The organism is Paenibacillus vulneris, assembly GCF_039543185.1.
Classification (GTDB): domain Bacteria; phylum Bacillota; class Bacilli; order Paenibacillales; family NBRC-103111; genus Paenibacillus_S; species Paenibacillus_S vulneris.
The window spans coordinates 1-57,671 of the sequence record NZ_BAABJG010000012.1 but is presented as its reverse complement, the minus strand read 5'-3'; the positions used below and the strand labels follow the sequence as shown (position 1 = coordinate 57,671).

The 57,671-nt window shown below is 50.9% G+C and carries 43 protein-coding genes (1 of these 43 running past the window's edge); 16 read left to right on the top strand and 27 right to left on the bottom strand.

Translation table 11 applies throughout. The features are described 5' to 3' along the window. The 8 genes from ABEA66_RS11485 to ABEA66_RS11450 all read right to left on the bottom strand — a co-directional run. On the bottom strand, window positions 1-329 hold the 5' portion of the coding sequence (locus ABEA66_RS11485) for a YheC/YheD family protein (RefSeq protein WP_345587649.1). 328 nt of this gene lie to the left of the window's left edge; only the first 329 of its 657 coding nucleotides appear in the window; the start codon lies at window positions 327-329; the stop codon falls past the left edge of the window. Window positions 330-500: 171 nt separating this feature from the next. Continuing rightward, window positions 501-3,425, bottom strand: coding sequence for a GAP1-N2 domain-containing protein (locus ABEA66_RS11480; RefSeq protein ID WP_345587648.1), 2,925 nt, complete (start codon window positions 3,423-3,425; stop codon window positions 501-503). Continuing rightward, complete coding sequence (locus ABEA66_RS11475; RefSeq protein WP_079913483.1) at window positions 3,425-4,690, bottom strand: TRAFAC clade GTPase domain-containing protein; 1,266 nt, start codon at window positions 4,688-4,690, stop codon at window positions 3,425-3,427. The genes ABEA66_RS11480 and ABEA66_RS11475 overlap by 1 nt, the downstream gene beginning before the upstream one ends. Window positions 4,691-5,144: 454 nt before the next feature. Beyond that, window positions 5,145-5,789 (bottom strand): hypothetical protein, encoded by a 645-nt coding sequence (locus ABEA66_RS11470; RefSeq protein WP_345587647.1) that lies wholly within the window; start codon window positions 5,787-5,789, stop codon window positions 5,145-5,147. Between the two features lie 344 nt (window positions 5,790-6,133). Then, window positions 6,134-7,423, bottom strand: coding sequence for a vWA domain-containing protein (locus tag ABEA66_RS11465; RefSeq protein ID WP_345587646.1), 1,290 nt, complete (start codon window positions 7,421-7,423; stop codon window positions 6,134-6,136). A gap of 69 nt (window positions 7,424-7,492) precedes the next feature. Continuing rightward, the gene (locus tag ABEA66_RS11460; RefSeq protein ID WP_345587645.1) at window positions 7,493-9,871 is read right to left on the bottom strand and encodes a hypothetical protein; all 2,379 of its coding nucleotides are present in this window, start codon (window positions 9,869-9,871) and stop codon (window positions 7,493-7,495) included. Window positions 9,872-9,922: 51 nt separating this feature from the next. Beyond that, complete coding sequence (locus tag ABEA66_RS11455) at window positions 9,923-13,312, bottom strand: tubulin-like doman-containing protein (protein ID WP_345587644.1); 3,390 nt, start codon at window positions 13,310-13,312, stop codon at window positions 9,923-9,925. 23 nt (window positions 13,313-13,335) lie between these two features. Further along, window positions 13,336-15,099, bottom strand: a complete 1,764-nt coding sequence (locus ABEA66_RS11450; protein ID WP_079913488.1) for a vWA domain-containing protein — start codon at window positions 15,097-15,099, stop codon at window positions 13,336-13,338. A gap of 242 nt (window positions 15,100-15,341) precedes the next feature. Here ABEA66_RS11450 and ABEA66_RS11445 point away from each other — a divergent pair, with 242 nt between their 5' ends. The 4 genes from ABEA66_RS11445 to ABEA66_RS11430 all read left to right on the top strand — a co-directional run bounded on the left by ABEA66_RS11445 (window position 15,342) and on the right by ABEA66_RS11430 (window position 19,324). Further along, window positions 15,342-15,494 (top strand): hypothetical protein, encoded by a 153-nt coding sequence (locus ABEA66_RS11445; protein WP_345587643.1) that lies wholly within the window; start codon window positions 15,342-15,344, stop codon window positions 15,492-15,494. Beyond that, on the top strand, window positions 15,487-16,434 hold the full coding sequence (locus ABEA66_RS11440; protein ID WP_345587642.1) for a hypothetical protein: 948 nt from the start codon (window positions 15,487-15,489) through the stop codon (window positions 16,432-16,434). Before ABEA66_RS11445 ends, ABEA66_RS11440 begins: the two co-directional genes overlap by 8 nt. A gap of 6 nt (window positions 16,435-16,440) precedes the next feature. Beyond that, window positions 16,441-18,243, top strand: a complete 1,803-nt coding sequence (locus tag ABEA66_RS11435; protein WP_345587641.1) for a hypothetical protein — start codon at window positions 16,441-16,443, stop codon at window positions 18,241-18,243. 76 nt (window positions 18,244-18,319) lie between these two features. Next, window positions 18,320-19,324 carry an HD domain-containing protein gene (locus ABEA66_RS11430; RefSeq protein ID WP_345587640.1) on the top strand — a complete coding sequence of 335 codons (1,005 nt, stop codon included), beginning with the start codon at window positions 18,320-18,322 and terminating at the stop codon, window positions 19,322-19,324. 204 nt (window positions 19,325-19,528) lie between these two features. Here ABEA66_RS11430 and ABEA66_RS11425 read toward each other — a convergent pair whose 3' ends face one another. The 12 genes from ABEA66_RS11425 to ABEA66_RS11370 form a co-directional block, all read right to left on the bottom strand. Continuing rightward, complete coding sequence (locus tag ABEA66_RS11425; RefSeq protein ID WP_345587639.1) at window positions 19,529-21,037, bottom strand: response regulator transcription factor; 1,509 nt, start codon at window positions 21,035-21,037, stop codon at window positions 19,529-19,531. Then, window positions 21,034-22,779, bottom strand: coding sequence for a cache domain-containing sensor histidine kinase (locus ABEA66_RS11420; protein ID WP_345587638.1), 1,746 nt, complete (start codon window positions 22,777-22,779; stop codon window positions 21,034-21,036). The genes ABEA66_RS11425 and ABEA66_RS11420 overlap by 4 nt, the downstream gene beginning before the upstream one ends. Window positions 22,780-22,897: 118 nt before the next feature. After that, a complete protein-coding gene (locus tag ABEA66_RS11415) occupies window positions 22,898-23,719 on the bottom strand; it encodes a carbohydrate ABC transporter permease (protein WP_192705272.1) in 822 nt (273 codons plus the stop codon). Beyond that, entirely contained in the window at window positions 23,716-24,654 is a 939-nt protein-coding gene (locus ABEA66_RS11410) for a carbohydrate ABC transporter permease (RefSeq protein ID WP_345587636.1), read from the bottom strand. Before ABEA66_RS11410 ends, ABEA66_RS11415 begins: the two co-directional genes overlap by 4 nt. Window positions 24,655-24,823: 169 nt before the next feature. Next, window positions 24,824-26,146: an ABC transporter substrate-binding protein gene (locus ABEA66_RS11405; RefSeq protein WP_079913495.1), complete on the bottom strand. Its 1,323-nt coding sequence runs from the start codon at window positions 26,144-26,146 to the stop codon at window positions 24,824-24,826. A 386-nt stretch (window positions 26,147-26,532) separates the two neighbouring features. Then, on the bottom strand, window positions 26,533-27,324 hold the full coding sequence (locus ABEA66_RS11400; protein ID WP_079913496.1) for a (2Fe-2S)-binding protein: 792 nt from the start codon (window positions 27,322-27,324) through the stop codon (window positions 26,533-26,535). Window positions 27,325-27,588: 264 nt separating this feature from the next. Further along, window positions 27,589-28,155 carry a peroxiredoxin gene (locus ABEA66_RS11395; RefSeq protein ID WP_079913497.1) on the bottom strand — a complete coding sequence of 189 codons (567 nt, stop codon included), beginning with the start codon at window positions 28,153-28,155 and terminating at the stop codon, window positions 27,589-27,591. Window positions 28,156-28,221: 66 nt separating this feature from the next. Beyond that, window positions 28,222-28,467 (bottom strand): glutaredoxin family protein, encoded by a 246-nt coding sequence (locus ABEA66_RS11390; protein ID WP_079913498.1) that lies wholly within the window; start codon window positions 28,465-28,467, stop codon window positions 28,222-28,224. Window positions 28,468-28,499: 32 nt separating this feature from the next. Then, window positions 28,500-29,423, bottom strand: coding sequence for an NAD(P)/FAD-dependent oxidoreductase (locus tag ABEA66_RS11385; RefSeq protein WP_345587635.1), 924 nt, complete (start codon window positions 29,421-29,423; stop codon window positions 28,500-28,502). A 205-nt stretch (window positions 29,424-29,628) separates the two neighbouring features. Beyond that, window positions 29,629-30,378 carry a winged helix-turn-helix transcriptional regulator gene (locus tag ABEA66_RS11380; RefSeq protein WP_079913500.1) on the bottom strand — a complete coding sequence of 250 codons (750 nt, stop codon included), beginning with the start codon at window positions 30,376-30,378 and terminating at the stop codon, window positions 29,629-29,631. Continuing rightward, a complete protein-coding gene (locus ABEA66_RS11375) occupies window positions 30,357-30,752 on the bottom strand; it encodes a Fur family transcriptional regulator (RefSeq protein ID WP_079913501.1) in 396 nt (131 codons plus the stop codon). The genes ABEA66_RS11380 and ABEA66_RS11375 overlap by 22 nt, the downstream gene beginning before the upstream one ends. Window positions 30,753-30,992: 240 nt before the next feature. Then, complete coding sequence (locus ABEA66_RS11370; protein WP_079913502.1) at window positions 30,993-31,628, bottom strand: GGDEF domain-containing protein; 636 nt, start codon at window positions 31,626-31,628, stop codon at window positions 30,993-30,995. A gap of 287 nt (window positions 31,629-31,915) precedes the next feature. Between ABEA66_RS11370 and ABEA66_RS11365 the strand changes: the two genes are divergently transcribed. Next, the gene (locus ABEA66_RS11365; RefSeq protein WP_345587634.1) at window positions 31,916-33,121 is read left to right on the top strand and encodes an MFS transporter; all 1,206 of its coding nucleotides are present in this window, start codon (window positions 31,916-31,918) and stop codon (window positions 33,119-33,121) included. A 66-nt stretch (window positions 33,122-33,187) separates the two neighbouring features. On the opposite strand, the gene ABEA66_RS11360 is transcribed toward ABEA66_RS11365, so the two are convergent. After that, the gene (locus ABEA66_RS11360; protein ID WP_345587633.1) at window positions 33,188-34,063 is read right to left on the bottom strand and encodes a LysR family transcriptional regulator; all 876 of its coding nucleotides are present in this window, start codon (window positions 34,061-34,063) and stop codon (window positions 33,188-33,190) included. 130 nt (window positions 34,064-34,193) lie between these two features. Between ABEA66_RS11360 and ABEA66_RS11355 the strand changes: the two genes are divergently transcribed. From ABEA66_RS11355 to ABEA66_RS11340, 4 genes are all read left to right on the top strand, one after another. Next, window positions 34,194-35,408 carry an MFS transporter gene (locus ABEA66_RS11355; RefSeq protein WP_345587632.1) on the top strand — a complete coding sequence of 405 codons (1,215 nt, stop codon included), beginning with the start codon at window positions 34,194-34,196 and terminating at the stop codon, window positions 35,406-35,408. Window positions 35,409-35,976: 568 nt separating this feature from the next. Continuing rightward, window positions 35,977-36,855 carry an EamA family transporter RarD gene (rarD, locus tag ABEA66_RS11350; RefSeq protein ID WP_345587630.1) on the top strand — a complete coding sequence of 293 codons (879 nt, stop codon included), beginning with the start codon at window positions 35,977-35,979 and terminating at the stop codon, window positions 36,853-36,855. A gap of 575 nt (window positions 36,856-37,430) precedes the next feature. Next, complete coding sequence (locus ABEA66_RS11345) at window positions 37,431-38,240, top strand: VOC family protein (protein WP_345587629.1); 810 nt, start codon at window positions 37,431-37,433, stop codon at window positions 38,238-38,240. Window positions 38,241-38,421: 181 nt separating this feature from the next. After that, on the top strand, window positions 38,422-39,192 hold the full coding sequence (locus ABEA66_RS11340; RefSeq protein WP_345587628.1) for a nucleotidyltransferase domain-containing protein: 771 nt from the start codon (window positions 38,422-38,424) through the stop codon (window positions 39,190-39,192). Window positions 39,193-39,576: 384 nt separating this feature from the next. Here the strand turns inward: ABEA66_RS11340 and ABEA66_RS11335 are convergent, their stop codons facing one another. Further along, the gene (locus ABEA66_RS11335; protein WP_345587627.1) at window positions 39,577-43,293 is read right to left on the bottom strand and encodes an immunoglobulin-like domain-containing protein; all 3,717 of its coding nucleotides are present in this window, start codon (window positions 43,291-43,293) and stop codon (window positions 39,577-39,579) included. Between the two features lie 365 nt (window positions 43,294-43,658). Then, the gene (locus ABEA66_RS11330; protein ID WP_345587626.1) at window positions 43,659-44,423 is read right to left on the bottom strand and encodes an SDR family NAD(P)-dependent oxidoreductase; all 765 of its coding nucleotides are present in this window, start codon (window positions 44,421-44,423) and stop codon (window positions 43,659-43,661) included. 252 nt (window positions 44,424-44,675) lie between these two features. Here ABEA66_RS11330 and ABEA66_RS11325 point away from each other — a divergent pair, with 252 nt between their 5' ends. Continuing rightward, complete coding sequence (locus ABEA66_RS11325; RefSeq protein ID WP_345587625.1) at window positions 44,676-45,362, top strand: TetR/AcrR family transcriptional regulator; 687 nt, start codon at window positions 44,676-44,678, stop codon at window positions 45,360-45,362. 136 nt (window positions 45,363-45,498) lie between these two features. On the opposite strand, the gene ABEA66_RS11320 is transcribed toward ABEA66_RS11325, so the two are convergent. After that, window positions 45,499-47,550 carry a molybdopterin-containing oxidoreductase family protein gene (locus tag ABEA66_RS11320; RefSeq protein ID WP_345587624.1) on the bottom strand — a complete coding sequence of 684 codons (2,052 nt, stop codon included), beginning with the start codon at window positions 47,548-47,550 and terminating at the stop codon, window positions 45,499-45,501. 219 nt (window positions 47,551-47,769) lie between these two features. Between ABEA66_RS11320 and ABEA66_RS11315 the strand changes: the two genes are divergently transcribed. The 3 genes from ABEA66_RS11315 to ABEA66_RS11305 are packed head-to-tail and all read left to right on the top strand — an operon-like array spanning window position 47,770 to window position 51,558. Continuing rightward, window positions 47,770-48,756 (top strand): substrate-binding domain-containing protein, encoded by a 987-nt coding sequence (locus ABEA66_RS11315; RefSeq protein WP_345587623.1) that lies wholly within the window; start codon window positions 47,770-47,772, stop codon window positions 48,754-48,756. Then, window positions 48,753-50,240 (top strand): sensor histidine kinase, encoded by a 1,488-nt coding sequence (locus ABEA66_RS11310; RefSeq protein WP_345587622.1) that lies wholly within the window; start codon window positions 48,753-48,755, stop codon window positions 50,238-50,240. Before ABEA66_RS11315 ends, ABEA66_RS11310 begins: the two co-directional genes overlap by 4 nt. Further along, window positions 50,215-51,558, top strand: a complete 1,344-nt coding sequence (locus ABEA66_RS11305; RefSeq protein ID WP_345587621.1) for an AraC family transcriptional regulator — start codon at window positions 50,215-50,217, stop codon at window positions 51,556-51,558. The genes ABEA66_RS11310 and ABEA66_RS11305 overlap by 26 nt, the downstream gene beginning before the upstream one ends. Window positions 51,559-51,689: 131 nt before the next feature. On the opposite strand, the gene ABEA66_RS11300 is transcribed toward ABEA66_RS11305, so the two are convergent. After that, window positions 51,690-52,001, bottom strand: coding sequence for an MGMT family protein (locus ABEA66_RS11300; protein ID WP_345587620.1), 312 nt, complete (start codon window positions 51,999-52,001; stop codon window positions 51,690-51,692). A 17-nt stretch (window positions 52,002-52,018) separates the two neighbouring features. Next, complete coding sequence (locus ABEA66_RS11295; protein ID WP_345587619.1) at window positions 52,019-52,696, bottom strand: DNA-3-methyladenine glycosylase family protein; 678 nt, start codon at window positions 52,694-52,696, stop codon at window positions 52,019-52,021. 267 nt (window positions 52,697-52,963) lie between these two features. Between ABEA66_RS11295 and ABEA66_RS11290 the strand changes: the two genes are divergently transcribed. Then, window positions 52,964-53,551 (top strand): TetR/AcrR family transcriptional regulator, encoded by a 588-nt coding sequence (locus ABEA66_RS11290; protein WP_345587618.1) that lies wholly within the window; start codon window positions 52,964-52,966, stop codon window positions 53,549-53,551. Between the two features lie 120 nt (window positions 53,552-53,671). Beyond that, entirely contained in the window at window positions 53,672-54,244 is a 573-nt protein-coding gene (locus ABEA66_RS11285; protein WP_345587617.1) for a permease, read from the top strand. Window positions 54,245-54,451: 207 nt separating this feature from the next. Here ABEA66_RS11285 and ABEA66_RS11280 read toward each other — a convergent pair whose 3' ends face one another. Next, the gene (locus ABEA66_RS11280; RefSeq protein ID WP_345587616.1) at window positions 54,452-55,210 is read right to left on the bottom strand and encodes a hypothetical protein; all 759 of its coding nucleotides are present in this window, start codon (window positions 55,208-55,210) and stop codon (window positions 54,452-54,454) included. Between the two features lie 728 nt (window positions 55,211-55,938). On the opposite strand from ABEA66_RS11280, the gene ABEA66_RS11275 reads away from it, so the two are divergent. Continuing rightward, complete coding sequence (locus ABEA66_RS11275; protein ID WP_377740702.1) at window positions 55,939-57,333, top strand: sugar porter family MFS transporter; 1,395 nt, start codon at window positions 55,939-55,941, stop codon at window positions 57,331-57,333. Window positions 57,334-57,671: the final 338 nt, after the last annotated feature.

The window sequence follows — 57,671 nt, the reverse complement described above, 5'->3', positions numbered from 1 at the left end:
ATACTCGCTAATACTAGGCCGCGCTGCACCAAGTAGGCTCTTTTTCGGCGCAGGCGTTCAACAAGGGCCAGCATCGTCCCGAAGCTCATCCTGCTCAAGATTTTTTCATGGTGATGAACCGTATAGCCCGACCTCAGCTTGGATATGAGAATGAGTCCATGTCCACCGAAGCCAATGCAAGGCTTCATAACCACCCGTCCGTACTGGTTCAGCATACGTACCAGCACCGCCCTGGAATACACCCTCGTTTCCGGAATGTGCTTCACAATCTCGCGATGTCTAAGCAGTACATTCGTCTTCAGCCATTTGTTCGGAACCAATCTGGACACGGCCGAATCCCCCCTTATTACTGGCAATTATCCCTCTACCAGTACCATATGCATCCAAGCCAGACAACTCCTGTACCTTTGTCCGTCCATGACGTTTGAGGAGGGAACAGCAGCCGGCAAAGAGTAAAAGCCGTCCCTTGGGAGTATCCCAAAAGAACGGCTTTCACGAAACTATTTCTTCCCCGTGCCCGCTGCGGTAGCTGAAGCGGATGGCGTATATTTGATCGTCTTTTTGATGGTATCGCTCATTTTACCGAATTTATTGCCCGCCTTAAGCTCTACGATATTTTCTCCAGGCGTCAAATTCATCGACCAGGATACGGAGCCTTGGCCCACGGCCTGCCCGTTAATATAAATGGTCGGACTCGCATCATTCGTATCTTTGGCCGTAGCCGAGATCATGACGGAAGCCGTCTTGGAGGTCTCGGGAATCGGATTGTACGTTAGCGTCGGAGAAGGCATGGCGTACATCACCTTTTTCCGAATGACCTCCGACTCTGTCCCCCCGCGATTGACAGCTTTCAGTTCAATACTATTCTCGCCGTCATGAAGGGTTATCGTCGTATCGAGGGTACCGTTAGACACGTATTGACCGTTCAAATACATTTTAACTGTAGCTGCTTTTGATTGATCTCCCGCCACACTAGCCTTGATCGGCAAATTCATGGTCGTGGACGTTTCCGGCAGCGCCTCAACCACAACCTCCGGAGGCGGCCCGAAGCTGGCTATCCAGTTCAGCATCGGAGTCCATAATACATAGAGAAGAATAGCTATAACAGGAACTGCAATAAAACTGGACCGAATCAGCTTCCGCTTATTTCGAACGAAAAAACGAGTCCATTTCCCCGCTTGCTTCAGTTTGATGGCTTGAAATACTTCGAGGTAGGACGCATTGGAAACCGCTAGCAGCTTTTCCCGAACCGCTTTGTCCCTGAAGGCGCGGGCGTCATGAACGTCAAAATAACGGATGACCGCCGCTTTGTAGGTTGGCTGAATCATATCCTTCTCATCCAGAAACTTACGGTCCTTCGCCGAACGGAGCAAAAAGTCGTACATCGTTTCCGGGTCACTCATATGAGTCGCGATATATTCGAGCATCCCGTCATAATCGTACCCGGCTGAGAATTGGAAGCTTCGTTCCGCTTCGGGAACATAAAATGCGAACGTTATCGCGCTGAAGCGGCTGGAATCGATCCGATTGGCCAATAACCGTTGTAACGAACCCTGTACCCGCTCCAGATCGGAAGATCCCAGCTCCTGCAGCGCCTCAAGCGCTTCGGCTTCCTCCTCCGGCTTCAGCATCAGCATCCGATATAGGAGGGCTAGGACGATAACGGTCTGCCTCTTGCTTTTTTCCATCTGCTGAAACACTTCAGCATCGATAGGGTCCACCATGAAGTCGAGGCGGGTTACATCATCATACGTCAAGCTGTCGAATTGAATCGTCTCAAGCAGCTCCAACTGTAAGTCCAGCAGCATAGAATCGCCGAAAGACTCCACCTGCTTATCCTTGCTTTTCTTAGGCAATTGCTGAAAATAACCATACAGCCCCGCGGTGATTTCAATCCGTTTGGCTCCGGCCTTTTGCAGCAGCTGCTTGGCTTTTTTCTTCGCCCCCTGGACAAAGAAGCGCGCCTGGACGAGTCCCCCCGCCCGCTCCAGCCAAAAATCGATCTCGGCCTTCAGACTATCTGCCGTTCCAACTTGCTCCATCCGGTAGGTCACATATTGCTCCGCCGCGGCGGAGGACTGCTTCTGCAGCTCCTTCATCAGAATTCCAAACACGTTCGAGGGATGAGACAGCATCGGCTCAAACAGCCGTGCGGCACCAGTCGTTCCCTCTTCGGAGCGTGAGGTCGAACGATTCAAGAAAATGATAAAGCATTGGACAAGCAGCGCCTGTTCCCCTTCCGACGCCAGCATGTAATAGTCCAGCAGACTCTGAATATAAGCCGCATCCGGCAATATTTCACTGTTGGAAGCGTCCTTGCGAAGCAAACCAATGAACAGCTCCCTTAACCGCGGCTTGCCGTCTCCGCTCTCCTTGCGCAAAAAGCCCAGAATGGAGCTCATCGTCCCTGACCGGTTGCGCTCATACAGCGTCTCGTCGCCCTGCTCGATCTCATACAGCGTCAACAGCTGCGAATAGGTCGACACAGCCAGGGGGATATTCAGCCCCATGTCCTGCAGCGCTTCCTCGCAAAAATCAAACAGGCCTTGAAGCGGCTCCGTTTCATGACGGAAATGCCATACAAATTCCAGCAAGGGCTGCTCGCTGTCGGGGATGTCCGTATTGATGAATTTCTGGTTAGGAAAATCGAACACATAATCCTTTTCGATCCGCCGGTCCGGGAGCCGCAGACTGCCTTTTTCAACAAAAATGACATGAAGGTTCTGTTTGCTTTCCGGCTCGCTGTTAAAGGTCATGAAGCCCAGCTGACGGCGAAAGGCATACGGGATGCAGCGATAGATGATTTCCAGCAGCCGTCTGGCCTTATCCGCACTCTGTGATACTTCCGTATCCAGCGCGACATATACCTTCCTTTTGTTCGTGACGGATGAAATGACCGCATGCACCAGCTGCTGGAACCGCTTGGAGTCTACACCCAGCTCGGTTAGCAGCCGCTCCTGCGCCGCTTCGTCATAATGCCGGTCGTACTCGATTTCATCCACCTCGGGAATCGACTTCCCGTTGCGGATATCGTAGCTGCTCTGGAAGCTGCTGATACGAAACAGCCGGTTGGGGTCCCTTAAGAAAGGCTCCTTCAGCTCCTTCGGCACCACATACTGATGCGTAAACGACGCACTTCGCTGGCCTGTGAAATCCGTCCCTACGTACACGCTGCGGCCGATGACCATATCGCCGTTATCGGTTTGAAAAACAAGCAGCGATTCCGGATAAGCACTGCTGTCCGCTTCATTCCGCGCCAGCAGCTCTTGCGGTGCCTTGTAAACGCAATAAGGATGTAAAATGGCCTTAATAAAAGTGTTGTCGAGCGACGGTGACTTCGCAACGGTATCAAACCCTTCGCTGGTGCGAAAGATCCCCTCCCGGTCTCGGGTAAAATACTGCTGCTGTATTTTTCTCTGAGCCATTACTGCGCCTCTTTTCTAGCTACATAGTCCAGCTTGTGGAGCAGCCAAATAAACGGCTCGTCGACTCGTGTGGGGTTAATGACGCCCGTAATCTGCTTGTTGACCGGGTTGGCGCCAAGGGCCGAGACCGCAAAGTAAGCGGTGTTCGTGAAATACACATCTATGGCATCTTTAAAGGGCCTGTCTACCTTCTCAATAAAACGGCTGATTTCACCGTTGATGTTCTCGAATTCGGTCTGGTTCAAGAAGCCTTTATGAACCACATTGCGGAACACGTTACTGTTAGGCTGGATGTATTCGCTGTCTTCCTCCTTCAAGTACTGCAGCATATCGCTTTTGGTCAGGACGATCGCCGTCGGGATGTCCGTCTTGCTGTTCTGCTGATGTGCGATGAAATTTTCAAACAGGCTGATAACCACTTCCCGCGGCTCATCGTAACGGTTGGCAAACTCGCCCTCCTCCGTGCCCAGGTTAATGTGAATCCGGTCGCGGATGCTGCGAATTTGCAGCGGGTCGACGAGGAATAGAATGCCGGAGGAATTTTTGATATGGGACGCGTAAATGTCCAGGTACTCACGCTCAACCATGCCCTCACCCGCCACATCGAAAAAGACGAGTGTCAACGGCGCCTGTTCAGGGTCCTTGAAGACGAATTGAAAGATAAACGGCTCCTGCTGCTCGTTCGGGTTTGTCGACTGCAGCATGCTTCCGCGTTCAAAAATCGGCTCATGGTAATTTTGCCGAAACTTGCGGCTGATTTCCGCACTAAGCGGCATGCAGGCCGCGTTAAAATTGGATGCGGTCGTGTTCTGCAGGGTGTGGATCAGCGACGTCATGTAGACGGATTTGCCCACCTGGGAAGCACCGACAATGGAGATAATGTTGCTCGGCACTTTCCCCGCTGAAATCGGCAGCTCGTTATGGCAGCTCGGACAAAGCCGGCGCTTGGTCGTCTCCCCGTAGCGGTCCGTAACAGCTATGAGCACGTTCTGCGAGTAGGTTTTGTTCTCTTCGGGAATGGTGTGCGGCTCGATCACCGCCTCCATGTCGACTTCGGACAGATGGAATTTGCGCCGCCAATCGTTCAGCCTGCGGTCCTCCTGGAGCATAAAATCGTCATCGTGATCTTTTATATGAGTAGCCCGGAACACGACTTCCTCCGGGTCGAATTTGCTGAAGCAGTAAGGACATACGATACTGTAATAGGGCGGCTTTTCTTTGACAGGCGCCTTTTTGCCAAACCAATTTTTTAAGTTTTCTAGCATGTTATCCCTCCTTAGAGTTTTCGAAGAAAACTTACATCGTAAGCATTCGCTTAGAGTTTTCGGAGAAAACTGGCTACGTAAGCATTTGCTTAGAGTTTTCGAAGAAAACTGGCTACGTAAGCATTCGCTTAGAGTTTTCGAAGAAAACTGGCTGAGTAAAAAAATCAAGAAACCTACGGGTTTGGAAAACTTGCTCCGGTCCCCGGTGGGGTATCCCCCTCCGGCTGCTGTTGTTGTCAGGAAATTTTATTTTATGTTTTACAGCGGGGATTTCCTGACAACAACGGCGGACGCTACCGCTCCTCCAGGGGACACCCCACCTATACCTGCAACAGTTTTCTGGTAAAAGGTTTCTCGATGTTTCGAGCCTACGACGTAAGCTCGAATTTAAAGCTTTTAGAGTCTATTGCTTCTCGCGATCTCTCATCCAAAGTTACCAAAATACAAGAGCCTTTTACTCGTACATCAAAGCATATTGCTCGCTGTATCGCTTGCTATCTGTGAAAAAGACTTTGATATAATCGTTCTTGCCGATTTCAACCTGAGGCAGAGCCGTGCGCCCCACAGGAAAGTCATCCATGAAAGGATATGCGATGCCGTCATCTTTGTGAGCCGGAACGGCCCCTTCTTTTTTCACATAGCAGAGCGCTTCCTGAGGAACGGCAATTTCACAAAACAGCTCGATCCGCGCGCTTTTATACTTGCTAAATAGTTTGCTGCCGTATTTGACCGAGCAGCGAATTTTGGCTCTTCCCCCGTTCATGCGTGCGACATTGGCATCGTCCGTTTGCCTGAGCAGCGTTAGGCTGCCGTCGCTCCGGAGGCACGGAAAGATACGGTATCCCCGAAGACCGATATAATCGACCCGTTCCCGGTACCCGGCTTTCGCCTTATACTCCTCACGGGTGAACAGCTTCAGCTGCTTCGGCGTAAGAACCTCCGGCGCTTCCTCGGCCCCGTCGGGAAAGCTGTAAATATATACGTAATCGACATCCTTAGGCCACTGCCAGGTTAACAGGCAATCTCCATCCTGCAGCTGGCACGCGGCCTTCGTAATTCGGTAAGGATCGCCGGGTTCGTCCCATTGCAAATGTATCATCCTCCTAAGAGTTTTCGGAGAAAACTTGCTTCGTAAGCATTCACTTTGAGTTTAATCTGGAAGATTAAACTTGCTTCGTAAGCATTCGCTAAGAGTTTTCGGAGAAAACTTGCTTCGTAAGCTCAGCCCATTGGAAAAATCCGTAAAGATTCAGATGTGCATGATACTCCGGCGGGGTATCCCCCTCCGGCCGCTGTTGTTGTCAGGAAATTTTATTTATATCCTTTATAGCGGTGATTTCCTTGACAACAAAGGCGGACGCTATCGCTCCTCCAGGGGATACCCCACCTCTGTCCATCATCCATCATCTGAATCTTTAAGAGCCTCAACTTCATTCGTTTCACCTATCTAAATCGCTTGCCGACTCTGCTCTCGTTTCGGTCGCCGAAACGGCTCTGTTCCTTCACGGCTAGTCCTCTGCGTCCGCCGCGCAATCCGCTGCTTCGGTCCTCGTCTTGACGGACGGCTACGATCATCGTGGACAGCGAAAGAACCAGCGCAAGCACTGCATCCGCCAGAGCCCGGTAGATCGAAGGATAATCGGCTCCAGGCAGACCATTTTCCAGGATCAAGCCTGCAAGCAGTCCAGCCACCGTGCCTCCAATCATGAAGCTTTTGGCCAAATAGCGATTATCGAAGACAATGCCTAGCGAAAGCCCCAGCAATGTGCCCAGCAGCGTGATCAAAACTACGCGCAGTATGGCGTAATACGTATCGGCCGATGATGCGCCGACGCGTTCGTTAAGCAGGTGCCGGTGCTGAACCGAATCATAGATTTGATTGAAAGCCAATGATACACGATCCGCCCGCTGCACATTTTGGAAGGTTCCTCCCGTATCGTTGGAAATCCTTCTAAGCACCTCATTGCCTCTGTCATCATTAGGAAGAATGCCGACCGTATGAACCTGAATACGCTCCTCTATGTAAGGCGCCAATACCTTGGAATAATTCACTTGATTGTATCCGTCCGAGATCAGAATCACCGCGACTCTGCGCTTTGGATCGCCTTCTTTATGCAAATAATCCATGACGGTATTCAACGCATTCCCGATATCCGTCTGCCCGGAAGGCTCATCAACCGCCGCCAGCTTGGAGGACAGCTGATTCTTGACTCCCGCATCCGTTACTTTGGTCAGCGGAAAATTTAGCTTGGCCCCCTCATTGAAGGTAAACAGCGCAGCCCGTTCGCTGCGGTCCATCCGTTGGATAAACGACTGTGCGGCCTGAATGCTCTGCTTGTTCGGGTCCGTTTCCTTCATGCTTTCGGACATATCCAGTAGCAGAACATAGTCCTTGGGCGTATCCTTCTTCTCTATCGAAAAACCGTAAAGGAACTGGAACAACGCCCCCGCGGCAAACAGCATAACCAGAGTGCCCGGAACAAGCAGCTTCCATCCGTCCCCGGCATAGCGCAGGCGCCAGTTATTCCCGTTCAAACGGGGCGAAATGATCTCAGCGATCAAACAGAACAGCCCGACAATAAGGGCGAACTGTCCGAAGTACAGGCCTATCAGCAGCGTCTCATGCATCCGGCCTTCCCATTGATTTAATATGATTTCCCCGATGAAAAAGCCCAGCAGCCCGCCAATGAGACTCATCAATGTCATCAGCGCGTTCCATTTTCGCTGTTTCACCTTGTCCCCCTCTTTCTACGGCTTAAAGTCTATCGGAATCCATTGTTGTGTGTTTGTCAGGAATCCCACCTATAAGCTCGATGCTTCCGGCTTTCCATCCGCTTCTTCCATTCTATGAAATTGGAAGCCGTTCTCCACATAGGTATCGTAATAGAGCTTGCCGTTCCTGTAGTACATGAAGTCGTCCAGCCGGAAGCCGCCCATCATATTCAGCTTCTCGATGCCGCTCGCTTTCTTCTCATGAATGCAGCCAAGCTTGTAAGTGCGGCTGCCGCGATCGACGGCAAACGCGTATTGAATAAATTCGCTCTGAAAGTCGCCGAACAAATATTTTTCTTCATACCGATGACGATGCGTGGAGCGATAGACGTCCGCCCGCACAGCCGCCTCGCTCTCCAAGGTCGCATACAGATCACGGAACAGCTCTTCCTTGGACAATACGGCACGGTTATCGTAGCTGGTCACCACGTTGGCTCTTTGCAGCAGCTCATCTTCAAACGATTGATGGAACAGCGGATGAACGAATACATGGTGCCTCACCGATTCCATCAGCTTCCGAAGCAGCTGCCCCTCTCCTTGCATCAGCAGCTTCGAAACATTCCCGAGACAACGTTCCTCCCAATAAAAATGAGGTCCGCGGCGCTCCTCCAGCTCCTTGGTAACCTGGTTCACGACATACTCGTAATACTCGTTAATATTGCGCCCCAAATAGTCGCTCGTAAAGGAAATACTGCTGCGGCTTGCATCACGAAGCTGCTTCTCTATCTGTTGAAGCTGCTCAACATACTGCTTCATCCGAACGTGGAGCTCTTCCAGCTTCTGGATGTATTGCTCCAACAATTTTCGTTTCGCCTGGTAATAGAGCATATCCAGCTTCATTCCATAAATATCGTCCAGCACGGTTTTCACAACCTGCTTCAACGGAACCTGATTGGTGAGACGGCTCCACAGCGATACCCGCTCGCCCGAATGCGGATCTACCTGCTCCTCATACCGGAGCTCCAGGTCTATTGCGCACTGCTCCAGCAGCGCGTCCGTTTCCTTCAGCTGCCTCCTGAGCTCGGGCATGACCGTGTTCTCTTCCGCAGCCTCCGAAGTCCACGCATAGCCGCCAAGGACCCCGTACCGCGGGTTCTCGATAACGCGCTCCTGAAACCGCCGCTCCAATTGACGCCCATAGTCCCGTTGAAGAAGCGCCGCTTCGACCCGCCGGGCTACATTCGTGTCAAAAAAGACCCGGGCATTGCTGCCGAACAAGGCGGTCTCCGCTTCCCGGTAGGTCATCGATCTCCATTGTCCCGGGGAAATGGAATGATAGAGCAGCCCGTACATCCCCTCTACCGCCTTGGCCGGTTCTTCCATCAGAGTGCGGATCGTCTGGTCTGACTGCTGATCGTCCAGCTCCAACAGTTCAATCAGTTCTTTGCGATCGACCTGGCCCTGCTCCCGCTGCCGCTCCAAAACAACCCGGTACCAATGGTACAGAACGGTCAAAGCAATCGGCTGATTCGGCCGCTTCACCTTGGATAGACCCGCCGAAACGTAAAACCGGTTATCTCCATCCGGCGGCATCATATTTTGCCTGAACTGCTGATGGTTATAAATACCATGCTGCGGGTCCGTCTGCTCCGGCGCCATCCGGTTCTTCAGCAGATTGAGACTGCAAACGATCTCGCAGCTCCCCCGCATTCCGCTGTCCGCGAACAGGCCCCTCTCGTCCTTCGTGCTCAGCAGGTATACCATATCAAACAGCGGGGCGGGACCGTGCTGAACCGGCATGCGGATGCCTTCCCCCGTCACCTGGAGCATCCCCTGGAAGCTGTAAGCTCTGTCCTGGTATCTGTCCACTTCCCGTAAAAAGCTGACCCCAAGCGAAGAGGAGAAAGCATAGGTCTCCCCTACCTGCTTCTCCTCCAATAACCCATAAAGGTCCGTCATTACGGAGCGGAACTGTTCCCCGAATATCGTCCTCGCCAGCACGGTCAGCTCCGGCAGCAGCACGTTGCAAGGGTCATCCAGCTGAGTAATGACAGCAATATTCAAACGCTGCAGGCTGGAATACATCCGGCCGAATTGGGCAATCCGGCTGTTCATTCGGCGAAGCAGCACATTCAGCTCCAGCAGCTTGGCTTCCTCCAGATAAAACTGCCTGTGCGTATTCGTGCGCACCGTCTTCTTGTCTTCTGACAGGGCAGGCAGTATCCAGGAGTACAGATTATCATCCGTCTCCACCGGCTTCGTCCCTACATGCAGATAGACAACCCCGTCACTGTTGTTCCACTGGTTCCCGTTCAGCTTGCGGATCTGCTGAAGCGCCTCCTCCGTCTTGTCGCCAAGAAACAGGAAGACGAGAGGATGGTTGATGCTGCGCAGCTCATCGTCGTTGCTCCCCAGGCTGTCCATCTCCGCGTCATATTCATTTGCAAATGCTAGCAATGCGTCGCGCATAGTCCTCTGCTCCCTCCTTTCACAGCTCTGTACAAAGCGGGCGAAAGCTCATTATTTCAGGCTTCTCACCATATCGCTTACTTTACCGGATACCAGCTTATAGAACTGGTACATGTCTTCACCGTTTTCCCATTCCACGCGGTCATAGTCCAGGGCCGACTTGGCCTCCGCATAGGCTTCAGCCATTTGCTGAAGCGTTGCGAGCAGCTCGCTGATATCTGCCGAAGCCGTCAGCTGCTGGCTCCGTTTGGCTGCTTTGCGCTGCAGCAGGCTCCGTTTCTTCTCATCCAGGCCGCGAATCTTGGAGTAGATTTCGTATTCTACGAATTTGTTGCTTTGCATCAGGTTGACGAACGGCTCCCATGGATCTTCCTCTGCGTCATGGTCGTAGACGTACAAGGCGCCTTTTTTACGAATGGTAAGCGTATAGGACGCATCGATAAACAGCTGCATCAATTTCTCCTCATCCTTATGAGTGCCGAGCAGCTTTTCGAGCTCCTCGATTTTGAGGGTGATCGAATTCATTTTGCGCCATTCTTCCTTCACTCGCTTCAGCAGCTCCGGAGAACGGATCAAATTGTCCTTGGCCAGCTCCTCGTTCACGCTGCCGAAAATATCCTTGGTGCTCTCAACCGGAAGCCCCTGCTCCAGCATCCGTTTCAAATCGGATACGCAGCGCTGCAGCTCTCCCAAGTTCGGCTTTTGCGAGTTGAGCTGAAGCTGGTATGACTCCAGGTGACGCTCTACATCAAATGGCTTCGTGAACACGCACTCGTACCGGTTGATCGTGCCGCTGTCCTCACCTTTTTCCCTGATGCAGCGGTAAGCCACCATCTCATCGAACAGCTCGCGCACTTCCGTGTTATATTTTTTTACCCGCTTGTTGTCATACGTATCTCCCCAGGATTTCTCAGGGATTGGCGACGGCAGGTAAGTCCAGTTCACCTTATCGGTCTGTACAAGGTGGCGTCCGATGCCTTCCGGCTCCAGAATCGTATTCTCGTAGCTGGTCTCATACACTTTAAGCGGCGTATACAGGAACAGCGGAATCCCGTTCTGGGTGTTCAGCCAGAAAATCCGGTTCTTCACTTCGCTCTCTTTGATCGTGAAGCGAGAGTTGGCAATGGCGTGATCCTGGAAATTCCGGATGCCCTTGAAAATATTCGGCGCTTTAACCGGTACCGAAACGAAGCCCCAAGAAGGGAAGTTGAAATGACCCGAGCTGTTGCTCAGATGGAAAACCGGCTTCGCCTCCTCGTACAAGCGGCTTGAGATTTTCTGCTCCACAAGCTTCTCGATGGAATCGTCGTTGCCGTATTTGATGATCAAATACTCTTCCATCGACTTGGTGATCAGATCCCCGAAATGGTCCGTCAAAAATTCCGAGATCGAGCTGACGACATCCACTTCCTGCTCCTTGATCCATTGATTGGACTTCACCAGCAGCTCGTTCGTAAAGTCGCGGATCAGGTCATTTACGTTCTTCTCGTCGGTCACCTGGTTGATTAGCTTGGCGATGTCCGGCACGCTGACCACGTTCCAGTAGTACGTCCGGTTTCCTTTATGGTCTACCTCCTCTTGTCCGTTCGTCAGGATATCGCCGTTTTTCTCGAAAATTTTATTGAGCTCGTTTAACAGCTCCGTGAACACCTGATAAATGCGGGAATTTTCCTGATTAATCAAATGGTACAGATCCTCGTAAAATTCCACCATTTGTTCCATGCGCTCGCGGTCGGCGTGCAGCAAATACTCCTGAATTTTAGCCTCGATATACGCATCCTTCTTCTTGTCCTTGGAAATGAAGGCGCTGCGCGCTTCGGTCATCTTCTGCTCCGAGCTCTCTTCAGCGGATTCGATATCGCGCGGAATGCGATAGATGCTCTCCTTCAACGATTCGATATAGGAGGAGATCAGCTTGAGCAGACAGAAGCCTTTATCCTGCAAAATGATACGCGACACGTAAAACGGTCCCTGCTCCGGATTTCTGAAGATTTTGGTCACCTGCTCGGTGAACAGCTCCTTCTTCTCGCCCGGCAGCTGCTTACGGCATTTGATGTATTCCTCACGCGCCCGGGACAGGAAATTTTGCTCCAGCTCGGTATCGAGGTTGACCGTCTGCTGCTTGATCACATTATGGTAGCTGAGGCGCTCGCTGTTCTGGTAGCCAGGAATCGGCTCCGGCACCCTTTGGCCGAATTCCCGATGAATCGAATCCGGGTCGATGCCCAGCTTGTGAGCCAGCTTCTCCACGTCTTCCTGGGATGGGCCCGCTTCGAACATTTTCTCCATGCGCTGAAATACTTTGTAAGCCAAGTAAGTCGTCATTTCTTCAATCGGCAGCACCGCAGAGGATGCGCCCAAAATGTTGTACTGATAGTTTGCGGCATAAGCCTTCGGCATCTGGTTGATGTTCGTGCGAATGTTGCTGATATAATCGTGGATCGCGAATTCTTCGCCGGAGCTTTTGTCCTCGCTCGCCATAAAGTTCGTAATATTTTCCGCCGTCACATTCATACAGTAATCGTACGCATTTTCCAGCAGCTTGCCCTCGAGATTGGTCGCGGAGATCAAATGCGCCAGATTGAACGGAGGCATAGGCGAATTGACGTTCAAAATGCTGGCGTACTGCTGCTTGAAGCGCTCATTGCGCTCATCCACGTTCATCCAGTAATCGAGCTCTTTCAGAGCCGCATAGCCGTTCTTCTTGATATATTCGCGGGAATGCTCAGTCAAGCTCTTGTTCGCCAGATTCACGTCCGGTGTGAACAGATAGCCGAGCAGGTTCACCTTATCGACTCCGGCAGAGCCGAAATCCCGCTCAATAATACCGCGTACGATATAGGCGATGTCCAGGAAGCATCCGCTGCCCGTGCCTCCCGATAAGCCAGTCAGCAGGAACACCATCAGCTTCTTGTTCGTGCCGACCGACAGCGTCTTGATCTTCCGTTCGATCGTTTGAACGACTTGAACGATTTTGGTAAACAACAGGAGACGGCCGGCTTGTCTGACACCCGACGCTCCGTTGATCCCGTCAGTAATGGTCAGCTCGGGGGACAGCCATTCCTTTATGTAGTCCTCCAGTACGCTGCGGTTTTGCAGGACGCTGCCGATTTCGGCGTTGGAGAGCAGCACGAATTCCGTCAGCGGATCAAGCCCGATTCCCTTATATTTCTTGTTGCGGTCATGCTCGTTCGTCTCCAGCGCAAGAAACTCGACGTTGTTCGGCTTCTCCTTCTTCTTCTTCGTAAAAGGGTCCTCCGGCAGCTTGAAGCGGCGGTTGATCTGGTATTTCAAACGGAGCAGTGCATCGATTCCCGTGCCGCCAAGACCGATGATCAGCATCGGATTGTCTATCGTATCTACGCGGATTTTATCGCTGATAATCCCTCCGCCAAGCGATACATCCAGCTGTTGTATATGCTCTCTGACTACTGCTTTCATGGTATGTCCTCCCGTATACGGAACTATTTTAAATACTCAAGAGTAATCGATTTATTGACATTTTGTAGCGTTATTTTGACTCGATCGTTATTTTTAAGCTCTTTTCCTTTCGATGCGTCGAATACCCGGCCGCCCTTTTCAATCGTACAGCCCGACTCGTTGTACAGCACGACGTTATCGCCGGCTCCAGGCTTCAATACGATTTCCCTGGTCTCCGCAAACTCAGGAGCCAGCTGCAGCAGCTGGTGGAGCTGGCATTTGCCCTTGAACGCATTCAGCTTCTTATACTGCGGATTCGTCCGCTCCCCGGTATCTTCATCCTTGATTTCAAGGACAATCTGCCCGACGAAGCCCTTGTTCGCTTTCTTCCAGGCGGAGAAGGCAAACCATGCGGCGGCTAACAGCACGAGCACTCCGGCAATCCAACCGCCGGTAACCGCCCAGTTCGTCTTGGAGGCTTCCGCAGCCGCACCGTTGTCCGTTGCAGCCTTGGCCCCCGACTTGGCCGATACCTTGGCAGGCTGGGATTCCCGCACGAAGTTGGCATTCTCTACCTTTACCTTCAGCTCGTAATCATGCGCATCCGCGATTTTCATGGAGCCCTCGATGCCTTTGTCCGACGTAGTCAGCGGAATCTCCTGCGTTTTTTGCGTATCAAGATCGGTCACGATCAGCGTCGACTTCGCATTTTTGTACAAATCGGTGTCCGTAATGTTCTGTCCGTTGGACTGCAAATACGCTTTGACAGGCACAGTTACACCAGGCCCATAAGATATAGACGACGAAAGTTCCATCGACACCTGCAAATCGTAGTTATAAATTAAATTGATATTGATTTTTTCTTTTGGAACGCCTTTGATTTGCAGCTTCCAATCTCCCTGGACCGGATTCAAAATTTTGATCAGCGAGTAAGCATTAGAGGTGGAATAGACGATCTTATCGGAAGGCACGGCCTGCTCCTGACCCGAAGGATTAAACAGCTTGACCTCCACAGGCTTGCTGGACATGATCGAAATATTCGCTTCCTGAACGCTGGAATTCGGGATTTTGACCGCTACGTCCTGGAACTGCCCGTTCGCCGTAAAGCCCGTCAACGGAACGACCTTGAGCTTCAAATGGCTGGCATAGATCTCGCTCAGGATTTGCGGGAGATCGTCCGCCGTGCTCGTCACGAACAGCTTGCCGTTCGTCTCCTTGGAGATGCGCTCCAGCGCGTCCTTGTTCAATTGCCCGTCGGCATTAAGGCCGATCGTATAGATCGGAATGCCCTTGTCCTTGGCCTTCTTCACCGCGTCGTTCAGCACTTTATCGGATTGATCCTGCGACTTGCCCGTATTGAGGGAGTTGTTCCCGTCGGTCAGCAGCACGATAAGCGGAACATGCCCCGGCTCGGAGCCCGATTCCAGCACTTTGACCGCTTCGCTGACACCAACGGCAATATCCGTATAAGGTCCTCTCGTCAGCTGGTCGATGAACGACTTCAGGTCTTGTTTATCCTGCATGCTGTTCATCTTCAGAAGTGCCTTTTCCCTAAGCACCTGATCGGTATAAGCGACCACCCCGATTTTGTCCCCTTGGACCGATGCCATGTCGACGAACATTTTCATCGCCTCATAGCTTACTTTATTGACGTCGCTCTCGTTCATCGAGGTGCTGACGTCTACCGATAGCACGGCGTCGATTTTCGTATCGCTGTTCGTATCGGCAGCCCATGCCGCTTGCGACAAGGTAAGAAGCAACAGCAGCGTCGCGGAAAGCAAGCGGATGATGGATTTGGTTTTATTCATGGTGTTGATTCCTCCAAAGCAAGATGGTTTACTTAACATAACGAAGCATTCTATGCTCCTGTTGCAGCCGTGCAAATCTCGCATCCTTCGCTGCCCGATCGCCTTTGTTCGAGCCGTTTCGCTGTCAATAGACAATCAAAGGTGGAACGAAGTGGGAGTTATGCTGTATATTATGTCTACTAACATATTAACTTTTTGGTATGTAAAATTCCACTAAGAGAATCTGATATCAGGAGAAAACCATGCCGACATTTATTGGAATTGCTTTTGCCGCCGTTTTTATTGCCATCCGTTGGGTCTACTTTCATACATCCAAGCAGCGGGGAGTATCGTCAGATGCTGTCGACGCCGGGTTTATTCAAGCCTTGAACAACAACGGTGAGCGACATGAGTAGCAAAATTCCCGTACAATTCCGCAAATCCGTCGTAACCCGCCATGCATTTGAACGTTTGAAACATTGCAAAGGTTGCGGTTCTTATTCCGTGCTTTGGCATGACCGTTGCTTGAAATGCGGTGCGGAAGGAAAATTTCAATCGCTGCAGGAGCTCGTGGTCACGGTGCGCCGCCGCGGAGCCTGGAGAGACTCCATGATCGTCTTCTCCATCTGCCTGGCCGCTTTTTTCCTGTCCGAGAGCGGCCCTCAGATGATTCTTTCTATCGCCGGAGGCTTTGTTCTGGCCGCAGGCTATTTGCTGCTGAACCGCAAGTACGCCCCGTCTATCGAGAAACGGCTGCTTCACCAGCTGCTGGCGGAGGAGCACCGCTCTATCCGAGACGGGCTGCTGCTTGATGTAGAGGACGCGGGACAGGATCTGAAGGCGGGAGAATATAAGCTTGCCTATGAAAAGCTGAGGGAAATCGGCTATTTGATCCAGGGCAATCAGGTGAAGGTGCTCAAGCTGATGTGCCTGAACCATTTTATTTTGCGAAGAGATATGGAGCTGGAGCTGTCGGAGCTGATTCCCGACGATTTTGACAAGGAGTTTGTTCGTTACCTGCACGAGGTCAGCAAGGTGAACCCGCAGCTGATCAAGAGCGACACTCTCAGCTACGTGTGGAAATATCGCGTCCTGATCGAGGCGCTTCCTGAAGGCAGGGAGACGCTAGCGCTGGCCGCCAGCGCCGCTCTCCGCGTGAAGGCTTATGTGCTGCAGTATCAGGAGCTGGTCACTGCCTTTATCGACGAGCTGCCGCGTGACCGGCTTCTCCGGCTTTCGCGCCTGCTTCAGGACAGCCAGAACGAAGCGCCGGAGCTGTATGCCAGAACAAGGGACATCGTCCAGCAGAAATACGGCTCGGATCCCGAGTTTCAAGCCCAAGGTTTAGGAGGGTAGCAGGCGATGTCGAATTCGATGTATCACCGTTCCAGCCGATACCTGTACGCCTCCTCTCTTCTGCTTGCGCTTATGGTCTGCCTGGCCGGCTTCAAGAGCTATGCCAGCTGGGTGAAGGTGGACCTGTATGCCCAAGCGGAGAAGGAGCAAGCCGCAGGCCATGATCTTGAAGCAGAGGCGCTGTACCAGAAGGCCCGTTCCAACACGATGATCAATTATAAAAACCGGGAGATCGATGCGGCGCTGGAAGCGCTGCGCCCGGCAACCGAGCTCAAACGGGGACTGATGTCGATCGTATCGGACATCCAATCGGCCGTTCCGCTTAACGATGTGCCGACGCTGGTCAAGGCATACGATTCCTATCAGAGCATTAAAGCGGATTATTCGTCCCGGGACGAAACGGCGCAACAACGGTTTGCCGATGCCGAAGCCGCTTACCAAGTGGAGAAGCAGCTAACGGAGGCTTTTGCCGGCGTAAAGGAAGGCTTGTTAAAAAGCCTGCAAACCGCTGTTTCCAAAAAGGCTTTCGATAACGAAAATACGATTGCTTACTTGGTGCAAATCCCGGCCGCCTATTTCAAGGATGAAAAAACGAAAAAGCAGGAGCTTACGTCACGGCTGAAAGCCTACGATCAGGCCCGCATGGAGTCGGTTTTTCAGAAAAAATCGTTCGGCGAAGCCGTGGATGAAGCGGTGCGAATCCGCAAATTTTACACATCCAATAGCATTCAAGCGGAATGGCTTGGGCCATTGATAGAGACGAATATACAGAACTCACTTGCGGCGATGCTGAAGAAAACCGACTTGAAAGCCTTTATCGATAATTCGCAAAAGGTGCTTAGCGTCAAGGAGCTGGCTGATTCCCGAACCAAGCTCAGCACCTATGTCCAAAATGCCATGAAGGGCCAATTCAATCGGGCCGAGCAGCTCGTATCCGCCAAAAAATTCGCCGAAGCGATTGAGCTTTATACGGTGCTGAACAGCTATAAAGACACCAGCAAAGAGATTCGCGATGCGGAGCTTCGCTGGCTCCAGGCCGATCCTTCGCAGCTGCTTCGCAAAGCGCTGGATGCCAATGTCAAGCTCACGAATATCGCGAGCGCCAAGGGTCTATGGGGCTCGCAGCTCGCTGCGGCAGCCGTTGCGGACAATCAATCCGTCGTGCTGGTGCGGCTGATGCCGGATCAAAGCATCAATCAAGCGGCGGCTTCCATTGACGGGAAGCAGAATATCAAATCGATCACGCTGACAGATCAATTTACGATGCGCGGGCTTCCCGTTCTTCTGATCGAGGCGGAGAGCAAGCAGCGCAAAGCCAGATATATAGTCTATGAAGCCCAGTCGGCGGACCTGCGCAAGCTGCTGGACATTGAAGCCGACGGGCTCGTTCAGGAACGGCCCGGCATACTGACAGCGGATCATGTAGCCGGAGAGCCTGCCGGACAAAAGACGTACTACGAATACAAGGACGGCCAGTACACCGTATCCAAAATGAAAACGGAGGCGGCGGATATTGCGCTGAGCGAGCTTCCGAAGCAAAAGATCGGCTCTCTTGTTCGCTTTCCGTGCACTATAGTGTCTGTGGACGGAGACACCGCCGTCGTTCAGCTGAATAACGATTATGTGCTCTTGACCGGCAGCATGAAATTCAAGCCGGGGCCGGTTACGGTCACAGGTACTTATGTCGATAAAAGCCGTGTGAGTGTCGGCTCCTCCCAGACCGCAACCGCCTACAAAATTAGCGTGACCGCCCTCACCTCGAGCGAGCCGGCGGCAGCGGAAGCGGCCAATCGGCGTCCTCTTCCATAGGGAAAGGTCATTTACAAACCTTGCGGAACCCATTATAATGAAATCCTTTCTCCATAAATTGGAAACGGAGGTGCAAATGACCTTGACTTATGTCCCTATTCAACAAGCCTTCGGGCTTGATTCCGTATGGGAGCCGCTCTATCAGCTGACGGTCCACCCGGAGCCTTTCGAAAGAGAGCTGTTTCAATGCCCGGCTGTAAGAAGATTAAAGCATCTGCATCATTATGGCGCAGGTGCTTTATTCAGTCCTGTCACCCATTCCCGCTTCGAGCATACGGTCGGTGTCTGGGCGCTCCTGCGTCATTTTTTCCCCGGCCAGCGTGAATGGCATGCCGCAGCCATCCTGCATGACATCGGACATCTTCCTTTTTCCCACACGATAGAGCAGGCACTTGGGATAAGCCATCATCAAATGACGGAGGAGGCCATAGCGGAGCCGCCGGTTTCCGAGATTTTAACCCGCCACGGCTTATCGCCGCAGCGGATCATCGAGCTGCTGAACTCCGACTCCCCATTGACGCATCGGTCCGATTGGCTGGGTATTGACCATCTCGACAGCTTTTTGCGGGATACCTATATGGCTGGCCGGTATAAGCTCCCTCCGTCGGAAATCGTACACCGCATCCGCTTTCACGGCATTTATATGGATACCGATGAAGAAACGGCCCTCCACCTGCTGAACGCTGTAGTCAACGATAACCTCATGTTTTTGCATCCGCCGTTTTTGGCGATGGATGATTTGCTGTCCCGTGCTGTTCATTTGTTCTGCTATGAACGGCCAGGCATGCAGCTGGCTATTGCGCGAATGACTGACGCTGAGCTGCTGTCACTGCTGCAATCCGCCACAGATGCTTGTCCGGAATTGAACGGCACACTGCGCGTTCTGCTCAGGGAGCCTCACAAAATAGAAAGCTGCGGCGAGACGGATCCGGGGGCAAGGAAAGTCGGTATCCGCAAGCTATACCTCAAGCAGCCGTTAGTCGGCGGCCTTCCGTTAAGCAGCATAAACCCTGCGGCCCAAGAAGCCTTGGGGAAGCTGGAATCGCTGCCCAGAGCCTGTTACTATCGGCTTCGTCCCTGATAGCAGAGCCTGCAGGTTCGTTTCAGAGAGACCGCTCTCTGATAAAGCTCATTCATCAGGAGCAGCATACAATGCTCAGCGCATATGCGGTATGAAGCAGGAGATCCGATTCGTTTGGTGTACATAGCCGGGCGCCCCCATACAAAAAAAGACTTCTCCGCCGGTAGACGATGACCGGGAAGAAGCCGCGCCGATTCATAAAGGTTATAGGGAAGTCTGTCTGGATCTTCGATAGTCCGAAGGATACATGCCGACCATTTCCGTAAAAAGCTTGGTGAAATGCCTTGTGCTGTAATACCCGACGCTTTCGGCAACCTGCTGTACCTGCAGGCCGCTATCCGCGAGCAGCTCCTTGGCCTTGAGTATCCGCAGCCGGGTGACATATTTCATAAAGGTCGATCCGGTTTTTTTATGAAACAGCGTGCTTAGATAGTTAGGCGTCACGTTCAAATCGGCCGCGATTTGACTGATCCCGATATCCTTCATGTAGCTGCTCTCGATGTAGGCAATGACCCGCTCTACCCAATCGATCGGCTGCTCCATGCTTTGCGGTCCCAGCAGCTGACGGTCGCCTAGCGCCTGAAGGTACCGGAACCCCTCCTCAACCGTGCGAACAGGCGCTGCTTCACTGTCCCGAGGAAAGACACAGCCCATGTAGGTCAATAGGGCCTGCTCAACCTGATGGTCACGGGACAGGCCCGTACGGCCCCATAGCTGCCTCAATTCACCGATCGTTTGCTGAAACTGGACATACAGCTTGTTTTTGAACTGCTGGCTTGCCATGATCATCAGCCTGCCGAGCTTAAGCTTCCCTTCCTGCTCCGCATGCGGCTCGAGCTCCTCCGTCATCCATGTGCGGTTCAGTCCGAGAACAGGGCGCAGCTCCGCCCATCGCTGCAGCCGTCCCATCTGGTCGACAAGCTCCTGAAAGCTTCGGCATTCCGAGGTTTGCATCAGCGTAACGGATGCCGCATTCCCGCTCAAGGTATTCAGCTTCCGTTCCAGTGCTTCCTGATAACCCGCTATCCTCTGCCTTGCTTCAAGTCCCTTATCAGGCTCCCATGTGCTTACCGACGCCATTTCGCCGCCAGGCAGCGCAAAGATACCGATATTCATGCCGCAGCCAAGAGAAGTGTTCATAAGGCTTCGTGCAGCGCGGCAAAGCTCATGCTGCAGGGCAATCTGTTGATTCGCCGGCAAGGGGGAATCCAGGCAGACGAAGGTTCCATGGAAGCTGCCGCGATGGAACAAGCTATCCTCCGGCTCCGCCGTAATCGAGGTAAGACCATGAAATAGATTGAACAGCGTATTCTCGAACTGCTGATTCAACAACGCAATATACTGCTGATTGCTCGCATAAACCCGATGAAGCGTTCTTTGCAGCTCCTCCGGATCGACCGGCTTGAGCAAATATTCCGATGCCCCCAGCTTCAGCGCCTGCTGGGCAAAGGAAAATTCCGAGTACCCGCTTACTATGATCCACTGGGTCAACGGGGACAACAGCCTCCCCTGCTGGATCGCTTCGAGGCCGCTCAGTCTCGGCATCTTGATATCCACAATAGCGATATCCGGCAGGCAGCGCCCAACCAGGTCCAGCAGCTCCTCCCCATTCGCGGCCTCGCCGAGCACGTTCCATGAGCCTTCCATCTCTTCGAGCATGCTGGTCAGGCTGGACCGAACCAGGGCCTCATCGTCGGCGATTACGATATTCATCCTCTGTCCCCGCCTTTCAACGGAATCTGAAATCTAACCTGCGTTCCACGTCCAACTGCGCTGTTCAACTGAAACACCGCCTGTTCAAAGGAGAGTCTCAAGCGTTCCTTTACATTCGATAACCCGACGCTTTCCGGCCCGCTTGAAGGGTCGAACCCTGCCCCGTCATCCTGAATGATGATCTCGAGCCATTCCTGCTCGTTATCCTCGCCGATGAATCGCGTATGTGCTGTAACGGCAAGAGTGCACGGCCGATCCAGAGGCTCGATGCCGTGAATCACGGCATTCTCCACAATAGGCTGCAAAAGCAGCTTGGGAATGCGGAAGGAACCGAGCTCCTCCTGCATTTCAATTCGAAAATGTAGTCTGTCCTGAAACCTCATCTGCTGCAGCTCGCCATATTTACGGAGAAACTCCAGCTCCTCCTCCAGCTTCACCCAATCGTTGCGTTCCAGAATATATCTAAGCATGCTGCTTAAGGACAGGATCGCTTTTTCCAGCAGCTGACGCTCCCCCTTCCGGTTCAGACCGATGAAGCCGCTGAGCGTATTGTATAGAAAATGGGGCTGAATCTGTGACTGCAGCGCCCGGTATTCCGCTTCTCTTCTGCCTAGAGCCGCATGATATTCACGGTCGATCAGCTCCTTCAGCTGGGCAATCATCGTGTTGAGGCTCATCCCGAGCTGGGCGATCTCGTCCTTGCCTCTAACCGCAAGCCTTGTCTGCAAGTCGCCTCTCTGGACCCTTTTCATAACGACGACCATTTTTTTGAACGGGGTCACAATCCAGTGCGATACGGTAAAATACAGCAGCAGCGTAATGACCAGGCCGCCTAGCGCCAGCATCAGTCCAACCCAGTAAATCCAGCTGAGCTGCGCTTTAACGACGGAATCCGGGAACAGCACGGCGATGCTCCAATTGGAGCTTGCGACCGTTTTGCTGACGACCTTATAGCTGTCATCGTCCCCCCTGATTTCATGCTGACCCTGGGCCAGCTGACTAAGCATTGCTTGGGAAACATAGTAGTTGGCGTACAGCAGCTTCCGGTTGTTATCGAGGATCACTACGATCGCCTTATTGCTGAACGGCACATCTTTAATGATGCTTTCTAGCACGACCGTGTCGGCATCGGCCATCATAACGGCTAACGGCTTGCCTGAATCGGGGTCTTTAATAAGCCGGGCCACCGAGAACACTTGCTTCACATCGGACGTATTCAGATAATCCTGCAGATGGACGCTGATAAAAGCAACGGCCCCGTCCTTACGCACCGCTTCCTGGTACCAATCCTGCTCCTGGAACGGATAGCCGGGAACCGGTTCATTCATGCCGAAGGCGGAGGACACATACACCGAGCCGTCATACGGAATCAGCGTAGTCGCCAAAATATCTTTACGCGCATTGCGCAAAAACTTCGGAAGCATCAGGTTCAAGGATTTTTCCGCTTCCATCTTGGCATAATCGCTTGCCATGGCATACTGGTGGCTTGCCTTGAGCTTCAAGGCGACCATTACGTCATTGTTCAGATAAGGCGTAATCGTCATGCGCTCCAGATCATCAACATACGTCATAATATTGTTCGTGAGCGCCGTTAAAGTCCCTTCGGTCAGTGTAGCCGTCTGCTCTCCGATCAGCTTCTCGTAGTAAGCGGGCACGCTGATCACAATCAGCGCCAAAGGGATTACAAGCGTTAACAGAAACAGCAAGGATAGCTTGGAACGGATCGAATACGCCAAATTCACGAGCGGCCACATCCCGACCATGGTATATTGTTTAGTTCCATTTTATACCACCACGATACCGGGAGGGAAGAGAGCGCTTTCGTCATTTCGTCATGTCTAGAGATGGCGTTGAAGCCATTCATCCCTTGACCGCACCGGAGGACAGACCGTGTATAAAATATTTTTGCAGGAACAAATAGAGCACGGTAATCGGTACCGCCGCCATGAACGAGCCTGCCGCTACCCAGCCGATGTTATTGTTATACTGTCCGAAAAAGCTCGACAGCGCCACCGTAATCGTTCGGGTCACCGGCTGCTGCAGGAAAAAGACGGAGAATTGGTAGTCGCTCCAAATCGTAACCCCGGTCAAGATCAGGACGGTGGCCGTCACCGGCTTCAGGAGGGGCAGCAGCACCCGGTAAAAGAGCCCGAGTCTCCCCGCGCCATCAATCATGGCGGCTTCATCCAGCTCCTTGGGAATGGTGCCGATAAACCCGGTGTACAAAAAAATCGTGATCGGAAGACTGAACGTAATGTGCAGCATAATGATGCCCCAAAACCGGTTCATTCCCCCGATATCGACCATCAGCTTATAGAGCGGAACGAGAATCGTCAGCGGAGGCACGATCAGCGCCGAAATAAAGACGGCGTACATGAATTTGTTCCAGCCCGTCTGGTATCGTGCCAACGGATAGGAAGCGATGGAGCCCAGTATGACAATGCCTGCCAACGCAAAAGCCGTTACCGTCACATTGTTCATAAATGCCCGGGCCAGGTTGGCTTCATGCCAGGCATTCAAAAAATTGTCGAGATACAAATAGCCCGGCATGATCCATTTGGAGCTGGGGTCATCGATGGCCTTAAACGAAGTTGTGATCAGAATATAAAAAGGGAGAATGTGAATCAGACAGAGGACTCCCGAGACGATTTCCGCCCCCCAACGTACCGATGCTCTGTTCACGCGCTCACCTCTCTCTTTCGCAAATAGTACAGCACCGTGATGCTCACGATGGAAATCATCACAAACATCAGATTGCCGATTGCAGCTGCATACCCCGCATCCTCCCGGCCAAAATACAGCTGGTACATCAAGGTCGACAGTGAAGCGGAGGCGTAGCCGGGGCCGCTGTTCGTCATGGCGGTAACCACGTCAAACAGCTTCAGTCCCCCGATGACGTTCAGCACGACGCTGACCGTAAAAGAAGGGGCCAACAGAGGCCAGGTTACATGTGCAAATTTGGCGAAGGAGCCTGCCCCGTCGATTGTAGCGGCTTCATAGTAATCCTTGGGGATAATCTGCAGTCCGGCCAAAAAAATAATCATCGCAATTCCCAAGTACTGGTAAGTATTGACGAACGTAATGATCCATACATTGATTTTGGGACTGCCCAGCAAATTGACGGGCTTATCTTGAAACAGCAATAAAATATCGTTGATCGCGCCGCCGTTATATTGAAAGAAAAAGTACCAGATGTAGCCCATAATGAGCGGGCTGATGATGGCGGGCAAATAAATGATGGTGCGGGTCAGCCCTCTTATGCGGATATTCCGGTTCAGGAAGAGCGCATAAGCCAGACCGATGATGTTCTGAAACAAGGCGCTCCCCAGGCCGTAGATGAGGGTGTTCTTAATGACGTTGCTCATATCGGGGTCGGTCAGCATCCGCTTGTAGTTGCTCAGGCCGATCCACTTATATTCCTGGGAGTACCCGTTCCAATTGGTCATGGAGATCGAGATGCCTTTCAGAAACGGGTAAAAAATGAACAAACAAAACAAGAGCAGCGCCGGAGCGTACAGCAGGTTCAGCCATGCCGGCGAATGAAACCATTGCCGCCGGCCTTCGCGCCGGGGATGCGGCTTCGTGTGATGGCTTGTCTCTATAGGCGCAGGGGCCATATCGGCTTCCACCCTTCCGTGATAGCATCGGAGAGGCTTGATGCCCCTCCGGGATTGATGAGAACAAAGTATTTCAAAAGGATAGCAGGGCATCCGGTAAGGTATCCCCCTCCAGCCGCTGTTGTTATCAGGAAATTCTTATTGTATACGTTTTTCAGCCTCCGAAAGCTTATTTATTACTAAGCCGCTCGACTTCCTGCTTCATTTTATCGCTGTACTGCTTCGCATCCACGTTACCGGCGAGCAGCGCCGTTCCCGTCTTGCACATCACATCCCACATGCCGTTAGGCAAATAGACGCGGTCAAAGTAAGGGAACACCCTAATATCGGCGTATTTGTTGTAATACTCGGTAAACTCATGCTTCGCTTCGACCCCTTTCAGTCCGGGAGGAAGCTTCGTCGCGTTGGCGATCTTGGTCATATTCTCCGGCTTCGCGAAATAAGCGATCAGCTTCTTCGCATCGTCCAGATGCTTGCCGTCCTTCCACGCTCCCATCGTATAGCGCTCGCCGCCCGAGAAGTTCGGCGCGTCTCCCGGTACCATCGAGGGAACGGGCATAAAGCCTATTTTCAGGTCGGCTTTAATCTTATGAACCTCATCGGCGAAGGATGGCCCTTGTAGGGTGAAGGCTACCTTACCTTGAGAAAACTGCTGGGGAAGGTCGCTGTATTTGGCCGTCAGCACATCTTTGTTGATGTAGCCTTTTTTCTGCATTTCCAGGAATTTGTCCGGGAGCGGCTTCCACTTGTTCCAGTCGAACTTTTTGTCGAGCAGGTTCTGCGCTTCGTTATCCTTAGGGCTAATCAACAAGGAAGTGGCGAAATAATCGAAATACTGCCCGATCATCCAATCGTCGATTCCCGAGAAATAGAAGGGCGTCACCTCGCCTTTGCTCTCGGTTTTCAACTTTTCAGCCGCTGCCATCAGCTCGTCGAACGTTTTGGGCGGTTCGATGTTGTATTTTTTCAGGAGATCCGCATTATACGTCAAGCCGTCCTTGGCTTCACTCAGCACCAGCGCGTGAACCTTGCCGCTTTTGTCCGTCACGACATCCTTGATGGTATTCGTCAGCTGGGACGCCCAAGGCTGGTCCTTCAAATCGGCCAAATATTTGCCGTACCGGATAATGGCCCAGCCGTGAGTATCGAATACATCGGGCAAATCGTTCGCGGCCATTTTGACCTTCAAAATGTTTTCGTACTCCGTGCCGGGGAACTGCAAATCGACATCGACCTTTCCGTTCTCCCTGGCAAAATCGCTTGCGATCTGCTTGTAAACCTCTTGAATCGGCTTGTCGTTGACGGTCGAATAGACGGTGATTCTTGTCTTGTCTCCGCTTCCGGCAGGAGAACTGCTCTTGCCCGTATCCGCCGTCGGCGCAGGCGCCGCCGTCTTCTCCGCGGCCGTTCCCCCTTGCCTTTGCGAGCATCCCGCTAAAGCGATAGAGCATGTCAAAACCAACATTGCTGAGCTCCACAGTTTCTTGTTCATGAATTGGCCTCCCTTATCGTTTCCATGCTTTGGGTATAACAGGTCTTCCCCTGCTGCATTGACCAATTGAAGTCATTATCATTTCCCGGGTAGTTGTAGCAGTTGTCTTTTCGAAATTGATCTTAACATAAATGAACACGCTTACATATGATGCAATTCTACAATAGAAGCGCTCATTTATTAACTGGCAGCTGGTCATCCGTCCGCAGCCCTTGTACCTGACCGGAGAAGATAAGCCTTCCGCCTTCAGTAGGCGGATTCCGATTCCCCAGACAAAATCCCCACGCAAGGATTCAGATAGTTTGTGGGGAATCTAGTCTAGAAAAACTTATAACCTCTAAACCGTAAAAAAAGCCCATCCTCTTATGAGAATGAGCTCCACTCGCTTATCCATGACCTGCTTCCATTTTAATCCGCCGTACCTTTTCCTCACGCTCCGCCTCCGTTAGACGAGGGCAGGTATAGCAATAGCCATGATCCGTATCCGTCTTGTAGGCCAGGCAGCATACCGGCTTGATGCGCATTTGTTCCCCGGGAACTCTCGGATTCTCCATCATCCGGAACCGGATATCGAACGGGCTGCGGGAGCGTCCGAATAGTGCCGGATCAAGTCCGTGCAGAAGCGTGTCCATGTCCTGCTTTAACCGGACGAGCGATTCTTCGGAATGGGCTTCCTTGTACCAGCGGTCCATCGCATAGTGCATTCGGGTGATCATAGTCGCCCATAGAATACCGGCAGAGATGGAAACGGTCCCGGCAAGGCTTTCTAGCAAAGGCTTGACCTGCTGGCCATAAAACTGGATCATCGCCTCTTTCGACCGATCGTTCCGGTTCGGCCACGTGAGCGGTTCCCCCCGCCACTCCTTCATCCGGAAAGCCAATGCGATCCTGCGGCCGTTGTCGTAAATCTGTACTTCCATATTGTCCAATGAAAAATCGGGGATAAAGGAATCATGCCATAGGGAATATTGGAAAGCCGCACATACCCCGCCGAACCAGCTGGCAAAATAGGCAGCCGCCACATCGGGCTCCAGCGCCTTGAGCAGCGGAGCATAGGTTTGGATGAATGCGCTCGCTCCCTGTCTTCTGCTCAGGCAAGAAAGCGATGCGCCGAACAGCGTACCAGGCTGATCTTCCAAGACCACAAAAAACTGATTTTCATAATACGCCGTATCCACAACCTCTGAAGCTCCCTCCTAATGGTAACCACACACATCTTCCGCATAGGTCTATTAGTGAAAACGATTCTCATTTTCATAATAAACAGGATGCCATCCCCTGTCAAATTTATACGATTCGGGTTCTTCCATAAAAATACATGATTGCCTAAGACTAGTCAACGAAACTTATCGTGAACTATGACACACTTTCTATTATGCAGGGAACCCCGAATTTGTAAAAAAAGATGACCCGCTGATCGCGAGTCATCCTTTTTGTCACTATTAACCGAGTGTTTTATCCCCTTTTTTCCAGTTGGCCGGGCACATGCCGCCGGATTGCAGCGCTTCAAGAATCCGCAGCGTTTCCTCTACGCTTCTGCCGACGTTCATATCAGTTACCACCTGGTAGCGCAGGATTCCATCCGGGTCGATAATGAACAGTCCCCGATGAGCAGCGCCTGTTGCGTCATCTAGAACGCCATAAGCCTTCGCGGTCTCCTTCTTGAAATCCGAGGCTATCGGATAGCTGATCGGTCCGATCCCCTGTTGATCACGCGGCGTGTTGATCCAAGCACGGTGGGTATAGATGCTGTCTACGGAAATCCCTATGACCTCGCAATCCAGCTCCTGAAACTTGTCATAATGGTCGCTGAAGGCAATAATCTCCGTCGGGCACACATAAGTGAAGTCGAACGGCCAGAAGAAGACCATAACCCAGCGGCCGCGGTATTGTTCCAGGGATACGTGCTCTTCTAACGTCTCCAGATTGATGGTGGAAGGAAGATGAAACGATGGTGCTTTCAGTCCGATTTTTACCGTTTGTTCTGCATTAGTAGTTGTTGTTGTCATAATGAATGTCCTCCTAGTGGTTTTTATTTAATTAACTAATGGTCAAATATCTGCTTGACGATGGTGTCATTGCTGCGCCAGTGCTTTTTTGATACGGGTCGGATTAAGGCCGAGAATTCTCGTCTCTCCGATCACCGTGACGGGAATTGAGCTCATCCCCATGGCTTCCAGCTCATCGCGGTAAGCTTCATTCACATCAATGTTGCGCTCTTCAAATGCAATTTGCTGCTCCGTTAAATATTTTTTCAGCTGGCTGCAGTAGGTGCAGGTTGTGCTGGAATAAACAATGACTGGTGTAGTTGTTGTAGACATGGGCAGTTCCTCCTTGGATTGTAGAAATGATTTTATTTGTACTGTGGAATCAGCTGTGCTCTGCGATGAATGAATTTGTCCACCGCCATGGCGGCAATAGCGCCGTCAGCTGCGGCGACGACCGCCTGCTTCACCGGCGAACGGCGAACCTCTCCGGCTCCGAATACTCCGGGAACGGGCGACTGCATGGATTCATCCAGGATCATAAAGCCGTTCTCGTCGAGTGGAACCTGATCCTGCAAAAAGTCGGTGCCGGGCTTGCTGCCCGATAAGAAGACGAAGACTCCATCCACCTGAAGCTGCTGCTCTTCGCCGTTCGGGGCTTTCACCCGCAGTCCCTCCACATGGTGCTCGCCGACGATCTCCAAAGGCCTTGTCCGAAAATACAGCTCGGTCTTATCCAGCGGCGGAAGTGCCTCCGCTCCCTGCAGCTCATTGCGGGGCACGACAAAATGAATTTTCGAGACCAGCTTGTTCAAGGCCAGCACCTCATCCAGCGCTTCCTCGGAATCGCCGATCACGGCGATTTCCTTGCCTTCGAAGAAGGCGCCGTCGCAGGTGGCGCAGGTGCTTACCCCGCGGCCAAGCAGCTTCTCCTCCCCCGGAAGCATCCGATTGCGTCCTTTGGAGCCGGTAGCGACGATTACGGCTTTGGCCTCGAACATGCCGTCGGCCGTAAACACAAGCTTCGACTCCCCTTCCAGATCCACGGCGGTAATCGTCGTCTGCTTGAACTCCGCCCCGAAACTTCGGGCTTGGCCGCGAATGCGATCCAGCAGCTCCTTCCCGCTAAGCTCCTCGGCAACGCCGGGATAGTTCGCGATCTTATGAGTCAGCGCCAAGGCTCCGGTATTCGGGGCTTTGTCCAGCACCAGAGTGGATAAATGACCTCTTGCCGTGTACAAAGCCGCCGTTGCGCCTGCCGGCCCTCCTCCGATAATGATGACATCGTACATATAAACCCTCCTTGCTGATCGTTTTGTTTATATTTAAACTTAAACTAAATCTAAAAATCTTATATCTGAATATTACCACGGCAAACCCAATGGATCATGAAGGTTTGATTAAGCTCTCGTGAAGATTTCATGAAGCAGCCCCTTACATGCGGAAAGGTGGGTTTAGCGACGAATCGCCAAACCCACCTTTCTTACTTATATCCTATTAATCTGCCAGCCGGTACCCGACTCCGCGAACCGTTTCGATGTAGGTCGGTGCCTTTGGATTGTCCTTCAGCTTTTGCCGCAGACTTTTGACATGGACGTCCACCGTATTGCTGCCTCCGAAGTATTGATCGCCCCAGACGCGGTCCATCAGCTCCTGTCTGGACAATACGGCGCCATTGGTATCGAGCAATGCCTTCAGCAGATCAAACTCGGTCTTGGTCAAATCGACGCGGGAGGCCCCGAGATATACGGCCATTCGTTTGTAATCCACGAGGAGCTCCTTATGCTGCACTTGATCGCCCCGCTCCTCCGGTACCCTTCCTTCGCCGAGCAGCTTGGATTGAATCCGCTCGAGAATCGCCTCGGTGCTCGCGGAAGACCAGACAACAGCATCTTCGTAAGATGAAAAGCCGGGCTCCACCAGCCGCTCCGTTCCTTTGACGAGCAGAAGAGCCGGCGACGACACCGTATTCGGGCGCGGCTTCGGCACAAGCGCATCGTAGGTTGCATCTACAATCAGGAGATCAATCGGCAGCGCCGCGAGCGAGTGCTCATCCAGATGATGAAAGACCAGTACATCATAGCACTTGGCTGTCAGCTCTCTCACCAATTCGTGCAAGGCATGAGGAAACGGGCTGATAATGACAATGGTATGCGTGGTGGAGCAAAACGCTCCGATGGGCTGCTCATCCCGGGACGTATCTATTGCCACATTCGTCCATTCGCTTACTTCTCTTTGCTGCTGCATGAAGGGCACACTCCTTTCAGCAAAATATGTTCATCCTCCACTATATAACCGGTCTCTTCCGCAACGGCTTTCGACCATTCGGCCGGAACGTGCGTAAAGACTTCATCCACTTTGCCGCAAACCCGGCAAACGATGTGCTGATGATCCTCTGTCCGTGCATCGTATCGGCTTGCGTCTCCTTCGAGCTTCAGCTCCCGAATCAGCCCTTCCTCCGTCAAATAGCGCAAGGAATTGTAGGTGGTTGCATAGGCAAATTGATGCCCGCGCTTGTTCAACCGTTCAATAATTTCTGCAGCGGTAGGATGATCGGTGCTTTCCATCACAATTTCATAGATTGCTTTCCGCTGAGGTGTCAGCTGTCCTTTTCTGCTCATTGTGATTCCCCCGGTACTTTTTTTATTATATTTAGATTAATTCTAATCTTAAACTTAGTCTAAGTCAATATCCCTTTCACTTCATACGAAACATATTCGCCAGGATTCCACAAATCAAACAAGAGCAGCGCTTGTCCAGCCTGCCCTTGTGCCGCCTGACATCGTCAGGAGGTCTTTCCTTATTCTTTTAATTTCCCGTCTGCTTTATCAGGGATTCCTCTGACGGCCAAGACAAAGGGATTAGCGGTCATACTTGCGGATCAGATCCGCCAATGCTTCACGGAATAAAATGGACTCCTTCTTCTTCAGCTTCTCGGCCAGCGTCTTCAGCTGCCGAACCATCGTCGCCGGATAATAGCAGGTCTTCATCACCATCTCCTCATTAGGAGGCAGCGCAACCTGGTTTCTCCCCGATTCCTTCGCCGACATAAGCGCCGCATTGGCCGCCCGCATCAACCCGTTCATATCCTTGGCATCCCGCGGGTATTGAGCCACTCCTACCGTTACACTAATTTCCTGCGCCTGCTCGTCCGCCGGCAGTTGAAACCGTTCGTTCGAGGCTTGTACGGCCGCCCGAACCGACTCCATCTTCAAAAAGCCTTGTTCCAGGCTGAAATCGGCCAGCACTACCGCAAATTCATCCCCGGAGACGCGAAACACCGCTTGCTCCGAGGTCTGTTCCTTAAGGATATCCGCGATCGTTTTCAATACATGATCCCCGGTATCATGACCGAACAGCCGGTTGATGTCCAAAAAATGGTCCACATCAATAAGAGCCAGAGCGACTCCTTCACATTCCTGAGACGTCTCCTTCAGCTGAAGCTCCAATGCCTCCCGGTTGCGTAAACCAGTCATTTCGTCTATTCTGCCCTTCATATATCCACATCCTTATATCAATATATATAATACTATATATATAATTTTATATAAGAAAAATATGGAAATGTCAACAACCCTTTATGCTAAAAAGCTGGCACTCATCGTTGACAATTTTAATTGGTGTACATATAATTGTTATAACAACAATTTAACAAAAGAAGGCCCCAAGGTAATTTCACATTTCGTGAGATTACCTTTACTTGCTGTGCGTTGCTATTCGGTCCATGAATAACCTCATGCGCATCAGACACAATAATAAATGAAGAAGGAAGCGATACTCTCATATGCAGAATCAGACAGCAAAGCAAGAAGCTCCTTTGTGGAGCCGCAATTTTATAACGATTTGTATCAGCAGTTTTTTTGTATATATGACCTTTTATATTTTGGCGGTGACCCTTCCGACCTTTGTTCTGGAGCATCTGCAAGGAAGCGGCCAGCAAATCGGCCTGGTCACTACTGTGTTCATCATTAGTGCTGTTATTTTCCGCCCACTGACGGGGAAATGGCTGGACGAGCTGGACAAGAAGAAAATCATTCTCTTCTCGCTCATCCTGTTCGCCGTTTGCAGCATATTGCATCTTGTCGTAACTAACTTTTATGTTCTCTTACTGCTAAGATTTATTCACGGGATCGGCTTCGGCATCGCCGCTACAGCCACATCCGCGGTAGTGATTCACATCATTCCCGCGCATCGCAGAGGCGAAGGGATCGGCTATTTCAGTCTGTTCATGAGCCTGGCCATGGTCATCGGTCCCTTCCTCGGATTGACGCTGATGACAAAAGCCAGCTTCCACGTTCTGTTCATCGCCTGCTTCGTACTTTCTCTTCTGGCTTTCCTGTGCGGGGCAATAACCAAGCTTCCCGATACTCCGGCACCGGCCCAAACCTCGGGCACGTCCTGGAACTGGAAAAGATTTATCGAGCCCAAGGCTATTCCGATTTCGTTGGCAGGCTGTGTACTGGCATTTTCTTACGGGGCTATCTCCACCTTCATCTCCGTCTATGCCAAATCGATCGGCCTGGAGCAGGTAGCCAGCTATTTCTTCATGGTGTTCGCCGCAATGATTCTTATATCCAGACCCTTTACCGGCAGACTGTTCGACCGCAAAGGCGAGCATGTGCTTGTCTATCCCGGCATCGTGCTGTTCGTCGTCGGCATGCTTTGGCTGAGCCAAGCGAATACAGCCTTCATCTTCCTGCTGACCGGAGGCATTATTGGGCTAGGCTTCGGCGCGCTGCTGCCAAGCTTTCAGGCTATTGCCGTCAAATCGGCTCCAAGCCACCGAAGCGGTCTGGCCACCGGCACATATTTCGTCTTTTTCGATTCCGGGTATGGGCTCGGTTCCTATATTCTCGGCCTTATTGCCGCCAAAACCAATTATCACGTCATGTACCTTGTCGGGGGCATCGTCGTCGCCTTTACTGTCATTCTCTATTACGGCCTTCATCATAAAAAGCAAAAGGTTCAAACGGCATCACGGCTTTCATAACGCAACAACAGGCTGCATGGAATTCTGAAAGAATTCTTTTGCGGCCTGTCTTTTTTCTGGGGGTTTTTAGCGAAACTGCTCGATGATAAAGCTGCGAAACAGCTCGGCCGAAGGAGATAATGTCCGGTCCTCGACCCATGCAAGACCAATCTCCCGTTTGCACAAGGGTTCGGTTACATGCAGCCGTTTGATTTTGCTAGAATCGATCCCGGTGAAGAAAGGAATCAAGGTAACGCCAAGACCGGACGAGACCAGCACGGAGACCGTCGCCACATCGTCCCCCTCGAACTTGATCTTGGGAGCAAAGCCCGCCAAGCCGCACAGCCGGTCGGTTAGCGTACGCATCCCGTAGCCTCTTTTGAACGTTATGAAGGGCTCCCCGGCAAGCTCCTCTAGACGGAGCGAGGCTCGAGAGGCAAGCCGGTGATTCGAAGGAACGTAGACGAACAGCTCTTCCTCGATCAATTTATGCCAAATAAGCCCTTTATCATTGTCAAGCAGCCCTACTATGCTGAGATCTACCTCGCTATGCATCAATTGCTTATGAATAATGGTGGTAGGGCTCTGATGCAGCAAAAACTCCACTTGCGGATACACCCGATTGAATCGGCTGATCAGCTCCGGCAAAATGCTCAATCCGAACGTCATTACGAACGATAAGGAAACGGAGCCGGTATAGGGGTCCTTCATCTGGTGCAGCTCCTGAACCCCGTCCTGAATTTCCTGCAGAGCTCGGTCAACCCGCCTTAGAAACTGCTTGCCGTAGGAGTTCAGCTGAACGGATCGGCCGATACGGTCGAATAAAGCGACTCCCAGCTCCTCCTCAAGGTGAGTGATCGACCGGCTAAGGGCAGGCTGTGAGATAGCCAGCTGCTCCGCCGCTTTGGTAAAATGCTCCGTCTTCGCTACAACGCGAAAGTATTCTAGCTGCTGCCACTCCATACCGCGCACCACTGTCCTTTCATAACAAAAATGCATTATTTCTATATCAATAATAAATTGGACGTTATCAGCTGGCAAGGAGTAGACTTAGTAATCATCAATAACAGTCAGACGGAATGAAGGAGAGAGAATGATGCCATATATAGAAATCGGAAGCGGCGCCTACCGGCGCACCTTATTTAGCATGCTGCTGGGAAGCCTGGTTACTTTCGCGATATTGTACAGCCCGCAAACCTTGATCGGCACCTTCGCGGAGGAGTTTCATGTATCGCCTTCCACGGCCAGCTTCGTAATCTCCTTCTCAACGGTTACTCTTGCGGTCGCCATGCTGTTCGTCTCGGTATGCTCCAATGCCTGGGGGAGAAAAGGAGTGATGGGCGTCTCTTTATTCGCCACGTCCGTGCTTGCCATTATTTCCTCCTTCACCCACAGCTTTCATTGGCTGCTGGCGCTGCGACTTCTAGAAGGCATCAGCCTTGCGGGCTTTCCGGCTATTGCCATGACTTATTTGAACGAGGAAATTTCGCCGGGAAGCATCGGCAGAGTCATGGGAGTCTATGTCGGGGGTACGGCAGTCGGAGGCTTTGCAGGACGGATTATTGTCAGCGCCTTGACAGACTTGTTCTCCTGGCATACGGCACTATTGGCGCTCGGGATTTTCAGTCTCCTGTGCAGCGTCTGCTTCTGGATGTATCTGCCGAAATCGCAGCATTTTCAGCCAGTCAGCCTCTCCTATAAGCATGCAATTCAAGGGTTCAAAAGCGGCTTAGCCGATAAAAAGCTGCTCGTGCTGTACCTGGTCGGTTTTCTGCTTTTGGGGGCCTACGTTACCCTATTCAATTATTTAGGCTATCCGTTATCCCAGGCTCCTTATGATTTGAGCCAAACCGTCATTGGATTTCTATTCATCTTCCAGTTGGTCGGCTCCTGGAGCTCTTTCCTGTTCGGCAAGCTGGCCGACAAGCATTCCCGTGCAGGGCTGATTGGTTTGGGCATCGCCTTGTCGGTTATCGGGGCGCTGCTGACGCTGTACGGCAGCCTTGTACTTATGATCGCGGGTCTGATCTTGTTCGCGTTCGGATTTTTTGCCGGGCATACGGTAGCCAGCGGATGGATCGGAAGAATAGCTCCAGCACCCAGCAAAGCCTACGCCTCTTCGTTGTACCTGTTGTTCTATTACACAGGCTCGAGCCTTGTCGGCTGGTCCGGCGGCTTCTTCCTCGCCTCCTTCCACTGGGGCGGAGTCATCGTCTTCATCTGCGCGCTGCTTGTTCTTACAGCTGTCTTGGTTCTGCCGCTTATTCGGCTTCCTGTGGCTCCACAGGGGGTTCGAATGGGGAAATAGCGTCTTAACGCCCTGACGGAATGCTGTCTTTGGTCTGTCGGCATTCAAGACATTCAATTTGCCGTGGAGCCGTTCCAGGATTCAATTCCATTCGCCGGCCGCTGTTCCTGCACTCTTTTCGATGTATTATGCCCTTTCGACGTGCGATTCCCACACGTAAAAAAGAAGAGCCGCGCGGAATATCCGTGTGGCTCCAGGTTGTGGAATTCCCTATCATACCGAAAAATGTATTGTCTGATAATAAAGTTGTTGAATTTATAATAAAGTCTTTTAAATTTGATAAGAAAGTTGTTTAAAAAACGGCTATCATCGTTAAGCTAACGGGACACGATAACTCAACAAACCGCCTTTTGGGCGTTCCGCCGAAATACCTAAGATTATCTCATAGAACTCGACGAGAAAATAATGATGCGTACAGAAGCAAAATTCACGGGATGCCATCCTTCCTATAATAAGTGATGCAATACCGTAACATATTATTTGGGCCAAAATATTATTCCCTTTACTTAAACGATGATCGAGGCGTATAATCCGTTAAGACATCGGAGTGAGAAGAGGGAAATTGATTATGAACAACGGGTTGGTCAATGCTATTATCGCGTATATCATGTGGGGGGTTCTCCCACTTTATTGGAGGTTGTTTAACGATGTGCCGGCAGGCGAGATTCTGTCACATCGGGTTGTCTGGTCGTTCGTCTTCATGGGTATTCTCGTCACCGTCCAGCGTCGCTGGGGTGACATGAAGCGGATTGCGGCTAGCCGCTCGCTCCTGCTGTCGCTCACCGCTAGCGGACTGCTGGTCGCTGCTAATTGGCTCATCTTCATATGGGCTGTCAACAACGACCATGTCGTCGAGACAAGTCTCGGTTATTATTTGAACCCGTTGCTGAACGTGCTGCTTGCGGTTGTCTTCCTTCGTGAGAAGCCAAACCGTGGCCAATGGCTCGCGATTGCCATCGCTGGCGCCGCGGTGCTCATCATCGCCATCGACTACGGACGGTTCCCATGGATCTCAATCTCACTGGCCGCGACGTTTGGCTTGTACGGCCTCGTGAAGAAGAAGATCGGACAAGACGCTTCTGTAGGCTTGCTGTCGGAGACGGCTGTAGTCCTGCCTGTTTCGCTCGGCTACTGGATCTATTTGGCCACCGTGGGAAAGACGACGGCATGGACGCTACCTGTATCCACGTTTGTAGAACTGCTTCTTTCCGGCGTGGTAACAGCACTACCGCTGCTTTTCTTTGCGCGAGCGGCCGCCCGGATGGCGCTGTCCACGCTCGGATTCGTACAATACATCGGGCCGACGATCATGCTGTTACTGAGCGTATTCGTGTTCAAGGAATCGGTCTCGCCGGTTCTTCTCATCGGCTTCGCGCTCATCTGGACAGCGCTTGTCGTATACGCTGCGGCATCAGTTCGCGGCACGAAACTCAAGAAGGCGCGCTGACGACAAACACGTCCAGCCACCCGGTACCGTCATAACAGCCATTTCCGTCCGCTAGGGAGGAGATGGCTGTTTTCTGTATGGAGTTAAGCTAACGGGTACGTTAGTACAAAAAGCAACACACTTCGAACTATATTAAAAAATCTAAAGCTTTGGAGAACTATCGATGAAAAAAATTCTTCTGATAATACTTTTTATAGGAATATTAGTTGGTGCTCTATATCATGATAAACAGTCAAGGTACGCAAATGTATCTGCTTTTCCAATAGCGGACGAAAGTGGATCGAATCAGATATGAATAAGATTATAGAAGATAAGAAGATGCATTGAAGGAACCACAAAAAAGAGCAAGATAATATCTTAAGGTTTTAAGCAGGGTACGATAGATGAAAAAGCCGCCGCATTGAACGGCAGCTTTGTTGCGCCAACGGAAAGTATCTTCAAAGCAGGTGAGGATTAAATGCTCTATAGTTATTGCCTATAACTAGAGCATAAAATATATATTGGTTCAATATCCTTTTATTGGATATAATTTTATCAATTAATAATTGTAATTCCAGAAAGGGGCGTAGAATGCCATGATAACTCACTTCTCAGAGCTTCAGTTAAATACAGTTTCAGTGCAAGGTGTTAAACAATTCTATCATGATCAATTACGCTTTCCTATTCTTTTCGAATCAGATAATGAAATATGTTTCCAGCCGACTGAATACTTTACATTGTCTTTTAAAGAAGGCGTAGAACCTCTAGCTCCAGTTCATTTTGCTTTCGAAGTTCCTTATTCTGAATTTGAAAACGTGGTGAATTGGCTCCAAAGTGCAGGGGGTATTACCCTTTTAAAATGGTCGGATGGTAGAATTATTGACGATTTCGGAACTGGAATGAATGTTTACTTCCGAGATGGAGATGGCAATTTATTAGAAATTATTACTCATTATTACATCAAAGAAGGAGTACTTCCTCCTTGTGGCGAGTTAAAAATATTGTATCTTAGGGAAATCGGATTTCCGGTTGATAGCGTAATTGATTTCAGGGAGTTGTTAGTTAATATTTTAAATTTTAAACTTGATAAGGTATCTGACAACTTTACTTTTGCTATTGGCGGAACATCACATGCGGTTATTCCTTCGAAAAAGCGAAAGTGGATTCCAATTGCAATGACTGCTTTACCACCGACAATGAATGTAGTATTTGGGGTAGGTAGTTCAGAATTTATTGATAAGGTCAAAACAAACCTATCTGCAAAAGGCATACATTTTGATGAAAATGATGAAGATGGTCGACTTCATTTCAGAATAAATGAGTACAGCTTTTATTTAAGATTTACTAACTTTCCTAAAGAAGCACCTACGCTTTTAAATCTACCTTATTCAAGATTACAATTTTAAAGTTACTTAACTAAAGGAGACGGTACGTAGTAGTCGCCTTTAAAATGGCTCGATTTTGCTTCATTGAACTAACGGGCAGGATAGTTGAATGATTTCGTGAATAACTTAAGTCATGACGAATTTACGAAGTTCGCAAAAAAGACGTTAGCCGAAAGAAGTTCTTAGTTTAGGAGGAGTCTATATGATATTAGAAAAAGTTATAAATAGAATTGTAATACAAAGTGAATATAAGGATTTTGTTGATAAGTATATAGATAATATACTTACCGAATTTAAAGGTAAGATTCATAGCATTTATATGTGTGGCTCGATTCCAAAAGGAACTGCTAAACCTTTTAAGTCAGATGCAGACTTTACTATTGTATGTGTAAATCCCAAAGATATTGATTACGAAAGATTGTCAAATATTAAAGACAGTCTTTTGGAAGAATATCCATTAGTAACTAAGATTGATACGACAATTTGCTCGATTGACGATGTATTAAGTAAACCAAATGAGTGGGGTTTTTGGGTAAAGATAATTTGTGTTTGCATATATGGTCATGACGTTGGTGAAAAAGTACCACCGATAACTATTTCTCCGGAGTTCATTTTAGACTTAAATGCAGATACCAAGAAGGAAGTAGATCGTAGACATAGTTTACTTTCTAATGCTAGTGATAACACAATGAAAAATAGATATATTAAAGGTTACTCTAAGAGATTAATTCGTGCATTATACTCTTTGGTTTTAGAAGATACAGGTGTATGGCAAGATGACATTATTAAGATGAAGAATGCCATATTAAACTATTGTGAGATTGACTCCGCTTTAGTTGATTATCTGTATGCTTGTTACTTGGATAGTAATAATGTACTTGTTGAAGAGTTTCTGGGAATTGCAGATGAAGTATATAGCTATTTTGAGAACGCCTTAAATGCAATGGCTGCTTCCAGAACTTCCTTCGATTAACATCATATTGACGCTTCGGGTCACTCTGAGAAGCGAGTGACCTCATCCAGCCCCCTAAGCCCGTCGGGACGTCACTGCATTAGGTGTTCGGCATAAGCAGCGACTCTAATTAAAACATAAGACTATTGAGCTAACGGGTACGGGAGATGAGGTGTCCCCTTGCTTACGAAGTAAGTTTTCCTTTGGAAAACTCTTAAGCGTTCGCCGTTGTTTTCGGGAAATCCCCGCTAGAAGCGAATTCTAATCCAAATTTCCCGAAAACAACAGCGGCCAGAGGGGGATGCCCCATCGGGGACCGATGCTATTTTTCCAATTACCTGCAGATTGCTCAACAACCTAAAGAGACACACGGAGCACCGCGTGTCTCTTCTTTTCCTTTATAACCTAAATGTTCAATGCTTCTAACAGCTTATAGATCATTGCGGAGGATTCCGCTCTTGTAGCGCCAGCGCTTGGGCGGAAGGTTTGATCCTCGTACCCGTTCAGAATGCCGGATACTGCAGAAGCCTTCACGGAGGCTTGCGCCCAATCCGGAATATGGGAGGCGTCTTTAAAGGAAATGGCATTCGCCTCGCCTCCCTTGTATCCATTGGCGCTAAGCGCTCTGGACATCATAACCGCCATTTCCGCCCGGGTAATGGTTTGGTCCGCCTTGAACAGCAGGCGGCCGTTCTCTTCATAACCGTTGATAAGGCCCGCTTGAACTGCGGCCGCAATGCTTCCCTTGGCCCAGGATGGGATTTGGTTATCATCCGCGAAGGAAGTGGAAGCCGCCGTCGTCTGAAGCCCCATGGCTTCGGCGATCATTTTGGCGAATTGAGCCCGCGTCACCGTCTGCTCCGGACGGAACTTCCCGTCCTCAAAGCCTTGAATGACATTCATTCCAGCCAACCGTTCCGTATAAGGAGCGGCCCAATGTCCGGACAGATCCGGGAACACTGCAGGCTTGTACTCCAGCACGGCAAACTTCGTAAAATGCTTGACATTGACCGTTATACTGCCGTCCGGATTGACGGTCCCTCCAAGATAAATCCAACGCTTCTGCGTCTCGTTATAGTAATAAATAGCTGGCTTGCTTCCAGGTGCAATAGAATCCGCCTTATAGAACATCTTGATCTCCACAGGCTTCGTAAAGGTACGGCCTGTCGTACTCATCAGCTCGACCGCTTGGCTTACCGCCTTCAACGAACCAAAAGACGGAATTTGAGCGGTAGGAAGCAGTACAGCCTGAATTTTGCCGTCTTCCTTCACGGCACCGGATGGTATCTTAAATTGAAGCACATCCTTGATGCCGCCTTCCGCCCCTTGAGCCGAGGTGACAGCCACTTGGGAAGAGGAAGCCTCCGTTCCTTGGTTCGTATTATTCCCGTTCGTTGAGTTGTTCGAAGTATCGGTCGGAGTCGAGCTTCCGCCGCCGGAGCCATGGTGGCTGCTGTTTCCATGCGGTGCCACGACGTTCACCGTTCTCGTCACTTCTGCGGCCGCATTCCCCGCCAGATCGGTTGCGTTATAATGCAGCGTATAAGTCCCAATCGTCTTGGTGTCCACGGTTCCGGTTATCGCAACCTCGCCCGCTATGCCTGCATGATCCGCTGCTTCAGCTCCTTGCTCGTTGTATGGCGTACCGATAAGCATAGTCATGCTCGGGCTTCCTTTTAGAGTAATCACAGGAGCCGTACGATCAATGCTCACAGCAAGCGGTAACTCGGCCGTATGACCTAACGAATCCTTCGCCCGGAATTGCAGCGTATGCTCTCCTTCACCGGAAACCTCCACTTTGCTTTGGCTGTTGTAAGCCAGATACGTGCCACCATCTGTAGACAGCTCTAATGAAACCGTCGAGCCCGGAACATACACATTCGCGTAGACGCTGGCCGTTACGTTTTGATTCGTCCAGGCTCCGTTCGCATAAGGGCTGCCGTCCGCCGTCTTCATCGTCCAGCTCAGCTGCAGCGGAGTAATGCTGGCATCTCCCTTCAGTGTAACGGAGAAGGCTTTCACATCCACGGCATTTCCCCGTTTGATCGTTGCTGTTAACGTAAGATCCGTATCCTTATTGGGATGGAACACCATCTTCCCGTTATCGTCCATATAGACCGGATTAGAGCTTTTCCAGGTAATCACGGTTCCCTGCTCCCCTGCGGCCGGCAGCTTCAAATCATTCTCTACGGCACTGGTGTCCCCCAGAGTCAGAGCGTTTTTCGCCAGAGCGACCGCTTCCGCATCGGTATAAGCCAATGCCTTAACGGTAACTTCGAATGGTTTGATCACGCTAGTTGTGCCGCGGGATACCGTGGCCTTCAATGTTACCTTCGCATCAGGCTGACCTGCAGCGGGACGGGTAACGATTCCTTTATCGTTAGCAATAGATACGACAGCAGGATTCAAGCTTTCCCATTGAACCGTGGTACCATGCTGGCCTTGCGCGGGCAGCTCGATATCCGCCGTTACGCCGCTCATATCGCCCAAATCCAGAGCTGCTACCGTATCATTAACGGCCTGCTGATCCGTATACGGCTCCACGTTCACGAAAATCGGATTAGAATAAAACCATAAATCGCTATAATTCCGTTTATTGATTTCCGCAAAGCGGGTCGCATTATCGGCTATGTCGGTCTTCGGATCGATCAGCGGCTCCCCGTTGCTCGTTTCTCCCGCCACATCAACGCCCAGATTCGTGCCGCGCAGCCTGAAGTATTGATTTTTGCCGGCAGCTCCGAGGTTATAAGTAATGACGTTGTAGCCCTCGGCATCCTTCGTCCAATCGCTGCTCGTAAAGCGCTGGAGCACTTGGGTCGATTCATTCGTATCCTTGGCATATTCCGGAGTTCCAGGTGCGGCATAGCCCGTTACATCGCCTGCAATCAGATCCACATGGTCCACCTGCACAGGGTCCCCGTTGTTATTTTTGTCCGGGCTTTTGAAACGAATGGTCAGCATGAGAGGGTCCCCTTCCTTCACAGAAAGCTCCTCGCCCATTTCTTTCTTGGTCCCGTTGGCATCGATATGATAATCCAGCGCGTTGATCAAATCGCCGAATACGGAGAACGATTTCCCTGAGCGCATGCCTTCCAGCACAGCCTGCATATCACTGCCGTTTACCCACGTATAGTTTTTCGAATATTCCCCAGGCTTGTAACCGCTGGAGTATTTATTGTCGTCACTGATATCGAAATGATAATCGGAGTTCGAAAAATTCCAGAATCTCCTTCCTTCCCCAAGTAGCGCGTCCCATACTCCGCCGACCTTGGCAATCATATAATCCGCTCCGCCGTAGGTCCGGTTTTTGGGAGTCGTCAGGTTAAGTCCTCCCCGGTCAGGCTCCATCTGGTTTCCGGGCATTCCTTCCATCCCGAAGAAGGTATCCGGTGCTATATTGTTGAAGTCGCGGATATCCGATATTTTATAAACCGTCCCTCCGGAATTTGTTTTCCGTGAAGGGTGATTCAATAAAGCGTAGCTGTTTTTCGGAAAATTCCCCTTAATCCAGCTCAAGCCCGTTCTTGCATCCTGGCTTGTCGTATAGGCTCTGCTGTAGGTCGCCTTCCAGACGGCAACATCGGCCGGATCAAACAGGCTTTCGTCACGGTTCGTGAACAAATATTCGAACTCGCTTGCCGCTTTTAATGATTGATCGGGGCTGTCCGCCAAAATGCCTATCCCGATATGATCATAGGTAGGCATGTCCCACTCAAACCCGGAGAAAATAATTTTATCTTTATATTTATTCGCGTCCTGCAGCTGCTTGATTTTCGGCACCTGATACAATGCCATGCCCTTGGAAAAAGGAATCGGTCCTCCCGGAACCGGATTGCCTTCATCGTCCCGGCCTGACATTCTCAAGTGATCGGCAAGCGCAATCCAGTCCATCCCATACTGTTCAAAAGCATTATCCAGCACCGTTTGCAGCGATCGCTGGGCATCATCGGATTCATACGTGTGAACGTGATATTCTCCTGCCATCCATCTTCCGCCGCCCGCATCTGGCTGCTTCACATCCGGAGCGGCCCCGTATACGGCTGCTGCAGGCATGCTTTGACTCAAAAGGGAAACCGTAAGTGTCAGCAGCGATAGGTTTCGAATTGATTTTCTCGATTTCAATGAAGTCTAGCCTCCCAAATAGTAAGATTACTGAGAAAAAATCACAAACCATTACTGCATCACTTCAAAGCTGCACAGTACTAATGCAAACATTCAGCACAAATAACCGCTATGCCGCGTCGTATCCCGCAAACATCGGCAGCCGCTTCATCTGTCTATGCCTCATGGGTTGCAATCAACACGTATAAAGTAACACAACTAGGGGGTGCTGTATATTAGGTACGAGCAAAAAATACAAAACCTTTACAATCCCGTCTCAAATTCGCCTTAGCTGCAACCAAACCAGCATGTTCCCTTCCGATCTATGTACAAAAAAACGCAACCCGCGTCATCGCAGATTGCGTTTGTTTCCCAGTTTCACTTTTTTACAGCGTCAAGCCGCCGTCTACCAGCACGATAGAGCCTGTCATGTAGCTCGATTCGGGAGAAGCCAGGAAGGCTACCATGCCCGCGATCTCTTCCGGTTGTGCGAAGCGGCCCATTCTCATATTCGAGACTTCCTCAGGCACATAGCCGGTCTGCTGCATCGTCACAGGAACGCTATCCGTCAGAGCGGTTTTCACTCCTCCCGGACAAATCGCGTTCACACGGATTCCTTTCTTCACATATTCCAAAGCAGCCGATTTCGTCAACCCGATCACCGCATGCTTGCTGGCGGAATAGACGCCCGCGCTGTGCTCACTGCGAATTCCTGCCGTGGAGGCCGTATTGATGATGGTTCCGCTGCCTTGGCTCTCCATCACTTTCAGAACATATTTCAGCCCGAGGAAGACTCCTTTGACGTTGACCGCCAGGATACGGTCGAATTCAGCCTCGTCGGTGTCCGAAAGCATCGAGAACTTTTGAATGATTCCTGCATTATTGAAAAATATATCAATCCGGCCGTAGGTCTTGACGGCTTCATTCACATAATATTGTACGTCCTCACTCTTCGCTACGTTGGCCTGAACGAAGATCCCTTCACCGCCTTGCTCCTGCACAAGCTTTAACGTCTCTTCTCCGGCTTCCTTGTTGTAATCGACCAATATCACCTTGGCTCCGTTCTGAGCGAGCTTCAAGCTGCTGGCTCTTCCTATACCGCTTCCTGCACCAGTAATTACAGCAATGGGGTTCGTAACTGCAGTTGTCATGTTGTTCCATCTCCTTAGCAGTATGGGTGTTCTATCCTTAGCGGATAGGGAAAATCGGGATAATGATAGCATAACTACCTTTATGATAGTGTGACTATCATTACAATATTGATTATATCACTAGCCATTATTCTTTTCAATCCGTCCCCCTTCTTTCCATGCAAGAAAAAGCAGGTGAAGTTGACAACGATTGGTCATTTTGATAGCATGGCTATCAATTATGACATGACATGGTTGAGGAGTTGAACGTTAATGGACCCTAAGAGCAGATGGGAACAGGAGCGGCTTCAAGGCAAGCAGCAGCGACTCAGCAGCATTATCGCGTCTGCAGAACGTGTATTTCTGAGAAAAGGCTTCGAAAAGGCTACCATGCAGGACATCGCCAAAGAAGATAATGTGGGCATTGCCACCTTGTTTCGGTACTTTCCCAAGAAAGATAAATTGATCGTCGCCGTGGCCACCCGCCTTATGGAGTCTCAAGCGCCTGTATTCGAGGAAATAGCCGCAAGGCAGGAGAGCTGCCTCAGCAAGCTGGAGCGAGTGTTTGATCATTTCGTGTCCTTCAGCCGCGAAACTCGCGGGGAGCGGACCAGGCTTCTTGAAGCCTTCCAGAGCTATGCCGCCCAATCGCCGGAGCCGCTGGAGGATATCGATAAATTCAACGCCGTATATCATCAGATCTCGGCGATCTATCACCGCATCATGGAAGAAGGAATACACGATGGCTCGATTCGTTCGGATATCTCCATTCCGGATACGTTATCGACGATGGCCAATGCATTCGGTATTTTCGCGCAGAAGCTGTCCCTGCAAAAAAACATCGCCATGCTGGAATCCGACATGGAGCCGGAAACCCAGCTGCTGGTGATGAAGCAAATCTTTTTGGACTATTTGCGGGGGCCGGCCGGCGCCGCTAATACGCCACAATCCCAAAAATAGACCGTACCTGCTGTATAAAAGATAAGCTCCCCTTCAAGTAGACAGGCGACATAATAAAAGCCTGCTGCTCTAAGGGGAGCTTATCCCTACGCTGGTACGGTCTATTTGTATCTATTGATAAGTGCTCAACTGAACGCTAACTTGAACTGGCTAATAGTTTATCTACCTGCACGCGGCCCGAGAAGAAGGTCGCGCCTCCTCCCATATCCGCTATGCGGTCCGGGGTCAGGGCGTTGACGTTTCTCTTCCCGCCCGGCGCGTCCGCCCAAAGCCCTTGGCTCACCACAACGCCAGGCAGCACATCTTCCCCTACCGAGGCGGTCAGCTCACATTCTCCGCGGCTGTTCCATACACGCACGAGCTCTCCGTTCTGAATGCCGCGAGCCTCAGCATCCTTCGCATTCATATGCAGCTTCTGCGTCTTTTCCATGCGGACATGCTTCTCGTTATTAGAAAATGTCGAGTTCAGGAAGTTATGATTTGGTCCCGGAATGAACAGGAACGGCAGGTCCTCATCTTCACACAGCGGCGTATAGGTCGGCAATGGAGGGTATCCTTTTTTCTCCATCGCTTGGGAATACAGCTCAATCTTGCCGCTCGGCGTTTGCAGCTTGCCTGGAAACAGCGGCTTCACATCTGCTTTGACATACTGCCGTTCCACAAGGGCCTCGTAGGTAATTCCCGCTATCGCCGGATTCGCGGGGTTATCCAACGCCTGGCGAATCAGCTCCTCGTCCGTATCCCGCAGCGCCTGATCCTCAAAGCCCATAGCCTGCGCCAGCAGGCGAAATACATCGACATTCGACTTGCTCTCGCCGTAAGGCTCGATCACCGGCTGTTGAATTTGAATGTAATGATGCCAATAAGAAGCATAAAAGTCCGTATTCTCAAACGCCGATGTCGCCGGCAGCACGATGTCCGCATACTTCGCCGTTTCTGTCAGGAACAGATCATGGACGACGGTGAACAAGTCTTCCCGCTCCAGCCCCTTCCTTACTTTATTCGACTCAGGAGCTACGACGGCCGGGTTCGAATTGTAGACGTACATCGAGCGGATAGGAGGGTCCAGCTCCAGCAGCGCGCTTCCCAGCTGGTTCATATTGACCTGGCGGACCTTGCCCGGCAGCAGGTCCGGACGCATCAGAGCGAACTCATTATGCACCAATACCGAGCCGTTGCCCTTGATCGCGCCCCCGCCCCGCACAAGCCACTGTCCTGTCAGGGCAGGCAGACACGAGATCGTGCGGATACACATGCCCCCGTTATCGTGATGCTGAGGGCCGTTACCGATTCGAATGAACGAAGGCGAGGTTTGCCCGTACATCCGGGCCAGCTTATAAATGTCCTCTACAGGCACACCGGTGATCCCCGATACTGTGACAGGATCATACTGCCGCACATGCTGGCGCAGCTCTTCATGGCCTACCGTATATTCCTGCAAAAATGCATCGTCCGTCATCTTCTCGTCGAACAAAATATGCATCAGACCAAGCGCCAACGCTGCATCCGTGCCCGGCTTGATCGGAATGAACCAGTCGGCCCAGCGTCCGGTCTGGTTTTTGTGAACGTCGATCACGACGACCTGCGCTCCGTTCTTTCTCGCCTTTTCGGCCAGGACCACCTGATGCATGTTGGTGCTGACCGTATTGATCCCCCACATGATGAACAGCTTCGTATGAACCGTTTCCTCCGGGTCGGTCCCGACACCGGCGCCCATCGTATAGCTGTAGCCTTCCGAGCCGGCCGCAGAGCAAATCGAGTATTTTAACCGGGTTGCACCGAGACGGTGAAAGAACCGCCGATCCATCCCTTCCGTTCCGATCAATCCCATGTTCCCGTAGAAGCTGTAAGGCATAATCGCTTCCGAGCCGTACTCTGCAATCGTCTTTTTCCAATGAGAGGTGATCGTTTCGATGGCTTCCTCCCACGTGATGCGCTCGAACTGCCCGCTTCCCTTTTTCCCCGTCCGTTTCATTGGATATTGAAGACGCTTGGCGTCATAAATCCGCTCGCCCATATTGCGGACCTTGTTGCAGATAGCCCCTTGGGTTACCGGATGCGAAGGGTCTCCTTCGATTTTCACAATTTTCCCGTTTTCCTTATGCACCAATAAACCGCATTGATCAGGGCAATCCAAAGAACATACGGATGGAAACACTCCTGTTTGTTGATGTATCGCAGAACTCATGCTGCAGCTCCTTCCGTCCTGTTTAGATTTGGCCGATAGCCGGTCACACAGACTCTTTACTCTAGTATCAGTTTATGAAAAAGCCCCGGATTAGTAAAGACTTGCCTTCCGGGCTTGCTCTGCTGCTTCGTCCGTTTGGGATTCCGCCGCCAGTTTTGTATAATTAGATAAGAAGAAAAACGTCTAGCGGCGTCTTATCATAGCAGCACGGAGGCAAGCATGTCGAATCGAAAATGGTCCATAAGCCTTCTAGTTCTTACCATAGTCTTCATCGGCCTGCTGCTGCAATTTTTGTTCTCGACCTTGCGGATTCGTGAGCTGGTGAAGCCGCCGGCGGCCGTATCGGAACCGGCTCCGCGCCACATTGTACTCATCTCGCAGGAGCTGGATAACCCATTTTGGAGATCCGTCGAGCAGGGAGCGCGCGACGCTGTGAAGCAGAACGGCTGGGAGCTGGAGTATACCGGCTCCTTCCGCATCAATCCGGCCGAGCAAGCGAAGCTGTTGGAGAAGGCGATTGCGGCCAAGGCCGATGCCATTCTGGTACAAGGCCTTGGCGATCCGCAGTATCGGCAGTGGATCGATAAAGCGATTGCCCAAGGCATCGCCGTCCTTGCCGTGGATACAGACGAGCCGGCCAGTAGGAGGCTGTCCTACGTCGGCACGGACAACGAAGCAGCAGGCAAGCGGATGGGTGAGCTTGTCATCCAAAAGGCCGGGGGCGCAGGCAGCATCGGTGTCCTTGTCGGAAGCTCCGCACAGAGCCAGCAGCTCAGGCTGGAGGGGTTCCGTAAGGCTATCGGCCATAATCCTGCCCTTGCGATTACGGAAGTGCGAACGTCCAATATTTCCCGGCTGCAGGCGGAGCAGCAAGCGGCCGATATGCTGAAGGACCATCCGCAAATGCAGATCATGGTCGGATTCAGCGCCTTGGACGGCATAGGCATGATGAAAGCCGCGGAACGGGCTAAGCGGAGCGATCTGCAAATTTATGCCTTCGACGACCTTCCGGAGACGAAAGAGGGCATCCGCCAGTGCAAAATCGCTTCCTCCATCGTGCAGCAGCCTTACCGGATGGGCTTCGATGCGGTTAAGCTGCTGGAGCAATATTGGAGCGGTCAAGCTCCGGAGAAGGAGCATTTTATTGCCGTCACGCTTCTTGACAAGGTTACGCTGAACGGCGCGGCAGGAGGCGCTTGCCGATGACGATCCGCACCAAGCTGCTGCTGTTTATCCCGTTGCTGGTGCTGCTGGCTAATGCCGTGACCTTCTTCGTCTTTCAGAGCGAGAAGATCGTCCAGACCAGCTATGACCGCATGATGCACCGGATGCTGCAGTACAAGCAGTCCGCTCAAACGGCCGAGCAAACATTAAAGTCGCTGTACGGCTATTTGCTGAATCCGGAAGGAACTGATACAACCGAGCTCGAACGGGGACAAGCAGAACTGGCCGCCATTCGCGAGGAGCTCTCGGCACAGCTCCCGTCCTCTCTTCACCCTTCGGAGCTGACAAGCTACGTTCACATGCTGGATACGCTGAAGGAGCAGGAGCAGGCCTCTCTCTCCTCCTCCCTGGAGCACTCTCCTTCCATGGCGTTAAGCCATTATGAAGAAGCGGAATCCACACTCGGGTTTATCCGGGAGGCCGGACAAAGCCTCGTCGATCTGGAGCTGAGCTCGTACCAGCCTGCCTACCAGCAGCTTCAAGTGGAGAACAACCGGTTGAACCGGCTGGGAGCCGCCGTGTTTATCGTCAACACGCTGCTCGGGATCGGGCTCGCCTTATGGATATCCGGGAGCATTACCGGACCGGTTCGCCGCCTTGTCCGGATGGCCCAGCGTGTATCCAAAGGCCAGCTGGAGTCAGCCAGCGAAGCCGCTCCCCCTCGTTCGGAGGATGAGCTGGGGATATTATCCGATACCTTCCAGCAAATGATGGCGGATTTATCCGCACTCATTGAAAAGGATAAGGAAAGCCTCGAGAAGGACCGTCTCGTGAAGGAATTGGAGCTTAAGGCGCTGCAAAGCCAGATCCAGCCCCATTTTCTGTTCAATACGCTCAATGTGCTTTCCAAGCTGGCGTTGATTGAAGGAGCCGAGAAAACGAGCGACCTTATCGTATCCATGTCCAATCTGCTGCGCTATAACTTGAGCAAGCTGGACCAGCCGGTGACACTGAAGGACGAGCTTGATCATTTGAAAGAATATATCGCGATTCAGCAGGCCCGCTTTCGCGACCGGGTACGTTTCGAAATGGATATCGATGCTTCCGCTCTATCGGCGCCCATTCCCGCCCTTACCATTCAGCCATTGGTGGAGAACGCCTTTTTGCACGGCATTGAGCGCATGGAGCAAGGCGCCATGATCCGCATCGCCGTCTGGCGGGATGCCGAAGGTGTCTGTCTGGCCGTCGAGGATAACGGCGCCGGAATGAGTGAGGACGTCCGGCAAAGGCTCCTCCGTCTGGAGGGGAACGTACGCCCCGCTGTCGGAGAAGCATCGGAGCAAGCGAAGAAACCGTCCACGGGACTGGGGACGGCGAATGTATTTAAGCGTCTGCAATTGTTGTACGGACGGAATGATCTGATCCACATTGAAAGCAAGCCTGGGGAAGGAACCCGTATTCTGATCCGTATCCCTGATAGAAAGGAGAGTGAACCGACCGATGTATCGTCTGTTGATAGCCGATGATGAGGCTTTGGAGCGCGAAGGGCTCGAATGGATCGTTCAGAACATGCTGCCCGGCCAGTTCGAAGTCATTCATGCCGAGAACGGCCGGATGGCCATTGAACGGGCGGAAGAGCACCGCCCGCAGATCGTGCTGATGGATGTCAATATGCCCGGCATTCAAGGTCTGGATGCGCTTCGGGAGATCAAAAGGCTGCTGCCCGAGACCAAGATGGTGCTCGTCACCGCATACGACTATTTCTCCTATGCCAAAGAAGCGCTGACCCTCGGCGTAAAGGAATATATCGTGAAGCCGGCGCGGCGGGAGCAAGTCGTTCAGATCCTGCAGCAGCTTGTCGATGAGCTGGAACGGGAGCGCCTGAAACGGGCAGAGGACCTTCAGCTTAGGGACAAGGTCTCTCAGCTGCAGCCGCTCGTAGAGAATGAGCTGGCCCTCATGTTCATGGTAGACCAGGTGACGGGAGCCAGCGCTCCCTTGCTGTCCGAATGGCTGAGCTTCCCGCTGGAGCAAGGCTGCTCGATCGTGATCGCCTTCTCCGATCATGTTTACTCGCAGGATAAGACCAAAATCTACGATACGGTCCGCAGCTTCGCTAAATCTCATTTTGCCGGACCTTCTCTCGTCAGCTCCTTCATCGACCGGCATATGGCGGTCTTTCTGAGCAAAGCTGCCGCCGCGCAGGGCTCGGACTGGCTATCGACCCTGCGGCAGTACGGAGAGAAGATATGCGCTCTGACGGAACGCCAACTAGCACTTACAGCCTCCATCGGCATCGGTTCGACTCATTCGAATGTCGAGGGACTGCGCAAATCGTATTTCGAAGCTGTCTTTGCTTCGACTTATTTTGAGGAGAGCGGCAAAGTCTGCCTGTTTGAAGAAGTAACCAAGCACGGCGGAGGCTCTGCCCTTGCCCGTGCAAGCGATCACAGGGAATCCGCCGAGCACCGGTCCTACGTGCTGTCTGCCTTGCAGCGCATTCGCGAGGAGCGCGAGGAACAGACGATCCATGTCCTGGATAAAGCCAAAAGCTACATCGAGAGCAAGTTCACCGAAGATATTTCGCTTGAGGAGGTCGCTGACGTCGTGCACCTCAATCCCCACTATTTCAGCAAAGTGTTCAAGCAGCATATAGGGGAAACCTTTATCGACTTTCTCACCCGGCTTAGAATCGAGAGAGCCAAAGAGCTGATGGCTTCCAATGAATTAAGTCTCAAAGAGGTTTGCTTCGAGGTAGGCTACAAGGACCCCAACTATTTCAGCCGGGTGTTTAAAAAAGTGACCGGAATGACTCCGACTGATTATCGCGGGCAGGAGAATTAAGCTTTTGGCTATATAAAAGCTAAAAAAGGCCTGTATTCCCCCAGCCCAAGCTCAGGTAATTTCTACATGCCCTTAATGGTTTACAAGGTATATAAGTCAGATCGTTAATAAACCGCTAACTTTTATTCCCTTCATTCTTCCGGGTGGTACTGCCAGCGGGTCAAATCCATTTTGCCCTCGTCGTCCACGGCGACCCCTTCATTTTGCAGGTGCATGATTTGCAGGAAACGGGCTTCGTCTCCCTGGAGCCCTATCTCGCCTTTGGCATTGACGACCCGGTACCACGGGAGATTGTATTTTTTACTGGACGAATGAAGAATTCTCACGACCTGTCTCGCCGCTCTCCGGCTTCCGGCTAATTCCGCAATTTGCCCGTAAGTCATGACATGCCCTTCCGGTATGGCTTTAATAATATCGATCACCTGCCTAGTAAAAGGCGTCATTCCCTTCACCCGCTCCCCTATTCACGCTGCTGCTCTGCGAGCTTCTCGCAAAATTTGCTATACGGCCCCTCAACGACATGACCCTGGTTGATGGCTTCCCATAAATACAAAGAGGCAATCGATCGGTAAGGCTCCCAAGCCACACTTTGCTGCTCCAACACAGCGGCTCCGTTTCCTTTTTCCCCTTCATAGAGCCACAACGCTGCACGGCGAAGCCCGGCATCCCCCATCGACAGAACATTGTCCCAGCCCATGAAAAAAATCAGAAACATTTCCGCCGTCCATCGGCCAATTCCTTTGATCTTCGTCAATGCCTCGATAGCATCCTCATCGCTCATCCCTTCCCATGCGGCAAAGTCGATTTCTCCCTGCTTGACCAGCTGGGCCAGCCCTTGGATGTATCCGATCTTGGGCCTGGAAACGCCCGCGGCGCGCAGGATGTCCTCCGATGTATTGAGCATGGAATCTGGTGTGATCCCGCCGCACTGCTGCTCCACGCGCTGACAGATCGTCGCTGCCGCTTTGACCGAAAGCTGCTGGTTAATGAGCGACTTGGCCAAATATTCAAAACCGTCCGTTCTCTTCGGCACGTTTAACGGACCCACCGCTCTGACCAGCATAGCTAATCTGGTGTCTTGAAGGCATAACTGACGAAGCCTAGGCTCGTCCGCATGTAATTCGAATAAGGATGTCATGGGATTCCTCATTTCCAAGGATCTTTTTTAGTATCAAATCACTCATGCATTTTCTAAAAAGTCTTCCTGAGAGCCATGTCCATTATCGAACATACTTTCTATTTATTATAATTGCCGACCTAAACGTACTTCAAGCAATTCCCTCTTGCTTAACACCACATAAGCTTATATTTTTTTCATTTTATGGAATTACCCTATTGTCAAAACTAATATCATTAGTTATTATAAAACTAACATTATTAGTTTTATTCGAAAAGGAGCTTACCCATGTCACCACGAATCGGACTTGATTTGTCCACGATTTTGCAAGCGGCAGCAGAAATGGCCGACTCTCAAGGGCTGGATGAGATTACGCTGGCATCTCTGGCTCAAAAGCTGGATATCAAATCCCCCTCCCTATACAACCATGTCAACGGATTGCCCGGTCTTCGCAAAAAGCTCGCCGTTTACGGGCTGGAGCAGCTGCTCGATTGCATGACGCACGCGGCCGTAGGCCGGTCCGGTGCTGCCGCCGTCCACGCAATAAGCGAAGCATATATTTCATTTGCCCGCTCCCATCCGGGTTTGTACGATGCAACTCTTCGCGCCCCCGAACCGGCGGACATGGAGATCCAAAAGGTCGGAGGAGACATCGTCGACCTCGCCGTACGCGTGCTGCACGCTTACGATCTGCAGGGTGATGCCGCCATTCATGCCGTACGGGGATTACGCAGCCTTCTGCATGGTTTTGCTTCATTGGAACAGCGAGGCGGCTTTGGACTGCCGCTTGATCTCGATGTCAGCTTCCGCCTGCTGATCGATACCTTCCTTGCGGGTATTGAAGCTATGAAACAGAACCCGGAAATCATTGCTTAACCAGAAACCTAAAGGAGTGGAAGGCTATGAGTTTTTTGTTGTTCGTTATTCTTTTTAGCGCAGGATGCGGGTGGCTGGACTCCAGAGCCCGCTCCACTCAACGAAAGGAAGGGATGTAACATGTTCGCAGGACATTTCGGCCTGGCTGCCGCGGTGAAAGCAAAGACTCCGGAAGTGCCATTGTGGGCACTCATGCTGAGCACGCAGCTGCTGGACGTTGTGTTTGTTCCGCTTTTCTTGTCGGGTGTAGAAACGATGGAGCCTGTTGATGGAACCGGATATGGGGCAAGCATTATCCATGCCGATTATACCCATTCCTTAGCAGGGGCACTCCTTATCTCTTTCCTTGCCGGCCTGCTGGCCCGAACCTTCTGGGGAAAACGCAGCGGCCTCGTCATCGGCTCCGTTGTCTTCAGCCATTGGCTGCTCGATCTGCTAGTGCATCGGATGGACCTTCCCTTGCTCCCAGGCAACTTAGGAAACCTTCCTCTCCTTGGTTTCGGGTTATGGCAGCTTCCAGCCGTCAGCATAGCGTTGGAGCTTTTGCTGCTTGTCATTGGGTTTATTATGTATGCACGTTCTTTATTATCCGGCAGCGCTGGTAAAACAAGAGCTTGGGCCTTCGCGGCCAGCGGGGTTATGGGTTTGCTGCTTGTGTTGGCATTAGTAACGGATGTGTTGGGGGTGGGGTGAGAGGGGACGCACTATCCCTAGAGTTCGGCTAGGGATAGTCATTCATACTTTTTCTGCTGCCTGTACCTGATTTCCAAAACTTCTTATTCCGTGGATTCTAGGTAGAAAAAGGCTCATTCAAGTGACTTCGCCTTACTTTTGATAAAGTAAGAAAACATCGAACTGAACGAATCTATCTCACCCCATCATCCATAACAAACACAAGCGTCAAGTTACTTTTTTGTACCAAATCGCCCCAACTATAAGTAGTATGAAGCCTAACAAAGAAGTGAATAGAGGGTAGAGGAGCGGATAGAAAATATTGGGTAAGTAGTAATTAGTAGTATACCCAATAAATGTTGATGCTTGTGAAGAAATCTGTACTAGCTTCACACCCAGCAAATGTTCCGAACGTTCTGGATAAGAAAATGTCTCTTCCCCTATTGTCTTATCCTTATTCACATAAATTAGTCGCCATTTTTGCGATTCAATTTGCCATCCGTTCCAATCTTCCACCAAGTTTTGGACAATAACTAATTGTTGTTTACTGGTTTTCTTATCAGAAACTATAACAACATTTAGCATAGATAAATAATCACTATCCTCCTCAATTTTAGGAGGAAGCCAAGCTTGTGTTGGTTCAGTTACTTCTTTTCCATTGATTTTAATTGTTACTAACATTATGTGTTTATCTTTTCTAAATTTAACATTGGACTTTGGTGAATCCTTACCAGTATCTTTTGTTATTACCTCTATTACGTTACCTTCCCATTCGAACGGAGAGGCCAATATATTTTTTGACTTTAGCTCTTTAGCAACATCATGCTTATTGAATATATCAATGACCGGTTTTATATCATATCTTGAATTCACATTGGAACTCAACCAACTCTCTCGAAATATGGAAAAGAGGGGGTAGACTGATAAAATCAGTAGCACTGTCCCAGTAAGTAATGAAATCATTCCAATTCTTTTTGTTTGCAACATAACACGTCCTTCAATTTTAATGCTTTCCCCTATCTATGTACGAGAATATCTCCTCGGTAAGTCGCTATCTTCATCAGCATATAGGATTCTCCATTTTTGGTGTTCTACATCCCGGTTATTCCAGTCGTTTACTAGACGCTGAACAATTGCTAATTTTTCTTTATTGCTTTTTTATCTTTTATTTCTAACATATTAAGCCAAAATAAAAAATCGCTATCTTTTATTATTTTTTGGGGCAGCAAAGCTTCTGTCGGAAGCGAAATTCCTTTGCATAAGTCGCACCTCCCAGTATCAATTTGATATATTTAAAACTAAAAGCTGAAGATTCAACAATAATTTCGATTAAAGGTGCCCCTTTTCAATCACAGTGAGCTTTTACTTTTTATCGACCAGATACGCTTCCCACTTCATAATAATTTAAAAATATCCTATTTTACCTTTTTTCAACTGATGTCAGCCGTCCCTGCCAAAAAAATATAACTTCCCCCTAAGTCCTTAGATCACATCAATATCACGTCATTCGTTTTTACCGATCCCCAAGCACTTTTTTGCTACCAAGCAACAAATATGTGCTACCTTTCCCGTTTTGAATCCCTTTAAAAAATCAGGGCAAATTAAATGCAGGAACAACACAAATAAGTGAAGACGATCGGTCGCCGTCCCCGTTCTTACGCGTGCTATAATGAACTCGTTCGCAACAGAGGTAAGACAGAAAGGGGAGCATTCCTATGGATATGACCATGACAAAAACGGACGAGCAAGCCGAACAAGGAAGCATGAAGTTCGTTACGCTCGTTTCCATAGTGGCCGCGTTAGGCGGTTTATTATTTGGATTTGATACAGCCGTCGTTTCGGGAGCTATCGGCTTTATGCAAGCCCGCTTCGACTTGAATGAATTGCAGGTCGGCTGGGCCGTATCCAGCCTTATTATCGGTTGTATTATCGGGGCAGCGAGCTCCGGGGTTTTAAGTGACAGGTTCGGCCGGAAAAAGGTTCTGATCGCTGCCGCCATTCTTTTTGTTATAGGATCGATCGGTTCGGCCATTCCGGATACATTCACCGGCTATATCATCGCCCGCATGATCGGGGGTCTCGGGATCGGGATTACATCTACCTTGTGCCCGTTGTACAATGCCGAAATCGCGCCCGCGAAATACCGTGGACGTCTTGTTGCTTTGAATCAGCTTGCAACCGTTACCGGGATTTTCCTTGTGTACTTTGTAAACTCCGGCATTGCCGGGGCTGGGAATGAAGCCTGGAACATATCTACCGCATGGCGTTGGATGTTCGGAGTCGGCGCTATTCCCGGAATTATATTTCTTGTGCTGCTCTTCTTTGTACCTGAGAGCCCTAGATGGCTGATCAAGCAAGGCAGACCGGTTGAAGCGCTGCCGATTCTGTTGAAGATTCACGGGGAGGAGCTGGCCCGTCAAGAGGTATTGGATATTAAAGAAAGCTTCAAGCAGGAAAAAGGATCGTCTATCCGTCAATTGTTCCGTCCAGGTCTTAGAATTGCTCTTATCGTCGGCGTAGCGTTAGCGGTTCTTCAGCAAATTACCGGTATTAACGCCATCATGTATTACGCTCCGGAGATCTTTAAGCAAACCGGCGCAGGTACGAACGCATCGCTGGTGCAGACGATATTAGTAGGATTCATTAATTTCTTGTTTACTATTCTGGCACTATGGCTGATTGATAAAGTAGGCCGCAAAGCTTTGCTGCTCGTCGGTTCTTCTGTTATGACGCTTTGTCTGGCCGTAATTGGCATCGCGTTTCATACGGGACATACCTCCGGACCGCTTGTGCTGATCTTCATCCTGCTCTATGTCGCAGCCTTTGCCGTTTCGCTCGGCCCTGTCGTTTGGGTCCTGTTAGCCGAAATTTTCCCTAACCGGATTCGCGGCAGAGCTACAGCCATAGCTTCTATGGCGCTTTGGGCAGCCGATTACGTCGTTTCGCAGTCGTTCCCGCCCATGCTAAATTCGGCTGGACCTGCAATGACCTTCTGGATCTTCGGGATCATGTCCTTGATCACGGTTCTGTTCACCTGGCGTGTAGTTCCTGAGACCAAAGGCAAGTCACTGGAGGAAATTGAATCTCTCTGGTCGGCTGAAAAAGCATAAGCTGCATTGAAAAAAGATCGCCTCGATATCGATAGAGGCGGTCTTTTTGCTGAAGAAGCCAAAGCATGAAATGTTGCCATATAATACAGTGGGGTATGCCCCTCCAGCCGCTGTTGAAACCCGTGAAACTGTGATCGGATTTATTGGTAATTTCACGGGTTTCAAAGGCGGACGTAAACTCCTCCGAGGCATACCCCACTTCCTAAATAGCAACTTTCTCTAAAATAAGTCTTTTAAACAAAACAAGACCGCCCAAATTGGCGGTCTGTCAGGCTGTCGAAAAAGTCTCGACAGCCATTCTTTATGCTCATTTTTTTATCACGACACCGCGTTAATGT

Bases quoted from the DNA above. Each gene is read 5' to 3' on its own strand.
- ABEA66_RS11480 (WP_345587648.1), bottom strand. From the start codon at position 3,425: ATGGCTCAGAGAAAAATACAGCAGCAGTATTTTACCCGAGACCGGGAG.
- ABEA66_RS11475 (WP_079913483.1), bottom strand. From the start codon at position 4,690: ATGCTAGAAAACTTAAAAAATTGGTTTGGCAAAAAGGCGCCTGTCAAA.
- ABEA66_RS11470 (WP_345587647.1), bottom strand. From the start codon at position 5,789: ATGATACATTTGCAATGGGACGAACCCGGCGATCCTTACCGAATTACG.
- ABEA66_RS11460 (WP_345587645.1), bottom strand. From the start codon at position 9,871: ATGCGCGACGCATTGCTAGCATTTGCAAATGAATATGACGCGGAGATG.
- ABEA66_RS11455 (WP_345587644.1), bottom strand. From the start codon at position 13,312: ATGAAAGCAGTAGTCAGAGAGCATATACAACAGCTGGATGTATCGCTT.
- ABEA66_RS11450 (WP_079913488.1), bottom strand. From the start codon at position 15,099: ATGAATAAAACCAAATCCATCATCCGCTTGCTTTCCGCGACGCTGCTG.
- ABEA66_RS11445 (WP_345587643.1), top strand. From the start codon at position 15,342: ATGCCGACATTTATTGGAATTGCTTTTGCCGCCGTTTTTATTGCCATC.
- ABEA66_RS11440 (WP_345587642.1), top strand. From the start codon at position 15,487: ATGAGTAGCAAAATTCCCGTACAATTCCGCAAATCCGTCGTAACCCGC.
- ABEA66_RS11435 (WP_345587641.1), top strand. From the start codon at position 16,441: ATGTCGAATTCGATGTATCACCGTTCCAGCCGATACCTGTACGCCTCC.
- ABEA66_RS11430 (WP_345587640.1), top strand. From the start codon at position 18,320: ATGACCTTGACTTATGTCCCTATTCAACAAGCCTTCGGGCTTGATTCC.
- ABEA66_RS11425 (WP_345587639.1), bottom strand. From the start codon at position 21,037: ATGAATATCGTAATCGCCGACGATGAGGCCCTGGTTCGGTCCAGCCTG.
- ABEA66_RS11410 (WP_345587636.1), bottom strand. From the start codon at position 24,654: ATGGCCCCTGCGCCTATAGAGACAAGCCATCACACGAAGCCGCATCCC.
- ABEA66_RS11405 (WP_079913495.1), bottom strand. From the start codon at position 26,146: ATGAACAAGAAACTGTGGAGCTCAGCAATGTTGGTTTTGACATGCTCT.
- ABEA66_RS11395 (WP_079913497.1), bottom strand. From the start codon at position 28,155: ATGACAACAACAACTACTAATGCAGAACAAACGGTAAAAATCGGACTG.
- ABEA66_RS11390 (WP_079913498.1), bottom strand. From the start codon at position 28,467: ATGTCTACAACAACTACACCAGTCATTGTTTATTCCAGCACAACCTGC.
- ABEA66_RS11385 (WP_345587635.1), bottom strand. From the start codon at position 29,423: ATGTACGATGTCATCATTATCGGAGGAGGGCCGGCAGGCGCAACGGCG.
- ABEA66_RS11380 (WP_079913500.1), bottom strand. From the start codon at position 30,378: ATGCAGCAGCAAAGAGAAGTAAGCGAATGGACGAATGTGGCAATAGAT.
- ABEA66_RS11375 (WP_079913501.1), bottom strand. From the start codon at position 30,752: ATGAGCAGAAAAGGACAGCTGACACCTCAGCGGAAAGCAATCTATGAA.
- ABEA66_RS11370 (WP_079913502.1), bottom strand. From the start codon at position 31,628: ATGAAGGGCAGAATAGACGAAATGACTGGTTTACGCAACCGGGAGGCA.
- ABEA66_RS11365 (WP_345587634.1), top strand. From the start codon at position 31,916: ATGCAGAATCAGACAGCAAAGCAAGAAGCTCCTTTGTGGAGCCGCAAT.
- ABEA66_RS11360 (WP_345587633.1), bottom strand. From the start codon at position 34,063: ATGGAGTGGCAGCAGCTAGAATACTTTCGCGTTGTAGCGAAGACGGAG.
- ABEA66_RS11355 (WP_345587632.1), top strand. From the start codon at position 34,194: ATGATGCCATATATAGAAATCGGAAGCGGCGCCTACCGGCGCACCTTA.
- rarD (WP_345587630.1), top strand. From the start codon at position 35,977: ATGAACAACGGGTTGGTCAATGCTATTATCGCGTATATCATGTGGGGG.
- ABEA66_RS11345 (WP_345587629.1), top strand. From the start codon at position 37,431: ATGATAACTCACTTCTCAGAGCTTCAGTTAAATACAGTTTCAGTGCAA.
- ABEA66_RS11340 (WP_345587628.1), top strand. From the start codon at position 38,422: ATGATATTAGAAAAAGTTATAAATAGAATTGTAATACAAAGTGAATAT.
- ABEA66_RS11330 (WP_345587626.1), bottom strand. From the start codon at position 44,423: ATGACAACTGCAGTTACGAACCCCATTGCTGTAATTACTGGTGCAGGA.
- ABEA66_RS11325 (WP_345587625.1), top strand. From the start codon at position 44,676: ATGGACCCTAAGAGCAGATGGGAACAGGAGCGGCTTCAAGGCAAGCAG.
- ABEA66_RS11320 (WP_345587624.1), bottom strand. From the start codon at position 47,550: ATGAGTTCTGCGATACATCAACAAACAGGAGTGTTTCCATCCGTATGT.
- ABEA66_RS11315 (WP_345587623.1), top strand. From the start codon at position 47,770: ATGTCGAATCGAAAATGGTCCATAAGCCTTCTAGTTCTTACCATAGTC.
- ABEA66_RS11310 (WP_345587622.1), top strand. From the start codon at position 48,753: ATGACGATCCGCACCAAGCTGCTGCTGTTTATCCCGTTGCTGGTGCTG.
- ABEA66_RS11305 (WP_345587621.1), top strand. From the start codon at position 50,215: ATGTATCGTCTGTTGATAGCCGATGATGAGGCTTTGGAGCGCGAAGGG.
- ABEA66_RS11300 (WP_345587620.1), bottom strand. From the start codon at position 52,001: ATGACGCCTTTTACTAGGCAGGTGATCGATATTATTAAAGCCATACCG.
- ABEA66_RS11295 (WP_345587619.1), bottom strand. From the start codon at position 52,696: ATGACATCCTTATTCGAATTACATGCGGACGAGCCTAGGCTTCGTCAG.
- ABEA66_RS11290 (WP_345587618.1), top strand. From the start codon at position 52,964: ATGTCACCACGAATCGGACTTGATTTGTCCACGATTTTGCAAGCGGCA.
- ABEA66_RS11285 (WP_345587617.1), top strand. From the start codon at position 53,672: ATGTTCGCAGGACATTTCGGCCTGGCTGCCGCGGTGAAAGCAAAGACT.
- ABEA66_RS11280 (WP_345587616.1), bottom strand. From the start codon at position 55,210: ATGTTGCAAACAAAAAGAATTGGAATGATTTCATTACTTACTGGGACA.
- ABEA66_RS11275 (WP_377740702.1), top strand. From the start codon at position 55,939: ATGGATATGACCATGACAAAAACGGACGAGCAAGCCGAACAAGGAAGC.